General features: G+C 49.9%; 59 protein-coding genes and 1 pseudogene (1 of these 60 running past the window's edge). 38 read left to right on the forward strand and 22 right to left on the reverse strand.

Annotation, left to right across the window (positions count from 1 at the left end; genetic code table 11):
• From CLOEV_RS12745 to CLOEV_RS12785, 12 genes and pseudogenes are all read left to right on the forward strand, one after another.
• Positions 1-119: the 3' end of a KpsF/GutQ family sugar-phosphate isomerase gene (locus CLOEV_RS12745; protein ID WP_008710242.1), read on the forward strand. The gene continues 886 nt to the left of window position 1, outside the view; the window shows 119 of its 1,005 coding nt (coding positions 887-1,005); its start codon lies beyond the left edge, outside the window; the stop codon is at positions 117-119.
• A gap of 111 nt (positions 120-230) precedes the next feature.
• Positions 231-1,385 carry a 3-deoxy-D-manno-octulosonic acid transferase gene (locus CLOEV_RS12750; protein WP_281172969.1) on the forward strand — a complete coding sequence of 385 codons (1,155 nt, stop codon included), beginning with the start codon at positions 231-233 and terminating at the stop codon, positions 1,383-1,385.
• A 19-nt stretch (positions 1,386-1,404) separates the two neighbouring features.
• Positions 1,405-2,619 carry a hypothetical protein gene (locus CLOEV_RS12755; protein ID WP_034444169.1) on the forward strand — a complete coding sequence of 405 codons (1,215 nt, stop codon included), beginning with the start codon at positions 1,405-1,407 and terminating at the stop codon, positions 2,617-2,619.
• Complete coding sequence (gene kdsB / locus CLOEV_RS12760) at positions 2,616-3,371, forward strand: 3-deoxy-manno-octulosonate cytidylyltransferase (RefSeq protein ID WP_034444170.1); 756 nt, start codon at positions 2,616-2,618, stop codon at positions 3,369-3,371. The genes CLOEV_RS12755 and kdsB overlap by 4 nt, the downstream gene beginning before the upstream one ends.
• Entirely contained in the window at positions 3,368-4,540 is a 1,173-nt protein-coding gene (locus CLOEV_RS12765; protein ID WP_051485080.1) for an ELM1/GtrOC1 family putative glycosyltransferase, read from the forward strand. The genes kdsB and CLOEV_RS12765 overlap by 4 nt, the downstream gene beginning before the upstream one ends.
• A 120-nt stretch (positions 4,541-4,660) precedes the next feature.
• Entirely contained in the window at positions 4,661-6,091 is a 1,431-nt protein-coding gene (locus tag CLOEV_RS16155; RefSeq protein ID WP_051485081.1) for a sulfurtransferase, read from the forward strand.
• 287 nt (positions 6,092-6,378) lie between these two features.
• Positions 6,379-6,822 carry a transposase gene (locus CLOEV_RS12775; protein WP_034441551.1) on the forward strand — a complete coding sequence of 148 codons (444 nt, stop codon included), beginning with the start codon at positions 6,379-6,381 and terminating at the stop codon, positions 6,820-6,822.
• Positions 6,823-6,944: 122 nt separating this feature from the next.
• Positions 6,945-7,091 (forward strand): helix-turn-helix domain-containing protein, encoded by a 147-nt coding sequence (locus tag CLOEV_RS17590; protein ID WP_425393608.1) that lies wholly within the window; start codon positions 6,945-6,947, stop codon positions 7,089-7,091.
• 139 nt (positions 7,092-7,230) lie between these two features.
• Complete coding sequence (locus tag CLOEV_RS17595; RefSeq protein WP_425393617.1) at positions 7,231-7,620, forward strand: DDE-type integrase/transposase/recombinase; 390 nt, start codon at positions 7,231-7,233, stop codon at positions 7,618-7,620.
• A pseudogene (locus tag CLOEV_RS17600) lies at positions 7,577-7,687 on the forward strand (IS3 family transposase); the annotation flags it as partial. The gene CLOEV_RS17595 and the pseudogene CLOEV_RS17600, both read left to right, overlap by 44 nt.
• A gap of 498 nt (positions 7,688-8,185) precedes the next feature.
• Positions 8,186-8,404, forward strand: a complete 219-nt coding sequence (locus tag CLOEV_RS16165) for a hypothetical protein (protein WP_156938425.1) — start codon at positions 8,186-8,188, stop codon at positions 8,402-8,404.
• On the forward strand, positions 8,404-9,369 hold the full coding sequence (locus tag CLOEV_RS12785) for an IS110 family RNA-guided transposase (RefSeq protein ID WP_084482397.1): 966 nt from the start codon (positions 8,404-8,406) through the stop codon (positions 9,367-9,369). Before CLOEV_RS16165 ends, CLOEV_RS12785 begins: the two co-directional genes overlap by 1 nt.
• A 327-nt stretch (positions 9,370-9,696) precedes the next feature.
• Here CLOEV_RS12785 and rsmG read toward each other — a convergent pair whose 3' ends face one another.
• Positions 9,697-10,386 (reverse strand): 16S rRNA (guanine(527)-N(7))-methyltransferase RsmG, encoded by a 690-nt coding sequence (gene rsmG, locus CLOEV_RS12790; protein ID WP_008710236.1) that lies wholly within the window; start codon positions 10,384-10,386, stop codon positions 9,697-9,699.
• Between the two features lie 209 nt (positions 10,387-10,595).
• Between rsmG and CLOEV_RS12795 the strand changes: the two genes are divergently transcribed.
• The 6 genes from CLOEV_RS12795 (at position 10,596) to CLOEV_RS12820 (ending at position 16,638) form a co-directional block, all read left to right on the forward strand.
• Positions 10,596-11,696, forward strand: a complete 1,101-nt coding sequence (locus CLOEV_RS12795) for a C45 family autoproteolytic acyltransferase/hydrolase (RefSeq protein WP_008710235.1) — start codon at positions 10,596-10,598, stop codon at positions 11,694-11,696.
• A gap of 4 nt (positions 11,697-11,700) precedes the next feature.
• Complete coding sequence (locus tag CLOEV_RS12800; protein ID WP_034444171.1) at positions 11,701-13,236, forward strand: FGGY-family carbohydrate kinase; 1,536 nt, start codon at positions 11,701-11,703, stop codon at positions 13,234-13,236.
• Between the two features lie 106 nt (positions 13,237-13,342).
• On the forward strand, positions 13,343-14,665 hold the full coding sequence (locus tag CLOEV_RS12805) for a MiaB/RimO family radical SAM methylthiotransferase (protein WP_051485085.1): 1,323 nt from the start codon (positions 13,343-13,345) through the stop codon (positions 14,663-14,665).
• A gap of 157 nt (positions 14,666-14,822) precedes the next feature.
• Positions 14,823-15,011, forward strand: a complete 189-nt coding sequence (gene rpsU, locus CLOEV_RS12810; protein ID WP_008710232.1) for a 30S ribosomal protein S21 — start codon at positions 14,823-14,825, stop codon at positions 15,009-15,011.
• Between the two features lie 2 nt (positions 15,012-15,013).
• Positions 15,014-15,478 carry a GatB/YqeY domain-containing protein gene (locus tag CLOEV_RS12815; RefSeq protein WP_034444174.1) on the forward strand — a complete coding sequence of 155 codons (465 nt, stop codon included), beginning with the start codon at positions 15,014-15,016 and terminating at the stop codon, positions 15,476-15,478.
• A 74-nt stretch (positions 15,479-15,552) separates the two neighbouring features.
• A complete protein-coding gene (locus tag CLOEV_RS12820; protein ID WP_034444177.1) occupies positions 15,553-16,638 on the forward strand; it encodes a pyridoxal-phosphate-dependent aminotransferase family protein in 1,086 nt (361 codons plus the stop codon).
• Positions 16,639-16,646: 8 nt separating this feature from the next.
• On the opposite strand, the gene CLOEV_RS16170 is transcribed toward CLOEV_RS12820, so the two are convergent.
• Positions 16,647-17,834: a glycosyltransferase family protein gene (locus tag CLOEV_RS16170; RefSeq protein WP_156938428.1), complete on the reverse strand. Its 1,188-nt coding sequence runs from the start codon at positions 17,832-17,834 to the stop codon at positions 16,647-16,649.
• 63 nt (positions 17,835-17,897) lie between these two features.
• On the opposite strand from CLOEV_RS16170, the gene CLOEV_RS12835 reads away from it, so the two are divergent.
• From CLOEV_RS12835 to CLOEV_RS12850, 4 genes are all read left to right on the forward strand, one after another.
• On the forward strand, positions 17,898-18,128 hold the full coding sequence (locus CLOEV_RS12835) for a hypothetical protein (RefSeq protein WP_008710219.1): 231 nt from the start codon (positions 17,898-17,900) through the stop codon (positions 18,126-18,128).
• A gap of 53 nt (positions 18,129-18,181) precedes the next feature.
• On the forward strand, positions 18,182-20,125 hold the full coding sequence (gene gyrB / locus CLOEV_RS12840; RefSeq protein WP_084482402.1) for a DNA topoisomerase (ATP-hydrolyzing) subunit B: 1,944 nt from the start codon (positions 18,182-18,184) through the stop codon (positions 20,123-20,125).
• Between the two features lie 116 nt (positions 20,126-20,241).
• Positions 20,242-21,090, forward strand: coding sequence for a BRO-N domain-containing protein (locus tag CLOEV_RS12845; RefSeq protein WP_034444183.1), 849 nt, complete (start codon positions 20,242-20,244; stop codon positions 21,088-21,090).
• 26 nt (positions 21,091-21,116) lie between these two features.
• Complete coding sequence (locus CLOEV_RS12850; protein WP_034444185.1) at positions 21,117-21,896, forward strand: YdcF family protein; 780 nt, start codon at positions 21,117-21,119, stop codon at positions 21,894-21,896.
• A 101-nt stretch (positions 21,897-21,997) separates the two neighbouring features.
• Here CLOEV_RS12850 and CLOEV_RS12855 read toward each other — a convergent pair whose 3' ends face one another.
• Both CLOEV_RS12855 and CLOEV_RS16175 read right to left on the reverse strand, forming a co-directional pair.
• Positions 21,998-22,522: a hypothetical protein gene (locus CLOEV_RS12855; protein WP_034444187.1), complete on the reverse strand. Its 525-nt coding sequence runs from the start codon at positions 22,520-22,522 to the stop codon at positions 21,998-22,000.
• Positions 22,522-23,658, reverse strand: coding sequence for an HD domain-containing protein (locus tag CLOEV_RS16175; protein WP_051485087.1), 1,137 nt, complete (start codon positions 23,656-23,658; stop codon positions 22,522-22,524). Before CLOEV_RS16175 ends, CLOEV_RS12855 begins: the two co-directional genes overlap by 1 nt.
• Positions 23,659-23,964: 306 nt before the next feature.
• Here CLOEV_RS16175 and CLOEV_RS12865 point away from each other — a divergent pair, with 306 nt between their 5' ends.
• From CLOEV_RS12865 to CLOEV_RS12920, 12 genes are all read left to right on the forward strand, one after another.
• The gene (locus tag CLOEV_RS12865) at positions 23,965-24,858 is read left to right on the forward strand and encodes a hypothetical protein (RefSeq protein WP_008710206.1); all 894 of its coding nucleotides are present in this window, start codon (positions 23,965-23,967) and stop codon (positions 24,856-24,858) included.
• A gap of 25 nt (positions 24,859-24,883) precedes the next feature.
• Positions 24,884-25,645 (forward strand): plasmid pRiA4b ORF-3 family protein, encoded by a 762-nt coding sequence (locus CLOEV_RS12870; protein WP_034444190.1) that lies wholly within the window; start codon positions 24,884-24,886, stop codon positions 25,643-25,645.
• Positions 25,646-25,824: 179 nt separating this feature from the next.
• Entirely contained in the window at positions 25,825-26,568 is a 744-nt protein-coding gene (locus tag CLOEV_RS12875; RefSeq protein WP_034444192.1) for a hypothetical protein, read from the forward strand.
• 17 nt (positions 26,569-26,585) lie between these two features.
• Entirely contained in the window at positions 26,586-27,122 is a 537-nt protein-coding gene (locus CLOEV_RS12880; protein ID WP_034444193.1) for a hypothetical protein, read from the forward strand.
• 259 nt (positions 27,123-27,381) lie between these two features.
• The gene (gene rfbB, locus CLOEV_RS12885; protein ID WP_034445949.1) at positions 27,382-28,452 is read left to right on the forward strand and encodes a dTDP-glucose 4,6-dehydratase; all 1,071 of its coding nucleotides are present in this window, start codon (positions 27,382-27,384) and stop codon (positions 28,450-28,452) included.
• Entirely contained in the window at positions 28,449-29,336 is an 888-nt protein-coding gene (gene rfbA, locus CLOEV_RS12890; protein WP_034444195.1) for a glucose-1-phosphate thymidylyltransferase RfbA, read from the forward strand. The genes rfbB and rfbA overlap by 4 nt, the downstream gene beginning before the upstream one ends.
• Before the next feature lie 79 nt (positions 29,337-29,415).
• Entirely contained in the window at positions 29,416-30,552 is a 1,137-nt protein-coding gene (gene rffA / locus CLOEV_RS12895) for a dTDP-4-amino-4,6-dideoxygalactose transaminase (RefSeq protein WP_034444197.1), read from the forward strand.
• Positions 30,549-31,655, forward strand: a complete 1,107-nt coding sequence (locus CLOEV_RS12900; RefSeq protein WP_034444200.1) for an ATP-grasp domain-containing protein — start codon at positions 30,549-30,551, stop codon at positions 31,653-31,655. The genes rffA and CLOEV_RS12900 overlap by 4 nt, the downstream gene beginning before the upstream one ends.
• A 17-nt stretch (positions 31,656-31,672) precedes the next feature.
• Positions 31,673-32,344: an LbetaH domain-containing protein gene (locus CLOEV_RS12905; protein WP_034444201.1), complete on the forward strand. Its 672-nt coding sequence runs from the start codon at positions 31,673-31,675 to the stop codon at positions 32,342-32,344.
• A gap of 44 nt (positions 32,345-32,388) precedes the next feature.
• Entirely contained in the window at positions 32,389-33,390 is a 1,002-nt protein-coding gene (locus CLOEV_RS12910) for a ketoacyl-ACP synthase III (RefSeq protein WP_034444204.1), read from the forward strand.
• Between the two features lie 67 nt (positions 33,391-33,457).
• Entirely contained in the window at positions 33,458-33,676 is a 219-nt protein-coding gene (locus tag CLOEV_RS12915; RefSeq protein ID WP_034444205.1) for an acyl carrier protein, read from the forward strand.
• Positions 33,677-33,678: 2 nt separating this feature from the next.
• On the forward strand, positions 33,679-34,443 hold the full coding sequence (locus CLOEV_RS12920) for an SDR family NAD(P)-dependent oxidoreductase (RefSeq protein ID WP_034444208.1): 765 nt from the start codon (positions 33,679-33,681) through the stop codon (positions 34,441-34,443).
• A 4-nt stretch (positions 34,444-34,447) separates the two neighbouring features.
• Here CLOEV_RS12920 and CLOEV_RS12925 read toward each other — a convergent pair whose 3' ends face one another.
• The 15 genes from CLOEV_RS12925 to CLOEV_RS12985 all read right to left on the reverse strand — a co-directional run bounded on the left by CLOEV_RS12925 (position 34,448) and on the right by CLOEV_RS12985 (position 50,722).
• The gene (locus CLOEV_RS12925; protein ID WP_156938429.1) at positions 34,448-35,884 is read right to left on the reverse strand and encodes a lipopolysaccharide biosynthesis protein; all 1,437 of its coding nucleotides are present in this window, start codon (positions 35,882-35,884) and stop codon (positions 34,448-34,450) included.
• Positions 35,885-36,006: 122 nt separating this feature from the next.
• Positions 36,007-37,302 (reverse strand): glycosyltransferase family protein, encoded by a 1,296-nt coding sequence (locus CLOEV_RS12930; RefSeq protein WP_156938430.1) that lies wholly within the window; start codon positions 37,300-37,302, stop codon positions 36,007-36,009.
• A gap of 99 nt (positions 37,303-37,401) precedes the next feature.
• Positions 37,402-38,526 (reverse strand): EpsG family protein, encoded by a 1,125-nt coding sequence (locus tag CLOEV_RS12935; protein ID WP_034444215.1) that lies wholly within the window; start codon positions 38,524-38,526, stop codon positions 37,402-37,404.
• Between the two features lie 151 nt (positions 38,527-38,677).
• On the reverse strand, positions 38,678-39,784 hold the full coding sequence (locus CLOEV_RS12940) for a glycosyltransferase family protein (protein WP_034444218.1): 1,107 nt from the start codon (positions 39,782-39,784) through the stop codon (positions 38,678-38,680).
• On the reverse strand, positions 39,781-39,957 hold the full coding sequence (locus CLOEV_RS16950) for a hypothetical protein (protein ID WP_156938431.1): 177 nt from the start codon (positions 39,955-39,957) through the stop codon (positions 39,781-39,783). Before CLOEV_RS16950 ends, CLOEV_RS12940 begins: the two co-directional genes overlap by 4 nt.
• A complete protein-coding gene (gene wecB / locus CLOEV_RS12945) occupies positions 39,954-41,081 on the reverse strand; it encodes a non-hydrolyzing UDP-N-acetylglucosamine 2-epimerase (protein WP_034444221.1) in 1,128 nt (375 codons plus the stop codon). The genes CLOEV_RS16950 and wecB overlap by 4 nt, the downstream gene beginning before the upstream one ends.
• A complete protein-coding gene (locus tag CLOEV_RS12950) occupies positions 41,081-41,944 on the reverse strand; it encodes an SDR family oxidoreductase (RefSeq protein ID WP_034444224.1) in 864 nt (287 codons plus the stop codon). Before CLOEV_RS12950 ends, wecB begins: the two co-directional genes overlap by 1 nt.
• Positions 41,941-42,981, reverse strand: a complete 1,041-nt coding sequence (locus CLOEV_RS12955; protein WP_034444226.1) for a polysaccharide biosynthesis protein — start codon at positions 42,979-42,981, stop codon at positions 41,941-41,943. The genes CLOEV_RS12950 and CLOEV_RS12955 overlap by 4 nt, the downstream gene beginning before the upstream one ends.
• A complete protein-coding gene (locus tag CLOEV_RS12960) occupies positions 42,965-44,179 on the reverse strand; it encodes a glycosyltransferase family 4 protein (protein ID WP_034444228.1) in 1,215 nt (404 codons plus the stop codon). Before CLOEV_RS12960 ends, CLOEV_RS12955 begins: the two co-directional genes overlap by 17 nt.
• On the reverse strand, positions 44,176-44,850 hold the full coding sequence (locus CLOEV_RS12965; RefSeq protein ID WP_051485089.1) for a sugar transferase: 675 nt from the start codon (positions 44,848-44,850) through the stop codon (positions 44,176-44,178). The genes CLOEV_RS12960 and CLOEV_RS12965 overlap by 4 nt, the downstream gene beginning before the upstream one ends.
• Positions 44,851-45,322: 472 nt before the next feature.
• Positions 45,323-45,565: a Fic family protein gene (locus tag CLOEV_RS17605; RefSeq protein ID WP_425393609.1), complete on the reverse strand. Its 243-nt coding sequence runs from the start codon at positions 45,563-45,565 to the stop codon at positions 45,323-45,325.
• A 23-nt stretch (positions 45,566-45,588) separates the two neighbouring features.
• Positions 45,589-46,701: an ATP-binding protein gene (locus CLOEV_RS12970; RefSeq protein WP_051485090.1), complete on the reverse strand. Its 1,113-nt coding sequence runs from the start codon at positions 46,699-46,701 to the stop codon at positions 45,589-45,591.
• Positions 46,698-48,560, reverse strand: coding sequence for a polysaccharide biosynthesis protein (locus tag CLOEV_RS12975; RefSeq protein ID WP_051485091.1), 1,863 nt, complete (start codon positions 48,558-48,560; stop codon positions 46,698-46,700). Before CLOEV_RS12975 ends, CLOEV_RS12970 begins: the two co-directional genes overlap by 4 nt.
• A 2-nt stretch (positions 48,561-48,562) precedes the next feature.
• Positions 48,563-49,453 (reverse strand): Wzz/FepE/Etk N-terminal domain-containing protein, encoded by an 891-nt coding sequence (locus CLOEV_RS12980; RefSeq protein WP_034444230.1) that lies wholly within the window; start codon positions 49,451-49,453, stop codon positions 48,563-48,565.
• 141 nt (positions 49,454-49,594) lie between these two features.
• Positions 49,595-50,722 (reverse strand): sodium ion-translocating decarboxylase subunit beta, encoded by a 1,128-nt coding sequence (locus CLOEV_RS12985; protein ID WP_008710141.1) that lies wholly within the window; start codon positions 50,720-50,722, stop codon positions 49,595-49,597.
• 135 nt (positions 50,723-50,857) lie between these two features.
• On the opposite strand from CLOEV_RS12985, the gene CLOEV_RS12990 reads away from it, so the two are divergent.
• Genes CLOEV_RS12990 through CLOEV_RS13000 form a run of 3 tightly spaced genes read left to right on the forward strand, consistent with a single transcriptional unit; the run spans position 50,858 to position 53,946 of the window.
• Entirely contained in the window at positions 50,858-51,790 is a 933-nt protein-coding gene (locus CLOEV_RS12990; RefSeq protein ID WP_008710140.1) for a DMT family transporter, read from the forward strand.
• Positions 51,791-51,793: 3 nt separating this feature from the next.
• Positions 51,794-53,047, forward strand: coding sequence for an MFS transporter (locus CLOEV_RS12995; protein WP_051485092.1), 1,254 nt, complete (start codon positions 51,794-51,796; stop codon positions 53,045-53,047).
• Entirely contained in the window at positions 53,044-53,946 is a 903-nt protein-coding gene (locus CLOEV_RS13000; protein ID WP_034444233.1) for a DMT family transporter, read from the forward strand. Before CLOEV_RS12995 ends, CLOEV_RS13000 begins: the two co-directional genes overlap by 4 nt.
• Positions 53,947-54,590: 644 nt before the next feature.
• Here CLOEV_RS13000 and CLOEV_RS13005 read toward each other — a convergent pair.
• Entirely contained in the window at positions 54,591-55,262 is a 672-nt protein-coding gene (locus tag CLOEV_RS13005; protein WP_008710125.1) for a cytochrome c biogenesis CcdA family protein, read from the reverse strand.
• A 1-nt stretch (position 55,263) separates the two neighbouring features.
• The gene (locus tag CLOEV_RS13010) at positions 55,264-55,770 is read right to left on the reverse strand and encodes a TlpA disulfide reductase family protein (RefSeq protein ID WP_008710124.1); all 507 of its coding nucleotides are present in this window, start codon (positions 55,768-55,770) and stop codon (positions 55,264-55,266) included.
• A 180-nt stretch (positions 55,771-55,950) separates the two neighbouring features.
• Between CLOEV_RS13010 and CLOEV_RS13015 the strand changes: the two genes are divergently transcribed.
• The gene (locus CLOEV_RS13015) at positions 55,951-56,700 is read left to right on the forward strand and encodes an aspartate/glutamate racemase family protein (RefSeq protein ID WP_008710123.1); all 750 of its coding nucleotides are present in this window, start codon (positions 55,951-55,953) and stop codon (positions 56,698-56,700) included.
• Positions 56,701-56,809: 109 nt separating this feature from the next.
• Here CLOEV_RS13015 and CLOEV_RS13020 read toward each other — a convergent pair whose 3' ends face one another.
• Positions 56,810-57,337, reverse strand: a complete 528-nt coding sequence (locus tag CLOEV_RS13020) for an HdeD family acid-resistance protein (RefSeq protein WP_245591132.1) — start codon at positions 57,335-57,337, stop codon at positions 56,810-56,812.
• Positions 57,338-57,671: the final 334 nt, after the last annotated feature.

Consider the following 57,671-nt stretch of genomic DNA (forward strand, 5'->3'; position numbering starts at 1 on the left):
CCGTCGAGGCGGTCCGCATTGTCGAACAGTGGGAGGTATCCGCCCTCATCGTGGTACAGGACGGAAAACCGATCGGCATGGTCCACATACACGAGATACTCAAGGCGGGGGTGGCCTAGCTGTCGCTGCTGCGCAGTCTCTACCAGCTCCCGATAAACGCCTTTTTCGCCCTGTCGCGTGACAGGCTGAAGGCGAAGTACACCGAGGGCAACGACGAACGCCAGGGAGAGATATCCCCGGAGAAACTCGTCCGGCTCGGCGGCGCGCGTCCCCTCTGGACGCACGCCGTTTCCGTCGGCGAGGTACAGGCGGCGGTACCCTTTATAAAGGCGGCGAGGGCCGACGGCTATAAGGGCCCCATCGTCCTTTCCACGACGACACAGACGGGAAAGGCGATGGCTGAACGGCTCGGCGGCGGCCTCTTCGACCTCCACATTTACTATCCATGGGATAAAAAGAGGTTTGTCGCGCGGGCGCTCGATTCACTGCGCCCGGCAGCCTTTATAACGGCCGAGACCGAGCTCTGGCCGAATATGCTCTGGGAGTGCCGCGAACGCTCCGTTCCCGCTTTTCTCATCAACGGCCGTATCTCCGACCGCACCTGGGGACGCATAAATAAAATAATGACGAGGCGCGCGGCTTCCGGCATCTACTCGCTCTTCACGGAGCTCTATCTTCGCGACGAAGAGGACGCCAGGAGGCTCGCCGCGGTCGGCGTAGACGAAAAAAAACTCCACGTTCTCGGAGACAGCAAGGTCGACGCGCTGCTGGCGAGAAAAAACGCCGCGGCCCGCGACGGTTGGCGGGAGAAGTTCGGCGCGCCGGAGCGGCCGATATTCATCGCCGGCAGCACGCACACCGGGGAAGACGAAAAGGTCATCGCAGCCTTCGGAATACTGCGAAAAAAACGGCCGGACGCAAGGCTCGTCATCGCTCCCCGCCATCCGGAAAGGGCCGGGGCTGTCGCCTCGCTCGTTCCGGAAGAATATATTACAATGAGGCTTTCGACGCTTGCGGAGGGCTGGGATGTCCTTATCATAGACAAAATAGGGGTGCTCTTCGACATATACGGCGTCGCCTGCTCCGCTTTCGTCGGCGGCAGCTTCGCCGACAAGGGCGGACAAAACATCCTCGAGCCGTTCTCCTGGGGGGTCCCCGTACAGTACGGGCCGCACATGGAGGATTTCGCACAGGCCTCGCGCGCCTTTCTCGCGATGGGCGCGGCGGCGCAGGTGGCGGACGAGGAGGAGCTTGCCGGTGTATGGAGCCGCCTCGCCGCGGACAGCGGCGACGGCGAAAGATGGCGGCGATTGAGCCGTGATTACTTTGCAAGATCATGCGGCGCTTCGATGCGCACATGGAAGTTGATAAAAAAATATCTGTGACGTGGGAGGAGTAATGTCAATGAAGATCAACCGCGAACTGATAGAAAGATTCTACGGAGAACTAGACGAACGCTCGAAAGAGGCACTCGACGCCGCCGTCGAAAAGGTCGTAGCCGTCAAGAAAGGCGGCGGCAAGGTCGCCGTCGTCACCGGAAGCGGCCCGAACCTGCACGAGGGGGTCACGACGCTCATCGCCGAGCTCATCGAAAAGGGCGTCGTTGACGGCGTCACGACGAGCTCCGCCGTGGTAAATCACGAGATGGGCGGCGCGCTGGACCGCGTGAAGATGTGCGATGCCTCGCAGTTCGGCCTCGACGAAACGAAGATGCCGCGCGGCAACGTCTTTGAATTTACCGATATGAGCGACGAAGAGCTGGCCGAGCTCTCCGGGGAGATGATCCTTGACGGGGAACTTCTCGCGAAGCGCGGAGAGGCCGAGGGTCACATGGTGATCAAGGCCGCGGCCAATATGGCCTATCCGATGGGGCTGCGCACGGAAAAGCTCGCGGAGGAGATACACTCCCTCTGCCGCCAGTCCGGCCTGCCCTTCGAGACCATTGCCGGCTGGGGCTGCGACCGGCGCACGATGCTCGGCAGCGGAGCCGCCGCGGGCGTCCCCGTGCTCGTTACGATACCCCAGCTCGTCGGCGGCGGCCACGTCGGACTCGCGGTCGGCGACAGCATCCCCATCGCGGAACGCTCCCGCCGCGTCGCCGCTATGCTCGGCGGCGCCGATGTGATAATCGAATCGGCGGTCGCGCTGACACAGGAGATACACGACGGACCGTTCGAGACCTACACCGGCCACGGCATCTGGTCCTGGTGGCAGGGACAGCCCGTCTACAGCCTCAGGGATAAGACGCTCATCCGCTTCGACCTTGACGAGAACCTGCGCCGCGCCCAGGACCTGCAAAAATCAAGCGCCCTGATCCAGGAGGCGATCGATAAAGGCCTGCCGAAGACGAAGATATCAAAGATCCCCTTCCGTATGGAGATGTCGGCCTTCGCCCGCCACGAGGGGAGCCTCCCCGTGATCGGCGATATCGGCATGATCTGGCCGGTATTCGCACTGAAGATCGCAGACGCCCTCGGCATCGGGCTGGAATTCATGAGCTACAAGCAAGAGACGGAAGAGGGCAGGGCGATGCGCGAATGGATCGTGAAAAACGTCAGGCCGCTCGACCGGACGAAAATGCTCGCAAAATTCAGAGAATGGCAGGCAAAGTGCAGATGACACAACCAAAATTTCTCGGAGTGATACCGGCGCGCTACGCCTCGACGCGCCTCCCCGGAAAGCCGCTGCTCGAGATCGGCGGCAAGACGATGCTTGAGCACGTCTATCGCCGCGCGCTCGCCTCCGGAGTATTCTTCCGCGTGGTGATCGCGACCGACGACCACCGCATCTACGACGCCGCGGAAAAAATAGGCGCGGACGTGCTCATGACGCGCGCCGACCATCCGGACGGGTCGAGCCGCGTCGCGGAGATCGCCGCGAAGATAGACACCGACTATGTCATAAACATCCAGGGAGACGAACCGATGCTTGATCCGCGCATGCTGCGCGAGCTCGCCGCCGGATTGACCGCCGACGCCGGGGCCGATTCTGCGACCGTATGCGTGCCGATCACGCGGGACGAAGATTTCAATAATCCCAATATCGTAAAGGTGGTACGCGCCCGCAACGGACGCGCGCTCTACTTCAGCCGCTCGCCGATACCGTATCCGCGCAACGATGCAGGCTGCGCCGTCTGGGAGCATCTCGGCATTTACGCCTTCACCAAGCAGTTCCTGCTCAAGTTCGTGGCGCTACCGCCGACGCCGCTGATGCAGACCGAGAGCCTTGAACAGCTGCGGATACTTGAGCACGGCTATTCAATGGCGGTGATCCCGACAAAGTACCCCTCCGAAGGACCCAACGTCAACACGCTCGAGGACCTTGAGGAGGCGCGGCGGATCTTCGCCCAGAAGAAAAACGAAGAAAAATGAACGCTGAAATCTCCTTGAAGGCGATCCTCATTCTCAGCGACGGCATCCGCGGCCACCTCAACCAGAGCCGCGGCGTCGCTCACTGGCTCTCGCGGCTGACCGGCGCGGAGATACTTGAGAGCGAGGTCCCCCTGCTTACCGGGGCCGCCAAAGCCCGCGCGAAGACCGCCGCGCGCGCGCTTGCGGGAGGAACGCGGCGCGACGCGCGGGACTGGCTCGCGGCAGCCGACGGAGACGCCCTCATACGCCGCGTCGGACAGTGGTTTGCGGAACGCAATATACAGGAGGGCTCGGGGACCGTACTGATAATATCGGCCGGCAGCACGCCCGCTCCCTATAATATCGCCCTCGGCTATATATGGCGCTGCGCCTGCGCGACGATAATGACGCCGGGCACGCTCGGCACCGATCCCTTCGACTTCGCGATCGTGCCCGAACACGACTACCCGGAAAGAAAGCCGAACATCTTCGTGACCCTCGGCTCGCCGAATCACGTCATCAGGGAAAACCTAAAAAAAGAGGCGGCCGCGCTGCTCGCGGAACACCCGTCGTCCGCGGGGGAGATCTGGTCCGTGCTCATCGGCGGCGACGACGCCAATTACGTCATCACCCCGGAATGGGTAAAGAAACAGCTGGGGCAGATATTGAACCTCGCGCAGCACGCGGGCGCGGACGTCTACATCACCACCTCGCGGCGCACGAGCCCCGCGGCTGTGAAGACGGTGAAGACGCTCGCAGCGCACTCCCCCGCCGTCAAATACCTGCTAGTCGCCTCGGAGGACGATTTCAACCCGATCCCGGCGATGCTCGGCTTTTCGAGGGAGGTCTTCTGTACGGAGGATTCGGTCAACATGGTCTCCGAGACGATCACAGGCGGACACCGCGCCGTTTTGCTGCGCGTGGGACACCGGGGCGGCCTCAAGAGCCTGCTCCAGAAGGCGACGGCCTCCTTGGTGAACGCGGGAGCTGTCTCTCCCAATATGCTCTGGGGCATACCAAAATTCGATCTCGTATTTGATCATTTCGCGAGAAACGATTCCCTGATAGAGTACAGGGACTGGCTGCGCGTGCGCCGGGAAAATTCGCAGGCTACTCCCGACGGGGAGGCGACTGAGGAATTCAACGAGGCGAAGCGCGCCGCGCAATGGATATACGACAACTGGAAGTAACATTTTTCAGCATAATGAGTAATAGAAAAACAATATATGCTATAATTTTCGATATATGCGGAGGATGCTGCGGCAGCTCCGGATACGGCAATGAGTGAAACATAAGGAAGGAATGGTAAGATGAAAAAGCTTTTCACAATGATGCTTATGGCGGCGCTCGTCGCCTGCGCGGCTTCCGCCGTCGCGGCAGCAACGGAGACAAAGGACGGCGGCTCGGCGGCTGATTCGATACTTGCACAGGTACAGGCCAATAAAGCGGCAAACAAAGAAAAGGCCGGCGACAAAAAAGAGGAATCGGCTCCCAAAAAGACCGAAGATAAAAAACCCGAGGCGGCGAAGGCGCCGGCTCCCGCGCAAAATGAGGCCCCCAAGAAAAACGAGGCCGCGGCCACGATGGATCAGATCGTCAAAGAGGCTGCGGACAAAGCGGCAAAGGAACAGGAGTCCTCACCGAACAACAAGGGCGCGGCGGCCGTCACTCCGGCGGAACCAAAGAAAGATCCGGCAGCCCCTGCCGCGGCGGTCAAGACTGAACCGGCTAAGAGCGAACCGGCTAAGGCGGTAAAGCCGACTGAACCGGCAAAGAGCGCGCCCGCGCAGCCTAAGACCGAACCCGCGCCCGCGCAGCCCGCTCCCGCCCAGCCGGCGGCCAATGCCGCCGACGCCGGCGAGGTACCGGCCGGACGGCCGTTGAAGCCGACGGCGATGCAGGCCGGAGCCCCCGAGACCAAGGAGAGCGTCGCGGTCTCCGCCGAATGGCTTAAAGCCAACCGCGGCAAAGTGGTACTTATCGACTCCCGCCCCGAGAGCCTCTACAGCGGCGGGCATATCCCCGGAGCGGTCAACGCCCCGTGGACTTACTTCGCGAACATGAACGCAAAACAGGGAACTGAAAAATGGGGCGTCATCTGGCCCGCGGCGACGATGGCCAAGCGCATCGGCGCGCTCGGCGTAGACGGCAAGAAGACCGTCATCGCCTACTGCGACGCCGGCGGCTGGGGACAGAGCGGCTGGACCCTCTGGATACTGCGCCAGGCCGGGATCAAAAACGCCAAGATACTCGAGGGCGGCATCGGCGCCTGGAAGGCGGCTGGCGGACAGGTGACAAAGACGAAAAACGTCAACAAAGCAGTCGCCTTCACTATCAAGCAGTACGTTCCGAACTATACCGCCACGACGGAGTGGATAAACAACAACCTCGGCAAACCGGGGCTCGTGCTCCTCGACGTCCGCACCGAGCCGGAGTTCCTCGGAAAAATCCGCCCGTTCCAGGAAAAACGCGCGGGACACCTCCCGGGTGCGATAAATGTGCCGAGAGAATCGTTCCTTACACAGGAGAGCCACTTTAAGCCGGCCGAAGAGGTGCAGGCCCTCCTCGCGCAGCACGGCGTAACCCCGGACAGCGAGATCGTCGTCTACGACACAGCCGGAGTCCGCTCCGCCTTCGTAACGATGCTCCTCCGCTACAGCGGCTTCACGAAGAGCCAGAGCTACGACGAAGGATTCCAGGCCTGGGCCGGGGACCCCGAACTGCCGCTAGTCAAACCGTAAATCGGCGTTTATACGCACGACTAACTTCATAACAGAGGGCTTGCCAATGCTCACCGCACACTAGTGCGCCTCCGCTTGGCAAGCCCTCTGTTATTTCGTTATTCGCACGTCTAAACGCCGATTTAGCGCCCTTCCGTCGCTCCGGCCTCCGAGCCGGAGCCTATGATTGTTGGCTTGGTTTATCTTTTTAAAAGGCTCCCTCGGATGAACAGAATCCCGAAAATCGGACAGCCAAATAAAGCCCCTGGATTATAATAAAACTAAATACATATAAAGGGGGCTCTTCTATGCGTAAACGTAAAACAGAAGAAAGAATAAAAGCAATTGAGATGCACAAACAGGGAATTCCACGAAGGCGGATTGCTGAAGAACTTGGTGTTAGTCATGATTCTGTTAAAACATGGATATCTTTATATAAGAGCGGACAGAAGGACTTACTGGATGATACAAGGAAAAAAAGAACCTACAGCAAGGCTGTAAAACTTGAAGCTGTTTCGGCTCATTTAGAAGAGGGACGTACTATGGTAGATGTTACCTCATCTTTTAACATTTCAAGTCCCTCTCTTTTAAGACGATGGTGTAAGGAATTTATCGAACAAGGGGATATTTCTAGTTCAAAACAAGACTGTCCAGATAAGAAATTGGAAGTTACAAATAGCATAGAAAAGATTAAAGAGCTGGAAATGCAGGTCGATGTATTAAAAAAAGCCTTAGAGCTGCAAAGGTGGTGATAGAAAGAAATATTAAATACAGAATCATTTTTGAATTTTCAACAAAACATTCTGTCTGTGTAATGTGTAGATTTTTGTCCGTATCTCGTTCGACATACTACAGTTGGCTAAAGCGGCGTGGAATGGAAGATAAAGACGGTCCTCTCATAGAAGCAATAAGAACGGGACAGAATATCAACAAAAACACTTATGGGTACAGGCGAATGACTCTGTGGCTCAACAACTTCATTGGCATTCATGTAAACAATAAGAGGGAAGGCGTGTTATGAAAAAAGCGGGACTTCAAGCGGAAATAAGAAAAAAGAAAAAGTTTAAAGTGATGTCAGGAAATATCCACAGCTATGAGAATATCCTGAACAGAGAATTTCGTTCCGACAGACCAAACCAGAAACTGGTTACTGATATCACATATATACGAACAAAAAGGGTAATATATTCCTCTCCATGATAAAAGATCTCTTTGATAATTCCATACAGGGATATCAAATCAGTCGTAATAATAACATTAAGTTAGTAACCGATACATTGAAGAAAGCATTTGAAAATAATAATAAGGTGGTCGCTGATGGACCAATCCTCCACAGCGACCAGGGGTTTCAATATACAAGCCATGCATATTTCAACCTGACACAAAGATACGGACTCAAGGTCTCGATGTCAAGGAAAGGAAATTGTTTGGATAATGCCTGTGCAGAAAACTTCTTTAGTCACATTAAATCAGAACTCGTCAACCGAGTAAAAATGGGAGAACTACGAGGAGGCCAAAGATGCTATAGACGAATATATAAGGTATTATAATAACGACAGGATACAGATAAAATTGAAAAAGGCTCCGATGCAATATCGAAGTCTCTTTATTGAATAAATTTTTGATACCCTTGGGAGCTTTTATAGCGTTGTCCGGTTTGCGGGACTCTGTTCATCCGAGGGGGCTGGCTCGGCGGTGTTTTTCCGCCGAGACTGGAGGAGGCTTGACCTTGGGTTTTGTTTTGATTTTAGCCTTACCATCTTCCGCATCTTCCGCGGCTGTCGCCGCGGGCACTGCGTGGCGCGGAAAACATGCGCCACGCAGGTCAACACTCCTTCCGTCAGCCGCAAAAAACACGCGGCTGCCACCTCGTATAATAAGTGCAGTCGTTGAAGGACAGGGAAAACTCAAGAGCAATCCTGTACAATAAACGACTAACGCTGTGGACCGGTTGTGCCACGTACCGCACGACGGTTTGAGGGAGGATCCGGCCACGGCTTTTTGCTTGAATGGTGATGAGTCAGATACTGCGCGACAGTTTATATCTATCGAGGTTCCATATGCAAAAAGACCGTGGGTTACAGCGTATCTTAATTGAGAAAGATGGTTTTTATTATGATCTATGTCGGCATCGACATCGCTAAGAATAAGCACGACTGTGTTATTCTCAGCGATCACGCTACTTGCCTTCGTCCTTGCTTCTCTTTGAAAAACAACTCTCAAGGCTTTGCTCTGCTAATTAATGCCATCAAAGAGGCTTGTGGCGGTGATTTCAATCATGGAGAAGTGAAAGCAGGGCTTGAAAAGCTACCGGACACTACGCTCACAACATAGTGGCTTTTCTAAACTCTAACGGTATTGATACCACAATATTCAATCCTTTTCTGGTAAATCAATATCGTAAATCACGTTCCCTGCGCAAGACAAAAACCGATAAGGCTGATGCCATGCTCATCGCTGAGCTTTTGATATCGACGGCCGCAAACCCTGCAACTCCATCTTACCACAATCAGGAAATGAAAACACTATGCAGGTATCGTTTTAGTCTCGTAAAACAGCGCAGCAAGCTCAAAGCTGACATGTCACGCTATGTCGACCTCTTATTCCCAGAACTTGGTTCTCTAGGCTTAAACCCCACTTCCTCCTCCGTCATGGCTATGTTAAAAGAACTTCCCGGTGCATCATATATTTCTATTTGTAATATCTCCCAGCTCACAGATATCCTCTCAAGCAGCTCTCGTGGAAGGTATGGAAAAGAAACGGCTGAACAGGTTAAAGCAATGGCGAAAGAATCCATCGCCACGGCCAATAAAGCGTTGTCATACATAATGTCGGATACAATAGAGCAGATCTGCCTGCTAAACAAACGTATTGCAAAAATAGACGGTGAACTGAAAAACGAGGTTGAAAAATCTGGGACAAAACTTACCTCTATACCTGGAATAGGCTTTTGTATAGCTTCCGTGATATTAGCGGAAATAGGGGATATCAACCTCTTCTCATCTGCAGACAAACTTCAGGCATTCGCGGGACTCGACCCATCCACATTCCAGTCAGGAAACTTCACGGCAAGCCACACCCACATGGTAAAACGCGGCTCTGCATATCTGCGATGGGCGATCATGCAGGGTGCTCGCTTATGTTCTCTCAACAATCTAAAGTACAAACAATATTTGGACAAAAAAATAAAGGAAGGCAAACACTACAATTCGGCTTTAGGACACCTATCTAAAAAACTGATAAGATTGATATTCCATTTACTGAAAGAAAATGAAGAATATGATCCAAAAGTAGCTTAGCCGTAAAAAACAAGAACGGGACTAGAGATAAAACATTGCCTTTACAGAGGCTTAGTATTACTTTGATAGTATCTGCTGTTTACAATTATAGATACTTTCTCTTTTTTTTTGTTTAAGGGCTTGACTTAATATAGTCAGTCTCCCTCGGCGAGGGAGGCTTTAAAGGCATAAATCGCTGTTTATCTTTTCCCTACAATCGCGTAAATCGGCGTTTAGACGTGCCGGATGCTAAATAACTTACCCTCTGAGTACCGGAGCCGTATTGGTCATACGGCGAGGACACTCAGAGGGCAAGTTATGACGCAGACGGCGCGTATAAACGCCGATTTACCTGTACCAGGGAAACTTCTCGGCCATCCCCGGCCTTCGGGGCATTCCTTTGGGGAGCGGGCCGACCTTATCCCACACCGCGAAGCAGTGGTTCATATCGCCCAGCTCATATGGCACGAGGCGCGGCTGCGAAAGTCCGAGGTTCTTCCATTTATTGCCCACGGCCGCCAGCTCTTCGCGCGCCTTCGGCCCTTTGAAGGCGATGAGCCGTCCCTTTGCCTTTACAAAGGGGGCCAGGTATTCCGCCAGGATGCCGGCGGCGCAGACGGCGCGCGCCGCCGCCGCGTCGAACTTTTCCAAATTCTTTTTCGCGTAGTCCTCCGAGCGCGAACAGACGACGGTTACGTTTGAAAGCCCCATCAGCTCCGCGATCCGCTCCACCTGGACGCATTTGCGCGTGATGCTGTCGAGCAAAGTCACATGCAGTCCGGGGCGGCATATCGCCCAGACGAGGCCGGGAAGGCCGCCTCCCGTGCCGACGTCGATCACGCTGCCGCCCGCGGGCAGCAGCGGCAGCGCGAAGGCGCAGTCGATGATGTGCCCGTTCCAGAGCGTCCCTTCGTCGGAGGGCCCCGTGAGCCGCGCCAGTTCGTTGGCCTTTATAAGCAGCGATACATACTGCCGCAGCCTGGCCTCGTTTTCGTCGATATATTTTTTTATTTCCTCGGGCGCAAGGCTTTCGATCATCAAAAAACACCTCGTTGATGTGATAATTAATAGATATGGACACCACTGAGGAGACGCATATCCGTGCCGCGCGCGGCAGGCAAAGAAAAAATCTGCCTTTTCCGCAGCAAATATTTTGGCGCGCGCCGGACGCCCACTGAATCAGCGGTTCCCTTAGAACTCTACCAGTGTATAATATAGCATGAGAGGCAACGATGGGAGGCTGACTTATGGAAACTTTTGAAAAAGGTTCGAAGATAAAGAACGGCAAGCTTAGCATTATCGATCTGCGCGGCACATGGCGCGAGATGGGACGCCAATACGGCGCGCTGATGTCGGCGGAGCTCCGCGACATATATGAAAGGGCCATATGCGGCCGCATCCTGGCCCAGGCGGATGAGCCGCAGGGCATCAAGCTTCAGGCGGAAAAGTTCTTCACGAACTATCCCTATAAGTTCAAAGAGATCCTGCGGGGCATGAGCGAGAGCTCCGGCCTCTCGCTTGAAGAGCTGAAGCTCGTCAACGCCTTTGAAGTAATCGCCGCGATGGCTCTCATGCCGCAGCAGTGCTCAGGCATCGCCGTGTGGGGCGACTACGCGGAAGGGCCTCTCGTCTACGGAAGAAATTACGATTACCTCCCCTGGTTCAAAGATTTTGACGACGACATCGTCCTCGCCTGTTTCCACCCCGGCGACGGTTCGCTGGCGGTGGCCACGCTCGGCTACGCGGGCGAGATATATGTCGTCAACGGGATGAATGAGAAGGGGATATTCCTCGAACTCAACAACGGGATGCCCTCTGGCGGCGCGCTCTGGTATGACAGCCGCGTCCCGGCGGTCACCGAGCTGTTCGGCTTCCTTCTGGACTGTTCGACGCTCGACGAGATCGAGAGCCATTTCCAGACGACGAAGGCCAATTTCGCCTATATCGTCGGCGTGGCCGACGGACAGACGGCCCGCTGTTTTGAATGGCCCGTTTTCGAGGTGAAACGCCGCGAATCGCATTCGCGCCCGGGGCTCACCGTATTGACGAATCATTTCACGGAATTTTCCTGGGGGCTCCCCCGCCCCGATGACAAGACCTACTGGATGACGCGCACGCGCCGCCAGAACCTCCTCACCCTCGCCAAGCATTTCAAGGGCACGATCAACGATAAGGTAATGATGGACATCATGGACTCCAAGATAGAGGAGCTGGGAGCGACGACCGATCTCACGCTATACCAGATGGTCGTGGTACCCGAGAGGTATGAGCTGTGGTTCAAGATACCCGATAAGCAGGAATGGACGCAGATCGACATGAAAGAAATTCTCCAGCCGCGCGAGGATTAGCCCGATGGGAAAATATTACATCGCGTTCGACTGCGGCACAATGGGGACCAAGACGGCGCTTTACAGCATAGATTCCACGCGCGTCGCCGAGGCTTACCGGGAGAATAAGATCTCTTACCCGCGTCCGGGATGGGCGGAGATGGACGCCAACTGTTTCGTCAGCAATGTCCGCGAGGGAGTGCGCGAGTGCCTCGCCAAATCAGGCGTCAATCCCGCCGAGGTCCGCGCGATCTCGGCGAGCGGCATCATCTGCGGCATCGTCGGCATCGACGAGAACTGGCAGCCGGTGACGCCCTTCGTCCCATACCTCGACAACCGCGCGAGCGGCGAAGCGAAATGGGTGCGCGAGAACGTCAAGCCGGTATGGGTCGAGGAGAGCGGCAACGCCATCGTCGACGAGTTCATGCCGCCGATGATCCTGCGCTGGTTCCTCAACAAATATACGGGCTTCCGCGATAACGCCGTGAAGGTCGTGAACAACGGCCCCTTCGTCTTAGGCACGCTCGCCGGGCTGACGGCGCGGGAGGCGTTCCTGGATTGGGCGACGATGTCCGGTTGGCTGATCGGCTACGACGCCAGGGAGCGCAATTGGTCCAAACGGCAGATGAAGGCGCTCGGCATTCCGATGGAGATATTGCCGCGAATCGTCAAGCCGTGGGATATCGTCGGCTTCCTCTGCCCCGAGGAGGCTGAGAAGATGGGGCTGCCATCCGGCATCCCCATCGCCGCCGGCGCGGGCGACACGATGCAGTCGGCGCTCGCCTCGGGACTGCTGGAACCGGGGCTCGCCACCGACGTGGCGGGGACGGCCTCGATCTTCGCCGTCGCCGTCTCGGAGGCGGACAGCCGCATCACGGCGGCGCCCGGCATGATGTTCGCCGCCGGCACGCTGGAGGACTCCTATTTCTACTGGAGCATGATCCGCGCCGGGGGCCTTTCGCTGCGCTGGTTCCGTGACAGCGTCGCCAACCGCGCGGGAGACCAGATGTTCTACGCGGAGATGGACACCCTCGCCGCCGAGATACCAGCCGGTTCGCGCGGCCTTCTCTTCTATCCCTACCTGCAGGGGGCCGGCCCTGACATGCCCGGAGCCTGCGGGGCCTTTCTGGGGCTCTTCGGCGCAAGCGACCGCGCCGCGATGTGGCGCTCGATCCTGGAAGCGATCGCCTTTGAATATGCCCAGATGATAAAGATCTACCGTGAGTGCGGCATCCCCCTGAACGAGATCATCGGCACCGAGGGCGGCAGCAAGAGCCCGTTGTGGACGCAGATAAAGGCCGACATCCTCGGCGGCGCCTACAACATCCCCACAAGAAGCGAGGGCGGCCTGATGGCCGACGTCGCGGTGGCGGCTTACGCCGTCGGCGACATCGAGAATATCAAGGAGACGATGCGCGAATGGATCACCTTCCGCGGCCGCTTCGAGCCCGACGCGCGAAACGCCGCCGTCTACGAAAAGGTCTTCGCGGAGCGCCAGCGGCTGCTGGCGGGACCGATGAAGGAACTGTTCGAGGGGCTGCGAAGTATGAGGAACATCTAAATAGCGGGCCGCCTCGCGAAGGGGCGGCTTTTTATATGCCGCATTTGCGTCTACGGAGCCTTTGATGATAGACTTTAGCGGAGATTTATACGGCAAGGGAGCAGCAATGCAGAGATTATCAGGGAAAAAATTCGCGATACACATACAGGGATGCCGCACCAATCAATATGAGGGCGAGGCGATCGCCGCGGCGCTCGAGGCCGAAGGGGCGGTTCGCGGCGAAGGATCGCCGGATATCGTCGTCATCGTCACCTGTACGATAACGGCCGTCGCCGACCGCAAATGCCGCAAGCTGATCCGCCGCGCGCGCCGGGAAAACCCGCGCGCCGTCATCGCCGCCTGCGGCTGCTACGCGCAGAGGGTGAGCGAGGCGGAACGGGAACTGCTCGATATAGACATCGTGCTCGGGAACCGTCTCAAACACCGGCTGCCTCAGCTCATCGAAGAACGGCTCAACGGCTCCGCGCCGCTCATAGTGGTGGACCAGAGCATCGAAAGGGAAAACATCTGGGACGCGCTGACGCTTGACCGACCGCGTCTCCATACGCGCGCCTTCCTCAAAGTCCAGGACGGCTGCAATCACTACTGCTCGTACTGCATCGTACCATCAGTGCGCGGCAGGCCGGTCTCGCGCCCTTTGGCGGAGGCGGTGGACGAGGCGCGCCGGATAACGGACGCCGGTTGTCCGGAGATCGTCCTTACAGGCGTACACCTGGGGCTTTATGAGGAGCTTCCGCGGCTCGTGCGCCTTATCGGCGCGCTGCCGAAGATAAGGCGGCTCCGTTTCGGCTCCATCGAGCCCTTCGCGGTGAACGGCGAGCTGCTCGCGGCGCTCGCCGACTGTCCCGCCTTCTGCGAGCACCTGCACATGCCGCTGCAGTCTGGCGACGACGGCGTGCTCGCGGCAATGCGGCGCGGCTACGGCGCGGCGGATTTCGCAAAGACGGCGCAGCGCGCGCGCGACGTCCTCGGCGACGGCCTGCATATCAGCACGGATCTGATGGTGGGCTTCCCCTCCGAAGACGGGGAGGCATTCCGGCGCAGCCTTGATTTTGTCAGAGAGCAGGGATTCGGCAAGGTCCACGTGTTCCCCTATTCGCCGCGCGAGGGCACTCCGGCCGCCGCGATGAAACGGGTCGGGGAGGCGGAGATGCGTCCGCGCGTCAACGAGGCGCTCTCTCTCGCCGCGGAGCTGCACCAAAAATTTTGCTCGAACTGGATCGGCAGGGAGTGCGGGGTCTTGACCGAGGAGAGCGACGGCACGGCGGTCAAAGGGCTCACTCGCAACTATATAAGGATCACAGCCGCCTCCGCCGCGGGAATAAACGAAGAAATCACGGCAATTCCTGCTAAGTACGCGGAGGAGGGACTCATAACCGAGGGGATTTTCCAAAATATACAATTCAGTTCTGATGTTTCAGTAATTTAGGTGAATTGTGCTATTCCCCGTCATTGACAAAATGTTGCCATATCCCCCATAATACATAGATGTAATAAATCTGAGAATGACATCAAGCGGATTTTATCTACGTAAATGGTGTTTTCGCTTAGGTGTTGATCCCCGACTGAGAAAGGGGGGAATGTTGATGACCACCGTAACTAGACGCGACAATGAGTCGATCGAAGATGCCCTCAAGCGTTTTAAAAGAGAGCTTCGGAAGGTGGGCGTGCTTCGTGAAGCTAAGAAGCATGAACATTACGAAAAACCCAGCGAAATCAAGAAGCGTAAGAAGGCTGAGATGGCACGAAACAAAGGCAGGAGGGCGGATTATTAATAATGTCTGACCTTGCAGGCAAAATCCAGAGCGATCTGGTTGTAGCTATGAAAAATAAAGATGAGCTGAAGCTTTCGGTGCTGCGTATGCTCAAATCCGCCATGCAGCTCGCACAGGTGGAAAAGGGCAAAGAAAACGCGCTCACTGACGACGACGTGCTCGTACTCGTCCGCAGGCTTATCAAGCAGCGTGTCGAGGCCGCTGAGATGTATAAGAGCGGCGGCGCGGCAGACCGTGCCGAACGGGAACTCGCCGAGGCCCAGGTGCTTGAGATCTATCAGCCCGCTCAGCTTTCGGCTGAGGACATCCTCAAGATCGTGGCGAAGGTGGCGGAAGAGACCGGCGCCGCGGGACCGAAAGACATGGGTAAGATGATGGGCAAGACCATGGCCGCAGTAAAGGGGCAGGCGGACGGCAACAGAGTCAAGAGCGCCGTTCAGCACTACCTGAACCAGCTCGTCCAGTAGTTCATAAGCAAACAATTTAAAAGTGCCGGAGCAGTTTTCCGGCGCTTTTTTCGTAGGCAAAGGAGACTTGAAGAATGCAGACCTATAAAATCCCGCTGGTGCCGGGGCCGTCCTCGGTCCCTCTCAAATACCGCGAAGCATATCTCACGGATTACGGCAGTACGGACCTGGAGGACGACTTCTTCGCGCTGCTCGCGGAGAACGTCTCGCTGCTGCGGCAGGTGCTGAAAACTGAAAACAGCGTCGTCGTCGGCTCGGGCGAGGCGATGATGATACTTTGGGGCGCCCTTAAGAGCGTAGTGAAGCCCGGCGATCGGGTGCTCGCGGTCTCAAACGGCCTCTTCGGCCACGGCTTCGGCGAGATGGCCGAGGCGATCGGCGCGCGTGCGGAATACATGGAGGCCCCCGACGGCAAGTTCGTCGACAAAGAGGCGCTGCGCAAGAAGATAGCGGCGTTCTGTCCCGACGTCGTGACCGCCGTGCACTGCGAGACCCCCAGCGGCCTTCTGAACCCGATCGCCGAGATCGCCCCCGTCGTCGCCGAAAGCGGCGCCCTCTTCATCGTAGACTTCGTCGCGAGCGCCGTCGGGGCCGACGTCCGCGTCGACGAATGGGGCATAGACCTCGGACTGCTCGGAAGCCAGAAGTGCCTGTCGCTGCTGCCCGACATATCGATGCTCACGATAAGCGGCAGAGCCTGGAAACGGGCGGAAGAGGTAAACTACGCGGGGTACGACGCGATACTCCCCTGGAAAGAGGCCTTAAACGTAAAGGCGATGCCCTACACCCACAACTGGCAGGCGAATGCCGCGCTGAACCTCGCGCTCAAGAGCGTGCTCGAAGAGGGACTGGAAAATTCCTTTAAACGCCACGCGGAGGCCGCGGCGTACTGCCGCGCGCGCGCTCGGCAGATGGGACTCAAGCTCTACGCGGCGGAAGAATCGCTCGCCTCGCCGACGGTCACCGCTATCATGGTCCCGGACGGCTGGACGTGGCCGGAGCTTGACGCCGCCTTCCGTAAGGAGGGGCTTGGCGTGGGCGGCAGCTACGGCGCGCTCGCGGGAAAGGTATTCCGTATCGGGCACATGGGCAGCCAGGCCGATATGGAGCTCGTAAAGCGCGGTATGGACGTGATCGAAAGGGTGCTCAAAGGGAGATAGTGCAAGCGTCATGCGCGGAAAAATTCCCCGATCTTTTCCGCGATCTTCGCCGAGGCGCCTCGCCGCAGGTTCAGCTTCGCGTACTCTTCGGCGATCCCGCGCCGCCTTTCCGGGGATTCGATAAGCTCGGAGATGTAGTAACAGGCGCTCTCCGGCGTCATTATCTCGCGCCGCTCCGGCAGCACCGGACGTCCAGCCAGCCGGTTGGGCAGGGAGACATAATTTTCTTTCGAGTTGTACCAGAAAACAAGCCGCTTCTTCAGGAGCCGCAGGCCCGGCGCGCTCGGGGAAATCGCCCCGGCGAGCCCGTCAAGCGGGATGTTCTCGGCCTGATTGAGCGGCGCGATCATAAGCAGCGGCACGCCCAGCGAGGCGATCTGCAGATTGTTGGTGCCGGGGAAAGCCACGGCGAGGGAGGCGGCGGCGATCGCCTCATACTGACCGGAACGCACCAGCGGCACGCGGCAGCCGTCGTCGGGAAGTATCTCCTCCACGTGCTCCCCGCCGCGCCATTTTAGCCCCGCCTTTTCAAGCCCCGAACGAAGACACGCCTCGTCGACCGTCGGCGCCACGGGAAAGACCGCCTGCCAATCGGGATACTTCTTATGAAGGATGCGCGCGCACTCGCTGTAAAAGGCAAAGCCAAGCTCATACTCAAACGGTCGGCTGCCGGGCATAAAGCAGATGATATGCTCCGCGGCAATGCCGTACCGGCGGCGGAACTCTTCCGCGCGGCAGCTGCCGCGTTCCGGCACGCTGTCCAGTATCAGGTTGCCGACAAGGCTGCGCCGGTCCGCCGCCACCCCGGCTTTTTCAAAACGCCGCTGCGCAAACTCGTCAGGAATGAAATAGTGGCGCACACGCCCGCGCCAGCGCGGCCGCGCGGTATATATCATCCACGGGGCGCGGAGCTTCATCGACAGCGCCCAGCCATACATCGGGTCCCCACCAAGCTGCAGGATGAGCCGCCTGCCCTCTGAAGGCGCTGCGCGCATCGCTTCGCGCAGCCGCACGACATCGGCTACCCCGGGCATCAGGCGGGCGCTCCCCGCCTCCATGCCGCTCGCGTACGGGCAGGGCAGCGTCACCCCCGTAATGCTCAACTCAAGCCGGCTCTCGGCCAGGGCCTTTGTGACGGGCCCCATCCAACCGGAGACCTCCCCCGGAGAGTTGGAAAGTATAAATAAAGTGTTCATAAATTCACTCCGTTTCAGGTGGATGACATGGTATAATTATAGACTGATTGGGGGATTCTACAAATGTTTATTCCTCTGGAGGGCGAAAACATCGTCTGCCTCGCCAACGTGGTAGCGATCTACCGAAGCGGAATCCAAACGGTGATCCTCAAAAGAGACGGCTCGACGGAGACGACGTCGTTTACCCCGCCGACCCTGGCAAAGAGGCAGAAAGCCCTGGGGGCCGATATTGACGCGCATTTGGCCCCGACACATACGACCCGGAAGCGCGCCGCGCGAAACACAGGCGAATAGGCGGCGGACGGTTTTGCAAATTCATGATTCTTGAGAGTAAAGGAGTTATATATATGTCAGATATGGACATCCCAGCAAACGCGCAGCAGAACGGAGCCAACGCCTCGGACTATACGGCAAAGGACATCCACGTTCTTGAGGGGCTCGAGGCGGTACGCAAACGCCCCGGCATGTACATCGGCGACCAGAGCCAGCGCGGACTTCACCACCTCGTCTACGAAGTGGTAGACAACTCGATAGACGAATCGCTCGCGGGCTTCTGCGACACGATCGACGTGACGATAAATATCGACGGCAGCGTCACCGTCGTCGACAACGGACGCGGCATCCCCACCGAGATGCACGAGTCGGGCAAGTCTGCGGCCGAAGTCGTCCTCACGGTGCTCCACGCGGGCGGAAAGTTCGACAAGAGCGCCTACCAGGTCTCCGGCGGACTCCACGGCGTCGGCGTCTCCGTCGTCAACGCCCTCTCCGTCTGGCTCGAACTGACGATCTGGCGCAACGGCAAAGAATACCACCAGCGTTATGAGCGCGGCATCCCCATGACGGGGCTGGAGGCCGTCGGCGATACGGAACTGCGCGGCACGCGTGTGCAGTTCATGCCGGACGAAGAGATATTCTCCACGACGGAATTCCAGGCCGACATCCTCAAACAGCGTCTGCGCGAACTCGCCTTCCTCAACTCGCACATCACCATCAACTTTGAGGACCTGCGCCCCGAGAAGCCCGAGAAAAAGAGCTACAACTACCCCGGCGGCATCTCCTCCTTCGTCGAATACCTCAACAAAGGCAAAGAGGTGCTCTTCAAGGGCCCCATGATCATCAGCGGCGAAAAGGACCAGACGCAGGTGGACGTCGCCATCCAGTACAACGACACCTATCTGGAAAGGCTCTACGGATTCGTCAACCTCATCAACACCATCGAGGGAGGCACCCACGTCGCCGGCTTCCGTTCCGCGATGACGCGCGCGATAAACGACGAGGCGCGCAAGCTCAAAATACTGAAAGAGAAGGACAACAATCTCTCCGGCGACGACCTCAAAGAGGGACTCACCGCCGTCATCTCCGTCAAAGTGATGGAGCCGCAGTTCGAGGGGCAGACCAAGACCAAGCTCGGCAACAACGACGTCAAGGGCATCGTCGACTCCATCGTCTACGAGGGGCTCAAAAACGCCCTCGACGAACGCCCCGAGATCCTGAAGCCGATCGTCGAGAGCGCCCTCCGCGCGCGCCAGGCCCGCGAGGCGGCGAAAAAAGCCAAGGAGCTCGTGCGCCGCAAGTCGATAATGAGCGGCCTCACCCTTCCCGGGAAGCTGTCGGACTGCTCGAACCGCAACCCCGCCGACTGCGAAATATACATCGTTGAGGGAGATTCCGCGGGGGGCAGCGCCAAACAGGGGCGCAACCGCGAATTCCAGGCGATCCTGCCGCTGCGCGGCAAGATACTCAACGTCGAAAAGGCCCGCCTCGAAAAGATACTCAGCAGCGAGACGATCCGCAACATCATCCTCGCCCTCGGCTGCGGCGTCGGCGACGACTTCAACGACGAAAAGCTGCGCTACCATAAAATCTTCATCATGGCCGATGCCGACGTCGACGGAGCCCACATCAGGACGCTGCTGCTGACGCTGTTCTTCCGTTACATGCCGCAGATCATCGAGAAAGGCTACCTCTACGTCGCGCAGCCGCCGCTCTTCCGCGTGCAGTGCGGCAAAGATGTCACCTACTGCTTCTCCGAAAAGGAGATGAAAGAGGCGCAGAACAAGGCCAACGGTAAAAAAGTCGACGTCCAGCGCTACAAGGGACTCGGCGAAATGAACGCCGAACAGCTATGGGAGACGACGATGAACCCGGAAAACCGTATCGTCAACCGCGTCGAGGTGCAGGACGCCGTCGAAGCCGACGAACTCTTCGGCATCCTCATGGGCGACGTCGTCGAACCGCGGAGAAAATTCATCGAACAATTCGGCAAAGAGGTCAAGAACCTCGATATATAGCCCTCCAGCGCCGTCCTCCGGAGAAACTATCTCTGACGGCCGGCGCTCATTTTTTAATAGCACGGCGACGTAACAGACATGCCCATACTCAAAATTACGTTGCGGAGGTTACCACAATGACGGATAAAATAGCTCTATTTGAAAACAAAAAGATCCGTTCCGTATGGGCGGAGACGGAGGAAAAATGGTACTTCTCCATAGTGGACGTAATCGGCGCATTGACCGGAAGCGCTAATCCACGTAAGTATTGGAGCGTCTTAAAGACCAGGCTCAAGGCAGAGGGAAGTGAGTTGACTACAAAATGTAGTCAACTGAAAATGCGTGCGGCAGACGGGAAATTTTATAAAACAGACGCCGCCGCGACAGAACAGCTTCTCCGCATCATACAGTCGGTTCCCTCACCCAAAGCTGAACCATTCAAGCTTTGGCTCGCACACGTCGGCACTGAGCGCATCGAAGAGACGACAGACCCAGAACTGGCCATTGACCGCGCCTTTGAGACATATCTGAAAAAGGGCTACACAAAAGAGTGGATACACCAGCGGCTGCTGTCAATACGAATCCGCAACGACCTCACTGCGGAATGGGAGGGACGCGGCGTGAAAAAAGGCGTCGAATACGCCATCCTTACCGATGAAATAACCAAGGCGTGGACAGGAATGACTACGCGCCAATATAAAAACTTCAAAGGGCTGAAAAAAGAAAACATCCGCGATAACATGAGCGACCTCGAGCTGGTGCTGAACATGCTCGCGGAAGCAACTACGACAGAGGTATCAAAAAGCATAACCCCAGAAACCTTCGAGGAAAACCGCAAGGTCGCAATGACCGGCGGCGAGGCGGCCGGAGAAGCGAGAAGGGCCGTGGAATCGCGTACCGGTAAATCAGTCATAACCAAACAAACGGCGCTGGACTTCACGCATATCATAGAGTCGGTCGGCGAGGTCGAAAACAATGATTCATAACAGACCGCTGCCGATGGAAGAATAAGATGTTCCTACTCTACAAATTGGCAGGCTCCATGATCGTCCCACCGGGGCTTTTTATCATCATCCTTCTGCTCCTGGCAGCCGTCGCGTGGAGAAAACCGCGCAGAAAAGGGCTGGCCTTCTCGCTGTGTCTCTTCGCCTTCATACTCTGCGTCATGAGCACCTCCGCCGGCGCGCTGCTGATCACCGGCCCGCTTGAGACATTATACAAAGCTAAACTTCCGCCGCAAAACGCCGACGCCGCGATCCTGGTCCTCGCGGGAGGCTCCTCCTATGACGACAAAGGCTCGTCGGTCCAGCCCGGGGTCTACGCGATGGAGCGCGTCTACGCCGCCGTCCAACTGGCAAAAGAACGCCCCGGCCACTCCACGCTGATACTCTCCGGCGGCAACGTCTTCGGCGCCAACGACCGCTCCGAAGCGGCGGCGCTGCGGGACGCCGCCCGCGCGATGGGCTGGGAGGGCAAAACGATCCTCGAAGAAAAATCCCGCACCACCTCCGAAAACATGAGCCTCAGCGCGAAAATCATCCGGCAGCAGGGCCTCAATCACGTAATAATCGTCACAAACGCCTTCCACATCCCGCGCGCCATACGCCTGGCTGAAAAACAGATGCCATACATACAGAGATACCCCTGCCCCAGCGGACGCCTGACAGACCCCGTGATAAGGGGCCTGTCGTCGTTCCTGCCCAACAGCGGTGATTTAAACGCCTCCTGCCTCGGCATAAGGGAATGGATCGGCATCATGGCATATAAGATAACCGGATTTGTAAAAAGGTAGGTTGTAAGCTAGCCAGCCACATCTACGCCGACATGATACTGAAAATACAAAAAGCTAAGGGGCGCTGCCGGGTATTCTCAGCAAAGCCCCTTAGTTAGGAATCAACCACCTATCGCAGGAAGCTGCGGACAGAGGTTTCTTAACTCTCCATACAGCTCCTTCGCCATCTCAATCCGGCCATCTTTAGCTTTTTGCGGCTTTCGCACAACCGTTTCACTCCATACGTCGACAACGCCTTCCTCTTTTGACAGATAAAGCGCCGTCGCCGCTAATTCCAGTACGACGGAGCTGGAATCAGCGGCTTTTTGCGCAAGTTGGATAAACGCTTCCGGCAACGCGTCGACATCTGACGCTTTGCTATTAGCGGTATAAACAGAATATGCGGTTCCCCAGGAAGTATTTACTTCCTCCTCTTTAAAAAAACCCGACGCGGCGCCATAGTCCGCAGCATCCGCCAGTTCTTCGCAGTAGGGCCCGTAATGATAATATTGGTAGACAAGGTTGGAATCCAGCCCTGCCGCCTGTAATATATACATAGTCTTTTGAAGCCTTATCCGGCCGACCAGTTTTCCGCCAACGGTCTTAATCAGCCGCGCGATCAGCATTGCGTCATCTTTTAGCTGCATTAGGCCACCTCCGTCATTTTATAATTCTTAACCCGATCTTTCAGGTAATTTTCCGCATCGCCGCCATATTCACTGACGTAGCCCCTAATTTCTACAAAAGACCCGATACTCCAGACAACATCGGAAATATCCGTGAGCGATACAATCCTCTGTTTTTCGTCTACCGCTAAAATTTGATTGGAGCGGCTACGGTTTGCTTTAGGGTTGTTATAAGAACCGCGCCGCACCATATCCATAAATATTTTATCACTTACATTTGAATGTTCGTCATTCCAGTTTTTAATATCAGATAATAAATCCGGATAGGCCTTATTAAAAAACCTTTTTATAATCTCTTCTTTGTCCTGCTCACTCTCTTTTATATTATTCTTAATCAAGACATCTTTTATCGGCATTTTTATTGATTTAAACAGTTTTCTGTTATACAACCGCTCGGATAGTTCTCTTATATTTCTATCGTCAGCGCCGCGGAGCTGTTCCAGCATGCCACATATCACTGTGTCATCAAGAAGAAGCGATGACTGCCATGAGCTCATGTCATTCACAAACTTACATATTGGATGATCTTCGGTCATCATCCTGTCTCGCTGCATGTAATCCAGGCGATCCGCATCAAACTGGCCGGAGACTACGGAGCTGTAAATATCTGAATGCTCGCCGATAGCAGCTGCAACATTATTTCTAAACCCCTTATAATAACGATCTAAAATCACGCCAATTTCACCTTCGCGGATAAGCTTATCTGTGATTGATTCATGATTTACCGAAGCTAGCTGAAATTTTTTACCAACCTCTTCGAAAGCATGACTGAACGGTCCATGCCCCAAATCATGCAACAGTGCGGCGCAGAGAGCCGCGTCCTTCTCCGCATTATTCGAAGTCGGAGAACCGCGCTTCTTTAATTTGACGTCGATGATCTCAATCAGACGCCGCGCCAAATGAAAAACACCCAAACTATGCGCAAAGCGGGTATGTGTAGCCCCTGGATATACAAATTCAGAAAATCCCAGCTGCTTAATTCGCCTCAGCCGCTGAAAAGCTTCAGTTTGAATAATTTGCCAGAGCAAATCGTCAACCCGCTCTTCCCGGAACTCGATCAAATTGTACAACGGGTCACGTACCCTCTGCAGCTTCATTGATCTGGACATCTTCTTCACACCTCGCAATAAAAAAATAGAACGCAAATAAAGCTCATGTGCTATGTACAAATTTTCAACTGGTGCTTATATCCTGTCCTTCACTTTTATTATTTGCAAGCTATAACGAATTATCATAGCTATATTTCGTTTTATTATTTACTACAAGTAAAACTTATATTAACAAGACAATCAATACCATTATTTAAAATTCCACAGAGATAAATCGACGGATAAATTACATCTTATTCCGTATCATCTATGATAGACTAAATATAGATTTCTACGCGTGAGGAGGAACATCTATTGAAACACCCGAAGGCTTCCTTAAATTACATAACGCAATTACGCAAAAAAGATAGAGATAGTGACAACCATACGAAGCCCCCTCTGGAATCTAATGACGTCGTACAAACAGGGGATTATACATTCTCAAAAATAACTCCCGGCGGCAGGGTCGGCGACAGCGGGCAATTACTGCTTGCGAAATCCAAATCAGACGCGAAACGAAAATACCTGGTGAAACATGCCTACTGCGACTGCGCGGCAAATGAATTCATATACACTAAACTTGCGTTGGCCATGGGCATGAAGATGCCGGAGGTCGTCCTGTTTCAAATATCTGATGGTGAGCAAAGACGCTGTTTTACAACAGAATATATCATCGGCGCTAAATATCTGGACTTACAGATACCTGACCCAACATACCAACAGATCCGTGAGCATGCTGTTAACTGGCAGGATTATTTCCGTTTCCTTGCAACATATAATATGTTTCTTGAATGTGACAGCCTGGAAATGCCTCTGGCCTCCGACGGTTATCTATATAGGGTCGATACGACAAGTTCATTCATAATATGTGAACACGACCTATTTTCAGCAGGCCTTAATATCGAATATGACGGAATGAATATCAAAGAGGAGACCAGAAAATACATATTAAATAAAGAGCAATTTATATCCTGGACAGACGATAGGTTTGATTACGCCATACAAAAATGCATTCTGCCGCATGGCAAAGAATATATAGCGTACTATCTAGAGCCCTTTAAGTATATACAAGAGATCGATGCGCACTATATCGACGACATCCTGAACACATTGTGTTATTTCTACCCAGATTTTATTGGAGATTACTACAAAAAATTTATCTCCAAATTACAGAAAAGATCGTTAGAATATCTTAAAACAAAAAACTAGACTTTACATAAGGGGCTGATTTTAAGTGGCGTCACGAACGGTTTACCAGTTTCAAGCGGAACTTTGCGATTACACTCCAAAAATCTGGCGGCGTTTCCAAACGGCGGCCGACATCTCGATGGCAAAACTGGGATACATCGTCATGACCATGTTCGAGATGCAGGCCAGCCACCTCTTTCATTTAGACATCCCCGTCATGGACAACACCGTAAAAGAAATGTTGGAACATGATTTAACGGGAAAACTTGATCTTAATGAAGAGGATGTCAAGAACACGTTTGAGCCGAAACACAGAATTTGGCGCGCGAAAATAATCGACGAGAACCTTGCGGGATATGCCCCCAAAGACAGGACGATCATTGACGCGACCGGCGTCAAGGTCAAAGACACTGTATTTTCCCCCGGCAACATTATGACCTTCACATACGACTACGGCGATGACTGGACGATATCGCTGGTTCTGGAAGAGGTCTACAAAAAAAGCGAACTTCCGGCCAAAGAACTGCCAAGAGTATTGGAAGGCGAAGGCTACGGGATCATCGAAGACTGCGGCGGAACATTCGGGCTGAAAGAGCTCGCCGCGGAATTCAAAAAGGGAAGGGGCCCCAGATACAAAGAACTCCGCGATTGGCTGGGCACGGACAAACTTGACCTCCGCTCCTTCGACATTGGAGAAATGAACTTCCGCCTCAAAAAAGTGCCGCGCATCTACGCCGACATCTATGAGCACAAACTTGAACCGACCAAACGTTCATGGGACATACTGACGAGAAAATATCTGGCGTAGGCATTTCTCGACACCGCTGGCAGTGGCAAATATCCAAACACAAATCCTACTACAGCAAAAAAACATCTGAGAAACAGCCAACTAAAGCGAAATCGCTATACGCGCGCTTCTTTCCGCAAATCTCAGCCGCACTGTAAAACTTCGTGCGGCTGGGATTTGCGGAAAGACGGCGCGGCTGCATGCTGAAACAGGAAAAGTACAGAGACACGTATAAAAAGTACCTCGCTGCCGACGGGGACGAACACAGCATCGATAAATACTACACTTTCGATGAAAAAGGGCACATCATGGTCGTGACAACATCACATGACACCGACGACATCGCCCCCGCCGTCAGAGAGACTTTCCAAAAGGTAATAGTATTCTTCGGCGCGTGGACCGCCGCACTGGCAAAAAAAGGGTACAGCCTCTTCAACTACGACGCGGTAAACAAAATCATAGCTTCCAGCGGATTCTTCGTCTCAATGGGCAAAGAGGCGCGCTCCTTCAACTCCGACACCACAAAGGCATCGCTTAACACCAACATCATCGGAGCCGTATTGGGCTCGGACATCACAGGAGGCGGCATGGCGATAGCCAAAAAGACCCTCGCCGTGATCGGCGGCGAAATCAGCGGAAGCTTCGCGGAACAGAAAACGAACAAAGAGATAGCCCATCTGCTTTTCATCTGCGAATCACTTATGGGGATGCCCATCGTCACCATCTCGCTCTACCACTCCAAAATGGAACAGTTCGAATGGGTACAAAAAACCAACTGCGAAGAGGTCAGCCGGCAGACGATAAATTTCAAATTCGACGCGGATGATTATCTTTTCGTCGACCCCGACTACATAAACAAATTCACCGCAGATTTTGTGAAAAGCGACGCCTATGAAAAGCTGATCGAAAACCTCTCAAAAATACTCGATGAGCCGCAGCAATAAATTAGGAGGTGGGAAGAATGCTTTTCTGTAAAGTGGATATCAATAAACCCGTTTCCTGCATCACGTTTCCCGAACTAATTCAGAGCGCAGAATATAACGCAAGGGCGTTTTCATTGGAAGAAGCCATTGAAGCCCCGATCAACATCGGAAAAGGTCTATATGAGAAACCAATAGCTGGAAAATGCCATATCCTTGGAGAAAATGACGGTATCGATTTCAGCGCGGCAGAGTGGTGCGACTATGTTACGATGACCGCTCTCTCCTCCTGCGCGCCGGTGATAGTTTATGACACGGACAAAAACAGCGAAACCGGCGGGAACGTATGGGCATTCCACGCGCGCGGCGGGGATATCCCGGACGGCAGCATGCTATTCACCCTCAAGGATCGCCGCGAAAAACTGTTGATATACACGGTTAGGGAGTATGGTCGTGACTATAATACGCACATAGAAAAAATCTTGAGCTTCGGCTATCTAAGTTCAAATATATGCATCGTAACCGGCTACCCCAACAACATCTTTGTAGACAAAAACGGCGGTGTCGCCTTCTTTTAGCCGCCGTTCAAAAACATAAGCCCACCGCGCGTCGGTACGCCCTTGCCAAGGCGTACCGACGCGTCTTCGTAAGTGGATATATCCATAAATGCGGCAGGAACGCCGCCCGCATAAGGCATTCGTCCCAGCGGGCAGGCTGTGACGCCCGCGAAATAAAAAATTGCTATTCTTGTAGTTTGGCTACCGTATAAATTGATATACATTATGCTATAATCATGGCTGAGGCAACAAACTATCATATGCTGGGACGGATGTGTTCGTGACAAATACAAAAACCTACCTTCTGACCGGGGCAGCCGGGTTCATCGGCAGCAACCTCGCGCATTGCCTTACGACAGGCGGGGACAACGTGGTCGTTTATGACAAACTGACCTACGCGGGAAACGCCGCTTCGCTTGACGGTATCGCCGCGGAGAAGTTGGATTTCGTTCATGGCGACATCTGTGATACCGAGTTGGTCTGCGAGACACTCGCAAGACATCACGTCGACGCCGTCTTCCACCTCGCGGCAGAGAGCCACGTCGACCGCTCGATCGACGGCCCCGGCGCATTCATAGAGACAAATATCAACGGGACATTTTCGATGCTTTCAGCCTCGCGCAGATATTACGAAACATTGGACGGAGAGCAAAAGAAAGACTTCCGTTTCCTCCACATCTCCACGGATGAAGTCTATGGCAGCCTCGGGGACAGCGGTTACTTTACCGAAGAGACTCCTTACGCGCCAAACTCGCCCTACTCTGCCTCAAAGGCATCGTCGGACCACTTGGTGCGCGCCTGGTTCCATACCTACGGATTCCCAACGCTGACGACTAACTGCTCAAACAACTACGGGCCGCGTCAGTTTCCTGAGAAACTGATCCCCCTCATCATACATAACGCACTGGCCGGCAAACCTCTGCCGATATACGGCGACGGCAAGAACGTCCGTGACTGGCTCTACGTGGAAGATCACTGCCGCGCGCTACATACGGTTATGCTTAAAGGCTCTCTTGGAGAGACATATAATATCGGCGGCAGCTGCGAGCGGCAAAATATACAGATAGTAAAGACGGTCTGCTCGATCCTTGACGAGATCCGCCCAAAGGCGGATGGAGCAAAATATGAATCACAGATAACATATGTAAAAGACCGTCCCGGCCATGACCGCCGCTACGCGATCGATGCCGGTAAAATAAAAAAGGAACTTGGCTGGCAGCCGCAGGAGACCTTTGAAAGCGGCTTACGCAAAACCGTTGAATGGTACTTGAATCATCAACCATGGATAGAAAATATACTAAATGGCAAATACCGCTGCGAAAGGCTCGGACTGGGAGGTACGCAGGAATGATCACCAAAGGCATAATTCTCGCCGGCGGCTCCGGCACACGCCTCTGGCCGCTGACCATACCCGTCAGCAAACAACTGATGCCGGTATACGACAAACCGATGATCTACTACCCGCTCTCGACGCTGATGCTCGCCGGCATCCGCGACATCCTCGTCATCACCACGCCGGAAGACAGCGAATCTTTCCAACGGTTACTGAAAGACGGCTCCCAATGGGGTATAAAGATATCCTACGCCGTTCAGCCAAAGCCTGAAGGACTGGCCCAAGCCTTCATCATCGGTGAAGAATTCATCAATGGCGACGCCTGCGCACTGGTACTCGGAGACAATATCTTCTACGGGCGCGGTTTAATAAAAATTCTTCAAGATGCGTCAGCAAGAGACGTTGGGGCTACGATCTTCGGGTATACTGTAGATGATCCCGAACGTTATGGCATTGTAGAATTTGATGAAAGTGGGCACGTAACAACACTTGAAGAAAAGCCCTCTATTCCCAAATCAAACTGCGCTGTAATTGGTCTTTATTTTTATGACGATAAAGTTTCTAGTTTAGCACAAAGTATAAAACCGTCACAACGTGGAGAACTTGAAATAACGGATTTAAACCGACTTTACTTAAACGCAGGAGAACTAAGTGTTAATATTTTTGGACGAGGTTTTACGTGGTTTGACACAGGTACACATGATAGCTTACTTGAAGCATCAAATTTCATACAAATAGTACAAAAACGGCAAGGACTTATGATTTCATGTCCTGAAGAAATAGCGTGGAATAAAGGATGGATATCTAATATACAATTGCTAAAACTTGCTGGTTATCTTTCAAAAACAAATTACGGAAAATATCTATTAAAACAGGCTGAATTAAACAGAAAAAATCGATGAAGTAAGCACATAAAAATATTGCATTCGATATAGTGTTAACAAAATGGATTTTTAAGAATATGAAGGAGTCTTAATATTCATGATACCGTTTAATAAACCATATCTAACAGGTAATGAAGTAAAGTATATTAACGAAGTATTAACCTCCAGAAGATTTTCCGGGGATGGTCGTTTTTCAAAAAAATGTGCTCACTGGATGGAAAAAAACCTCAATTGTAAAAAGGCAATACTTGTGCCATCCGGTACCGCCGCCCTTGAAATGATGATGCTTTTAGCTGATATAAAGCCGGGAGATGAAGTCATAATGCCTTCATTTACTTTTAGTTCAACAGCAAACGCAGTTGTGCTTCGTAATGCCACTCCGGTTTTTATAGATATTCGTCCTGATACATTAAACATAGACGAAAAACAAATTGAGGCCGCAATAACACCAAAGACAAAAGCTATATGCCCTGTTCATTACGCTGGAGTACCATGCGAAATGGATACCATAATAGCTACTGCAAAAAAATACAACCTTCTAGTATTAAACGATGCTGCTCAAGCTATTCTATCAAAATATAAGGACAACCAAGTATGTTCTATGGGTGATATGTCTGCAGTTAGTTTCCACGAAACAAAAAATATTCAATGTGGAGAGGGGGGAGCCTTGTTAATTAATAACCCACAATTTATAGAGCGCGCAGAAATAATAATGGAAAAAGGAACAGACCGAAGCAAGTTTATTCGAGGCGAAGTCGATAGATATACATGGGTTGATTTAGGGTCTTCTATGCTAATTAATGAAATTACTGCCGCATTTTTATGGGCACAATTAGAGTATGCACGTATTATAACCTCAAAGCGATTAGAACTGTGGAATAAATACAATGAAGCATTCCTGGAATTAGACGAAAAAAATATCATCAAAAAGCCTAAGCTTCCCGTCGACTGTAAGCATAATGGTCATATTTATTATCTTTTAACCAAGAATAGTAACGATAGAGATGTCATCATGGATAGGCTAAAGGAACACAAAATACATTCTACATTCCACTATATACCTTTAGATTCTGCAAAAGCAGGGGGACGTTTTACTCATAAACATCCTAATAATCTACCAATTACATCAGATATTTCTTCACGCATATTAAGGATGCCGTTATATTATGAACTTGATATTGACAAGACAATAAAACTTAGTACTAACATAATAGAAAGTGTAATTGTAAATTGAAAAAAATCGCTATCATTGGTGCAAATGAATTCCAAAACCCCTTGATACTTAAAGCAAAAGACATGGGCTTTGAGACTCATGTTTTTGCGTGGAAATGTGGTGATATAGGAGAAAAAAACGCAGATTATTTTTATCCAATCAGCATTGCAGAAAAAGAAAAAATTCTAAAAATATGCGAAAGCATAAAAATATCTGCAATAGTATCAATTGGTTCAGATTTTGCTGTTCACACAGTTAATTATGTTTCAAGAATCATGGGTTTTCCATGTAATAGTGTTGAATGCGAAAAAATGGCTACAAACAAATATGCCATGCGCATGGCTTTTTTAGAAGCAGGAGTCCCGGTACCGAAATTCACCAAAGCTAATGTCAATTTTGATTTTAAAACATTGTATAATTATACTTTTCCTCTAATTGTAAAACCAACAGATCGATCAGGAAGCAGAGGTATTTTTAAATCTGATACACTAAAAGATGTAAGAGATGCTATTGCCATAGCATGTAAAGAATCTTGGAAACATGAGGCTATCATCGAAGAATTTTTTGAGGGAAATGAATATAGCTGTGAGAGTATATCTTATGCAGGAAAGCATCATATTCTGGCATACACACAAAAATTTACTACAGGGGCACCACATTTTATAGAAACAGGTCATAAGCAACCTGCAAATTTCCCCAAATACATGGAACCACTAATTCGAGACCATATAACCAAGGCGCTAGACGCTTTAGACATAAAATACGGTGCCTCGCATACAGAATTCAAAATATTGGATAACAATCAAATAAGAATTATTGAAATAGGAGCACGTATGGGAGGGGATTATATAGGTTCAGATTTAGTACCATATTCAACAGGATATGACTATATGAGAATGGTGATCGATATTTCATTAAATCGACCTATCTGTTGGGATAAAATGAACAAGCCTCACAATATGGAAGTTCGCTTTATATTTAATACAACCGATTATGATTATATGCAAAATATTATCAGAAATCAGCCCCAAAAAGTTGTACGAGCTACTTGCAGCAACAGGAATATATTTGAGAAGGTCACGGATAGCTCAAATAGACACGGTTATATTATTATAAAGGATTAGGAGAAATAACATAAAAAATGAAAGATCTAATCATTTTTGGTACGAATGCATTTTCGAAACAACTTAAGCAGATAATCGAAAAGGACTCTGACAGAAGGATCAAAGCGTTTTGTCTAACTACAGATTATATAAAAACTGATACCTTTTGTGGCATACCTATTATAGATTTTGATCATCTAGAAACCTGCTTTAAGAAAGATACTTTTGAAATACTTGTATCTGTCGGTTACGGCAATATGAATAATAATAGAGAATATATATTTAAAAAGTGCATAAATAAAGGATACAACGTTGCCTCATATCGACATTCTACTGCTAAAATAATGACGGATAATATTGGCATTGGAAATATTTTTTTAATTAATTCGTTTGTTTCTGATTTTACAAAAATTGGCAATGGTAATATAATACATAATAATGTAATAATTGAACATGAATCCACCATAGGGGATTATAATTTTTTTGCCGGTGCTGCTGCAACAGCAGGACTGGTGAAAATAGCTAGCCATTGTTTTTTGGGAGCAAAGTCCGTTATTTGTGATGAAGTTAGTATCGCCGACTATAATTTAATTGGAGCAGGGGTTGTTATTTCAAGTGATACTGAAAGTTACTCCATTCATAGCGTTGCAAAAACTAGAACAATACGTAATGCAAGCTTAGAAATGATGAATTATTTACTAATCAAATGATACTATTCGAATTTTGTTCCAGATAAAACTAAGGAGGACAACTTGTGCAAATTTCATACTATACTCCTATAACTCGCCTAAACAATGAATATCTTGAATCTTTATACGCCAACCCCTCTTGGACGGCGTCAAAGATATACCGCAAGACTGGCATCAAGTCACGTCCTGTCGCTGGAACGGAGCTTGTCTCTGACATGGCGGTGAAGGCGGCGCAAAATCTTTTTGACGAATACAATATATCCCCGCAGGATATAGACTTCGTTCTGCTTTGCACCCAAAGCCCCGATTATTTCCTGCCGACGACGGCCTGTCTTGTACAGGAACGTCTCGGTATCCCCACAACATCTGGGGGCTTTGATTACAATCTCGGCTGCTCCGGCTACATCTATGGACTGGCGACCGCCAAAGGGCTGCTCTGCGCCGGCATCGCAAAAAATATCCTGCTCATTACCGCCGAGACATACACCAAACATATCAATCCGCTGGACAGGAGCACGAGAACAGTATTCGGAGACGCGGCAACGGCCACATATCTCACCATAGAGGATATTGACCTGATTGGGAACTTTGTACTCGGCACCGACGGTAAAGGCGCACAAAACCTTATCGTCCCAGCAGGAGGCATGACACGGACACGAGATGACCAGACCGCTGTCGAGCATGAAGATGCCAGTGGAAACATCCGCAGCGATAACGACCTCTACATGAACGGGCCGGAAATATATGCCTTCACCTTGCGGGCGGTTCCGGGACTAGTCTCGGAGATATTAACTAAAAACAGCCTGACAATGGAGGACATTGACTACGTGATACTCCACCAGGCCAACAAACTTGTTCTCACCTCATTGAGAGACAAGCTTGAAATTGCTGAAGAAAAATTTTGCATCGATGTTGAAGAACTGGGCAACACCGTCAGTTCCACTGTCCCCATCGCGATAAAGAGGGCACTCAAAAAAGAACAGGAGAAACTTCACCCAGGCGCAAAAATCCTCATCGCGGGATTCGGCGTCGGCTACTCCTGGGGAGGAACGGTCGTCACGCTCTGACAAAAACAAAACGAATAACCAAAACGACATACACAAGATAAGAATACTAAGAAAGGAAGATCACACAATGACTATAGAAGAAAAAATCATACTGATAGCCGAAACACTGGATACGGATCAGAACAACGTCAAACCGGATGCTGAGCTCAAGTCCATAGAAGAATGGGACTCCATGGGAGTGATATCGACGATAGCCATGCTCGACAGAAAATTCGGCAAAATCCTCAGCGCCGAACAAATAGAAGAGCTAAAGACAGTCCAGGACATCCTCAACCTGATGATTTAATAATGAATAACGGCGTATTTGGACTTGAAGGACAAAAAATACTTATAACCGGCGCCTCCTCCGGCATCGGCAGAGCGACGGCTCAGTTAGCCGCCGCACAGGGAGCCATATGCATAATCAACGGGCGTGACGGGACCAGGCTGGACGAAACACTTTCAACTCTTGAAGGTGAAGGTCATATCGCAATAGCTTCTGATCTGACTCCTGAAAACTGCTCTGTGCTGGTCAAAGAAGCAGTCGCTAAAGCTGGTCTATTGAACGGCTTTGTCCATTGCGCCGGAATCGAAAAAACTTTGCCATTTCGTATGACAGAGCTTTCGGATTTGCACGAAATAATGTCCATTAACCTCGACTCCTATTGGGAGATAACGAAAGAGATACTTAAAAAGAAAAACCACGAGCCTCAAAAACTATCTGTAGTTGCGATATCTTCTGTCGCTGGACAATACGGCGCGGCGGGCAAAACAGCATATGCGGCATCCAAAGGGGCTTTGATATCGCTAACAAAATCTCTGTCGGCGGAATATGCCGGCCAGGGAATAAGGTTCAACTGCGTGTGTCCCGGATATGTAAACACGCCCATGCTGGGCAACGTAAAGAGGCTCTACAGGACAGAACAGGATTTTACAAACGCCATCGTGAAAAAGCACCTTCTCGGACTAGGTGAACCGGATGACGTGGCTTCAGCGGTCGTCTATCTGCTCTCAGTTGCGGCTAAATGGCTGACTGGTAGCGTTATGAATGTTGATGGCGGATATTGTGTTTAAAATTTTACAGCTCTCTTGTGTGTGCTAATTTTTTAATAAAAGATAAAATACAAACCGCTTGCGATTTATATAATAAGCACGTAATAATAATAAAAATAAATATGATTATGTATTTTATAAAAATTATATTAAAAAATAAGACATTACAAACTGCACTTATAAATAATATACCTATGCCTAGACACAACTTAGGGAAATTATTTACACATATATAATATTTTTCCCCAATAAATGTAAACATAAAAAGTCTTACTAGTGCGGCTACAGAGGAAGATAGCGCAGCTCCCACAAGACTAAATTTAGGTATAAGCCATACACACAAACATATATTGATTAGGATAGTGAGGATCGTAATAAAAAAATGAAAATATGTCTTTTTGGATATTCCAATTCCTAATCCGGTTGTCTCAGATATTGTATATGCAATAGGAGGAATAATTAAAAAAGGGAAGAATATTTTACTGGCTCTATAGCTACTTCCAAGGAAGTAATAGATAAAATCTTGAGATAAAATAATAAATAAAGCTGTAATAAGCATAACGAACGTAATCAAATGATGCACCATCTGAATAAGTGTTTGTTCTGTTTTATAATTTTTCCACACAAAAGCTGTCCAATATATGTTAAATCCACCTTGCACCAAAGATATCAATCCGGCCATAGAAACAGCACTTGAGTAAAGACCAACCATTGCATATGAAAGATATTTATTTATTATAAGTTGAGAGATTGAATTATTTAGTATAGTCATTAGCATAGTTGGCGCAAGTGGCAATGAAAACATTGCCACTTGTATAAGAAAGTTAATATTTACTTTCTTTGAGAATGTTATGTCGTTCCATAACATAAGGAACATAACTATGGCGCATAAACATTGTCCAATAGCAATGAATGAAATTGCATTTATAGCTGTAGTTTTCGCAAAGAAAGAAAATAGGTAGATAAATTTTATATTTATTACAGAAAAAATGTAAGCAATGGAGTACATCCGTATGTTTTCTTTCATTCTATATGTTAATGCTGCATAGGAAAGAACGATGCTACTGGCAATGTAAATTACAAGGCAGATTATTAAACGTGGTGATATCGTTCCTATAATATTTATCGATATTCTATCATGAAAAAACAATATAAAAATACTTTCAAATATCACAATCAAACTAGATATGATCAAGGACCATCCTAGTAATATTCTGTACGTTACTCCATTAGGAGGCTCATGAAAAAATCTAACATAGGCCTGATCAAACCCCAAACTCCCTAAACACGTCAATACGCTGGAGTAAATAATAAATAAATTTATCTTGCCTAATTCTGACGGCTCAAAGATTCGTGTTGCGATAGGAATTGAAACAATACTAAAAAGGGCACCAATAAAGATTGGGCATGAAAATCCCAAAATATTTTTTAAGAATTTAATATTATCTATGGTTTTTTTCATTTCTGTTCATCATCTCGCCAATATCAATAATTATATATTAAAATTTAATTATCGTTAACTTTTAAATTTATTTAAAATATATAAAAAAACGGCTAAACACAAAATAAGAGATACTATATCTCTCAATGAAAGTTAGAATTATGCTTTTTTGCAATATATTGAAAATAATAATAAAATAAATACACATTAGCTTCTATGAATGTGATTAGATTACGTTCCCAACAATTTAATACAGGCTTATCGGTTAGATTTTTTAGATTTATCAATTTATTCATCATATTATCGACCGAAAAGTTCTCCGTAAGATATAAATGTGAATTTTTAACAAGTTCTACATAATCCGTATCATCCATATTGATAATTTGCTGCACTAAATCAGATATCTTATAAATGCCATCTTGTGTTACTATATCAAATGTTTGTAACCAATATATTCCATTTGCATATTCCGTTTCACTTCCTTCTTTAGCGACTATAGCTGGTACACTATTATTTATAGCATCAAATATCGTTGTGGCAGATCCTATATATATATCTGTATTTGCAAAATACCTATATAATTCATCATATTGCACTGGACCTATAATCTGAATGCGTGCTTTACAATCTTGAGGTAAATAATTAACTACTTCCAACAAACGAGGCTTATCATCACCATAACCTATAATAGTTAAGCTAACATTATAACCTAGTTTACATAAATTATAAAATTCACTAACCAATCCTATTAAATACCCTTTTTCTGGAAAACTAAATCGCGTTACAGACAAAAGTCTGTAATGTGCCCTTTTTTTTATTTTCTGAAAGAGCTTTTCTTCGTCAAAATCAACAATTTCCATAGGATGACAAATATAGCTTATTTGATCTACATCATAATCCAACTTGTAGTGGTCTAATAGTAATTTCATGACTTCTCCATTTCCCATAAAGATGAAACTGTTCCCATATAAAATTTTTTTTGCAATTTTTCTATACAAGCTGTGATACAAGCAATATAATATCTTTGACCTTGCGGAGAAAGCTAAATCTCTGTATCCAAATCGTGTTATAACATAATAGAAATTATCTACACGTCGGGCCTTGTTTTTTTCCTTTATATTTTCCCCAACCAAAAAAGAACGGTAATCCGAAGACAAAATTACCAAGTGTACATCCTTTTTGATATTGCATCGGAGATTGTTTAATTTATACATTGTATATTTATTGTTATACATTTTAAGAATGTCTGAAAAATACCAAGGTAAGCCGACAATTGACACATGATATTCTTGCTCTAACTGTGACGCTAATTCTTTATTCATGACAAACCCGCAGGGTCTTATTAAAATAAAACTATAGCCATTATAAAAACACCATCTTGCCATACGCAGTATAAGAGATTCCGCGCCACCTGACTCAAGCGCGTTGTAGACGTACATTATTGTGTTCTTATCTATCTCAATACTAATCAATATGATCACAACCAATTTATTTAAATTTTACAGCAGCAACTAATATCAACATTTACAAATTCAATTCTAATAAAATAAATAATCCAAGAAAAAATTATCCGTAAAGAGCGTAAAAAATATATCATATATATATGGATAAATTAGAATTATAAAATTTATAATAACAGAAATAATAATCATCGTGTATGCTATAATACGTTCTTTCCCCTTAGGGATATATCGAATTGTAGCAAAGAAACACACATACTCTAGCCCCTGAACTCCTCTAAAAATTCTATAGAATTCCGAATTAACTCTTACTAGAATTAAAAACAAAATCAATAATATATTACATAAATAAACGGCATCTATTAATCTTTTAGTATATAAAAATTTGTAATTATTATTCATTATAGGTCGATATTTATACAATAACTTTCTCACATAAGCAATGGTTATCAAAAAAGATAGATGGCATATTGAATATAATATATAACCATATCTTCCTTTAATATCAAAATATAGCAATTTACTCTCAGGCAAATTTATTATATTGTTAACCACATACAATAGTGTTTGTAGCACTCCCTCACAAATACTTCTAGATAAAACCAGTATACATGTAAAAATAACAACCAAAACAATCATAAACGTATAATTTTTTCTTTTTGCATTAAAATTTTCCTTATTTGACTGCGAAAGTGCATATATAAAAATTATATATACAAATATAGACCTATGAAACAATGCAAGTATAAGAATAGATAATACATAAAAAATATAATCTGTAACTTTATTTTTACGCAACTTTATACTTGATAAAAAAACCATGTAAAAGATGGCATTGGCTATCATATTCCTTATGTTAGCTATATCAAATGACAGCGGAGTGAAAAAATAAAAAAGTTCAAAAAACATCAAATACTTTCCTATTAACCGATAAGTAGTCGCTGCAATACATAAAATCGAAAAAAATATTATCAAAAAACGAAAACCTTCATACGTAAATCCTAGAGAATTACTTAATTTTTGCAGTAAAGAAAACCCTTTCTCCATGCTTTCTGCTGAATAGACTCCTTCATAAATATGCTTATAATTCGTATAATCGAATGTGTTATAACATCCTCCTGCTATAATTAATACTATCATCATTATAAATAATGGATTCCAGCTTATTTTATTGTTATTTATTTTATGGTTAACCTCTATCATTTATAGTTAACTCCTTTGTCCATCAAATACGGCGCTCAGCAAGACTTTATCCTGCTTTTTATGCTTATTCCCATACGTTAGCCAATCAGGGCAAATAAATTGGGACTATTATGATTGATCCATTTCTATAATAAATTTTAAACTCTTTTCTTCAATGCATATTAGTATCATTAACAAATCTTAATATCATTTGTTCATACAATGTGTTATCATGGAGGACTTTACTAAGAAAAGTTACTGCATTATTTTTTATAATATCATCAATGTTGTTATGGTAGTAATTGATCAGACGCTCTTTGATACCTGGCTCATCAAAATCAAAGACAAAGCCAACTTTGTATTTTTCAACAATCTCAGCCATATATGTGTTTTTACAAACCAATATTGGAATACCTAATTGCACTGCATGGTATAGCCTATTTGATAGGGCAAAGTCTAGGTACTTACTCCCATATCCATATAGATTATTGATAAAATCTGTGTTTATATAAAATTCAAAAGTTTTGTCTTGAGAGAATTCGTTTACTAGGTTTACATTGCAAATATGATTATCTTCACAATATGATTTTAAACCAGAAGCTCCACTACCTATATATTCCAGTACAAATCTCTCATCGTTTGCAAACAACTTGATAAGCTTCATGTCCATTTCATAGAAGCGCACTGTACCTATATATGAAATTACAAATTTCCCTCTTTCATGTCTCTCGCGTTGTAACGTGATGATTTTTTCTAGCATCTCTGGTTGGACTTGTGTAAAATTATGAGCAACCACATATTGGTGGGACATAGGTAAAAATTTTTGATATGCTGGAGAAGAAATAACGGCAGCATATGAATTTTTAATAACAATATTTTCAATAGCATAATATAAACGAAAACCCTCTAGTGTATAGTCCCGAATATCAACAATATATTGCTTACAGTAACGAAGAATGAGAATGTCAGCGCATGCAACAGCAGCATGAGTTTGCAATAAGACCACACCCGCGTAGGACTTTTCTTTTAGTTTTTTCCTTATAAATTGGATAACACCTATGTATTTAACATATTTGTGAATTCTTCCTGTTTTATGTGTGATCTTACAACTATATGGAATGTACTTTACATTGCTTTCCTCGTATTCAATATCGTTTCCATATCGATCCCAGTATATGACATCACAAAAGTCGTTACCTTTTGATAAAGCTCCGATGTATTTATTTGCATATGGAATATTGTTGATATTGATGAAACTTATAACGCAGTAGTTGCTCATGATATTCTACCTGATGTTGTTTTAACCGTTCCTGTATAGTGCAAGATAATTTTTACATCGCTAGTTAATTTATCCAAAGCCACAATTTGTTCTGAGTTAGCCATAGTGTGAACAATAGGAAAATATTCGAGGGAAGATAATTCCTTTTGCAACATACAATCTAATAGCTTCATTGTTTTCTCCAGACCATACTATTAATAATGCCGGTGTAGCTTTGAATTATCTTGACGACCTTAACGCTCACATTTTCATCAGCATAAGCTGGGACTGTCAGCCCATCATCGCCGTTTGCGTGCATAGATACGGCCAGATCGACCGCCTGAAGCACCTGTTCCGTGGTGATAGAACCAATGGTAAATATCCCCTTATCCATCGCCTCCGGGCGCTCTGTCGATGTGCGGATGGAGACGGCGGGGAATTTAAAATAGGAGCCCTCTTCGGGGACAGTTCCACTGTCGGATACCACACAGAAAGCATTCTGCTGGAGTTTGTTATAGTCGAAGAAGCCAAGCGGCTGATGCTGCAGCACGCGCTTGTCAAAGACAAAGCCGCGCTGTTCTATGTACTTCCGGGAGCGCGGGTGACACGAATAGAGAATCGGCATGTCGTATCTTTCCGCCATCGCGTTTACCGCATTCATAAGGGCGAAGAAGTTTTTCTCGATGTCTATGTTCTCTTCCCTGTGGGCTGAGAGCAAAATATATTTTTGAGATTTCAAGTCGAGTTTTTCCAGGATTTGGCTGCTGTTAATTTTATCAATATTTGCAGTTAATACCTCTGCCATAGTTGACCCGACAACAAAAGTATTTTCAGGTTTAACCCCCGTATCCAGAATATACCGGCGGGCGTTTTCAGAATAGCAGAGGTTGACATCGCTGGTAACATCAACAATACGACGAATGACTTCCTCCGGCAGATTCTCATCTTTGCAACGGTTCCCCGCTTCAAGATGAAAAACTGGAATTTTGAGGCGTTTTGCTGAAATAACACAGAGGCAAGAATTGGTATCCCCAAGTACAAGCACGGCATCTGGCTTTTCCGCATTGAATAATTCATAAGACTTGGTAATTACATTACCCATGGTTTGGCCTAGGTTTTTACCAACAACATCAAGATAATAATCAGGCTCGCGCAGGCCTAATTCGTCAAAGAACAGCTTATTCAGCGTGTAATCATAATTTTGTCCGGTATGTACCAGACTTAAGTTGAAGTATCTATCGCACTTCTTCACGATTTCAGATAATTTGATAATTTCAGGACGTGTTCCTATTACTACCATTAATTTTAATTTGCTCATCATTTTTCTCCTTGTATAAAGTAATGTGGATATAAGTTCTTGTGTTGCGTTATCCATTCTGCCATTTGCGTCATCATGTTTTCATATGAAGGAATCTTTAATTGATAATCTTCTATCGATTGCACTAAGGATTTATCCACGAATCTGTTTTCGGCTGGTATGATTTGCTTGTCGACACACATGGTTTTCGCAAAGAGCTTTAGCAAGTCATATTTGCTTATTGACGTTGCCGGAACACACTGGAATAGACCATGAGCACGCATTCTTACCAACGAATCTATTTCTTTAGAAAACTCCACTGTGGATAGTCCCGTCCAGATTGCCTTTGTAAAACCATTTATCTGACCAGTTTGCCCCATAAACCAATTCAGCAGCCCTGCCCCCGATGGATTCAACTCTGGGCCAACCAGCGACGTACGGATAGTAATGTCTTTGCTGTTGATAATTTCTCCTATAGCTTTTGTTCTGGCATAGAAACTATCTGCATCTGGCGTATCACTCAGTTGGTAACGCCCGCGTTTTCCAGAAAAAATACAATCCGTACTTCTGTGAACGACAATTGTCTGGGTTCCAACCGTGATTTTTTCAAGGTAATGCGGAATGAAGGCATTAATAAATACAGCCTCCGCTTTATCCTGTTCAGCGAATTCGTTAATGACAGCAGTACAGTTTATAACTGCGTCAAAAGAACCCTTTACGATACAAGCTTTTAACGCTCTGAGATCGTATAAACTTGCACCGATACTGTGGAATAATGGGGACGGTAAATCATCATACCCCAACACATCATTGCCATGTTCAATCAAAAATAACGCAACTACATGGCCCACCATATTATTACTGCCGAGAACTAAATACTTCATCTGATTCTTTTTCCTTTATAATCTAATTCGTCACGAATGTATTGCAGGGACATCAGCTTTGACTTAACCTGCTCGACGCGTAAACGTTTCGTATTATTGGAATTGAATTCATAGACAGTATTTTCTATTGGCGTACCTATATTGAAGTATTTCTCATAGTTCAAGTCGCGCTTATCGCAGGGGACGCGGAAGAAGTTGCCCATGTCTTCTGCATGGGCGCATTCTTCTTTGGTCAGGAGGGTCTCGTACATTTTCTCTCCATGGCGGATGCCGATGATCTTTGTCTCAGCGTCGGGGTTGAATAACTCTTTTATCGCCTGGGCCAGTACCTCTATGGTGCAGGCAGGGGCCTTCTGGACCATGATGTCGCCGTTTGCGGCATGTTCGAAGGCGAATATCACCAGATCCACCGCCTCTTCAAGGCTCATGATAAAGCGGGTCATGGCAGGTTCGGTGATGGTTATCGGCTGCCCCGCCTTTATCTGCTCCACAAAACGGGGAATGACGGAACCGCGCGAGGCCATGACGTTGCCGTATCTCGTGCAGCAGATAACGGTTTTATCCTCCGACACGGTGCGTGACTTTGCGACGACGACCTTTTCCATCATGGCTTTGGATGTGCCCATGGCGTTGATGGGATAGGCGGCCTTATCGGTGGAGAGGCAGATGATCTTTTTCACGCCGTATTCGATGGCGGCAGAGAGGACGTTGCCCGTGCCGATGACGTTGGTCTTCACCGCCTCAATGGGGAAGAACTCGCAGGAGGGCACCTGTTTCAGAGCGGCTGCATGGAAGATGTAATCTACGCCGTGCATGGCGTTCTTGACGCTGTTTATATCGCGCACGTCGCCGATGTAGAATTTTATCTTCTCGTTATTGTGATATTCGGTGCGCATGTCGTCCTGTTTCTTCTCGTCGCGGGAGAAGATGCGGATTTCTTTTATGTCCGTAGAAAGGAAACGGTCGAGGACCGCGTGACCGAAAGAACCCGTGCCGCCCGTGATTAATAAAATTTCATTATTAAAATACAGGGACATTTCTCTTACTCCTCAATTCGTTTAATTCGTTGTAAAGAGTGGACATAAATACTCTTTTGCTAAAATGATCCGCAAAATACTTGCGGCCATTAGCTCCACAATTTTTGTATCTATCCTTATGGGTGATAAACTCACGCATAGCGTTGCTCATTCCTTGTACATCTCCCGACGGCACACAGATTCCACAGCCGGATTTTTGAATAACTTCCTTTGCGGGGCCGTCAATCATTCCTATAATTGGTTTTCCTGCCGCCATATAGCCCTGTACTTTTGAGGGGAGTGTCAGGCCTGTCAAATTATCCGATTTGAGTGAAACAATGCAGGCATCCGCTAATTTATAAAAGTTCGGCATTTCTTCAACCGGACGGCGACCATAAAAACGGACTTTTTCATCCAGCCCCATATTTGAAACTTTTAGCTTTAACCCGGCAAGGCTTGAGCCGTCGCCCACAATGTGAAGGATAAAGCGCTGCAAATCCCCTAATGTCGCTACCGCCTCTATGACTTCCTCTAAATTCTGGGCAATTCCAACGTTGCCAAGAAAAATGAAATCTACGGTACTGTCATCAGGAGTGAAATTTGCTTCCAGATAATCATCGCTTGCGAACGCAGGAAGATACGATAACTTGTCGGAAGAAATCATGTGCACACGTTCCATGTATGAAACAAAGCTGCTCGATTGTGTCAGGATTCGACTACAATCCATGTATATAGAAGTGCTGATTTTTTTGATTATCTGAAAGAAAAAGCTCCTTTCTTTCTTGACAATCAACTTCATGGATTCCGGCCAAAGGTCACAACAATAAAGCAGCAACGGAGTTTTATTCTTACGAGCATATTTAATGCCTGGAATAGCCATTAGCACGGGAGAAAGCTGATATACGAACACCACGTCAAAATCATCGGGCAATCTTTTTGCCATGAATGTTGCCGATATACAATAACTGAGGTAATTGACAGCAAGCCCTAGCGTCCCTTTGCGGCGGCCAATTTCAAAACAACGAATAACATGAACGCCGTTGATGATTTCATCACGCTTTTGCCCATACTTATACTCGTCAGGAATAATCCCTGACGGATAATTTGGGAGCCCTGTGATAACTGTTACATCATTTCCGTCATGTGCCAGTTGCTCACAAATGTCGTTGATCTGAAAATTTTCCGGATAATAGTATTGACAGAAGACAAGGATTTTCATTCTCTTGGCATTCCTTGTGTTTTATTAAAATTAGCATCGCAGGTAAAATCAGATTTTCCTTGTTCTCTTTGCTTTGCCATAATAACACCCGTGCCGCCTTCTACGACGCCCTCTTTTTTCAGTACGCAGGCGATGGTACCGATGAAGCATTTGCAGTCGAAGAGGAAGCTCATTTTCTTTACGTATTCGCCGTCGTATCTGGCCTTTACCTCTATCGGCAGTTCGTCGCGGCCGTTTATCTGCGCCCAGCCGGTTAGGCCGGGGCGGATGTCGTTGGCTCCGTATTTGTCGCGTTCGGCGATGAGGTCGTACTGGTTCCAGAGCGCGGGGCGCGGGCCGATGACGGACATTTGCCCTACTAGTATATTTATTATCTGTGGTAATTCGTCTAAACTCGTTTTGCGCAGAAACTTTCCTGTCTTTGTGATATAGGCATCAGGATTGGACAGCAGATGAGTCGGCATATCCTTTGGCGTGTCTATTCTCATCGTCCTGAATTTATAGATGTCGAAGTATGACTTGTGTATACCGAAACGTTTCTGCTTGAAAAGGACGGGGCCGGACGAATCCAGTTTTATTGCCGCTATGACGGCAATAAAGACAGGGGAGAGGAACAGCAACCCTAACAGTGAAAGGACAATATCCAGCGCGCGTTTGATCGGCATATACATTTTCCACATCTCCTTTCTACATAACATATTTTTGCTGCTAAGCTGCATTAAATTTTTATATTCCTAGATATGCTTATAATCTTTATAAACCAGTTGACACTGGCACAACCTACAAAACTTCTAAAGGCCTTTTCTATCACGCATATTCTAAACGATGTTTTTACTTTTTCATAGCTATATTTTGCCAATGACGCGTTATTTTTCTCATTATCATCTATTATATTTCTCATTGATTCTCTGCCAATGGAGGTCAACACTCCTTCAGCCGAGAAACGATTCGGCACACCATGCGTGCTAAGGAAATTCCTATTGTCCGCTTCGCGGACAGCACGCAAGGCGCGTCTCGCCGCAAGACCGGCGGACGAGCCAGTCTTTATCAGGAGGAAGGCTTAGAGGCATAAACACGCTATTTATCGTTTTTCTGAATATTAGCTGACACGTGTGCAGCCTGGCCTGATTTTTATATTGTCTGTTACAAAGTTTCATCCTTATCCTCAGCTAACGTCAGGGATTCGCCGCTTAACAGATTCCGTCCTTTGTCGGTGAGCCTGTATTTCTGCAGGCGGCTGCGCGGCGTTTCTGGTATTGTAAATGCAAGGATTCCATCTCTGTTCATCTCTCGAACAAGCCGTTTCAAGTGACCGGAGGGCTGTTTTTGTCCGAATTTTGCCGCTATCTCGGAAACTGATACCGGCCCTTGCTTGCAAAGGCGCATTATGTAAAACTTTGGGGGGCCATCTATTTGCAGCTGATTAAGTCCTGACTCGGCCCCGACTCGGCCCTGACTCGGCCTCGACTCGGCCCCGCTTTATCCGCAATCAGCCATTCACGGTTTCTTTGATCGGCATCGTCAAAAGAATCGTTTTGTCTTTTATCGATATAATTAACATTAGGCATCATAACGGTAAAATAAGATGACTCAGAGTAGAACAATGGTTTTCTTCCCATCCGTTCATAGGCTCTGAGTATGCGCGTTATCCCGCTTCCCCGGCGTTCCATAAGATGCATGCGGTGGAATAGGTCGGAGATGATTATATTTCTGCGCAATGAGGGGACATGGTTGAGATCCAGTTCCTGAATTAGATGCCCTTCCGGCATTCCTCCGGGAGAAGTGATTTCCAATCTGTCGTCATACATATCAATATGAATTTCAGAGCCTATTATCTGATAGTCACGGTGCATAAGGGCATTGATCAGCGCTTCGCGCACGGCTGCCTGAGGATAGTCAGGACGTTCCTCGCGCGTCATTCCCATGATGCTCCATTTGTTCTTTGAATTATTCTTTACAAAGGTCTCCGCATTCTCCAGCAGATAAAGAAGATTTCCATAATATTCTTTGTCATCAAGGGCATCGTCACCAATAGTTCCCTTTGTCGATCCGTTCCAGCGAGTACAAAAAACAGACGAATGTCTATATGGGGCCTGATCCGAGAAGAGGACGCCGGCGTTGGTCAAAAAACCGCTTCTATAATCAAGCAAGCCAAAAGAGACCAAATCGCGTTCAGGCTCAAAATCAGTCGCAGTCTTGATTTTGTATGACGCGGCCAGTGCCAGAAAATTGAGCTCATTCGACTTATAAGCGCTTGGATAACTGTCATAAGTTCTGTTTTGTCCCTTTAGGGTCAAAGACATGAGCATGTGTCTCGGGCAGGGAATGGATTGATTGCCCTGACGTACATAAGCGATATTATTTCCATCGCTTGTGTAAAAATATGGGGTATCCGTTCCACTCCCGCCGCACGTGTTGGCAAAGGCAGATACTGACTTTAGCCAACTTCTGACTTTTTTCTCCTCAAGAGCCTCTTTAAATTCTATGGCGGAATCTTCGGCTTTTGAATAATCCGGGATCATTGTTGTTTTCCTTCGCAGCCTAAGCTCAATATCTTAGCTTTGATTTTCGCTGTGTCTTCACCGTATTTTCCGCATATCATATCGCGCACCGTCTCAAGAATGGTGTCCTTTTCCGGAGTCAGCTTGGCCCTGAATATCTTTTTGTGCGCGGTCACGTCCACATGGTTGGGGTCGTAGAAGAGTTCTTCATAGAGCTTTTCACCGGGGCGGATGCCGGTGTATTTTATCTGGATGTCTTTATGCGGTTCGTAGCCGTGGAGGCGGATCAATGTCTCAGCCATTTCGGATATTTTCACCGGCGCTCCCATGTCGAGGACGAAGAGCTCGCCTCCCTCTCCCATGGCTCCTGCCTGGAGGACGAGGCTGACGGCTTCCGGTATCAGCATGAAGTAACGCTTCATATCGGGATGGGTGACGGTTACCGGGCCGCCGGCGGCTATCTGGCGCTCGAATTTCGGCACCACGCTGCCGCGGCTGCCCAACACGTTGCCGAAGCGCACGGCCATGTACTTGGTAGACGGATATTCATGCTGGGCTGATAGCAGCAGACGCTCGGCGGCGCGCTTCGTCGCCCCCATCACGCTGGTGGGATGTACCGCCTTGTCGGTGGAGATCATCACAAAGCGCTCTACGCTGTTTTTACCGGCCAGCGTCGCAATATTCCACGTCCCGAAGGCGTTGACGCGCAATGCTTCACGCGGGTTGTCTTCCATCAGCGGCACGTGTTTGTGGGCCCCGGCGTGGAAGATCGTCTGCGGCCGGTGTTTTTCAAAGACCATTTTCATGGTCGTCTCATCAGCGACATCGGCTATCACCGGTATGACGGGTATCGTTATACCCTCGTCGCGCAGAGACTCAAGGAGCAAGTATATCGATTGTTCCCCGTGGCCGAGGGCCACCAACGCTCTGGGGCCGCGCGCCAGCACCTGGCGGCATATTTCGGAGCCGATGGAACCGCCGGCCCCCGTTACCATAACTATTTTATCTTTGATGATGGCGGCGATGTTTTCGTTGTCCAGCTTGATCGGGTCGCGGCGCAGAAGGTCCTCAAGGTTCACGGAGCGCAGTCTGCTGACGCTGACCTGCCCGTCGGCGAGTGTCAGCAGGCTCGGCAGCACGCGGACGGTGACATTCTCTTTACTGAGTATATCCACATATTCCTGCATCTGCGCTCCGGTAGCCGACGGGATCGCTATCAGCACGGTATCTATCGCACAGCGCTTGATTATCGTGGAAAGGTCTTTTTTGGTTCCCAGGACTTTTAACGAGGCGACGGACATATCTTTTAAAGTGGGGTCGTCGTCGATGAACCCAATGGGATCCATGGTGGTGGAGTTTCTGCGAAGATCTCGCGCCATCAGCGTACCGGCCTCCCCCGCTCCGACAATGAGCACGCGCTGCACCGCAACATCATGAGGACAGCGGTTTACCGCGGCGAGCCGCCACATGGCGCGCACGCCTGTCATGAACATGACCGCGAGCAATATAAATATCAGGAAAGAGGAACGCGGCACGGTGACTATGCGCGTAAAGTAGTTGAGCATGACGAAAGCGACGACGCCGATCCAGTACCAGCGTGCGAAACGTGCGTATTCCTCGACGCTGGCGCGCGTCCAGACCACGGTATAAGTCTTGCCGACGAACAGAGCCGAAATTATGACCAGAGAAAAGGCCAGCACCGTCATCAGGAAGTCGTGGAAATACTTCATGCCCAGAAGGTAGGAAAGCCTCATGGAGTATCCGACAAAAACGGCTCCGACAAGGCAGACGATATCCACCAGCAGCACGCGGCGGTTGCGCAAGCCGAACCAGAGGATCATTTGCAGCATCTTTCTGTATAGGGGGTCGCCCTTCAGCATGACTACACTTTTTTAAAGCCGATCAGTTTTTTGAGAAGGGCTTTTTTCTGCGCCGTCACCGGGTCGTTTTCACATGATTTCCAGAAATGGCGCGCAAAGGCAAGCGTTACGGCGCAGAAGAGCCCCAGCAGCGTGGAAAGCGCGACGATCTTTCCCCGGCCCTGCGGAGCTTTTTCGTCCGGAATAGAGGCCGGAGATATCAGCTGCAGGACGACAGGGCTTTTATCTTTTATTTTTTTATTTTCGTCATACTGGGAAATGATCGTGTACAACTCAAGCACGGAAGCCATTTTTGATGTATCGTTCTGCGGCGTCTCCAGTTTTTGTATTTCGTCAAATTTATCTTTGATAGTTTTCTCGAGGAAGGCATTCTTATCCGTTATCGCGGCGGATACCCCCATCTTCTGGAGGGCCGCGTTTGTCTTCTCGTATATAAAATCCGCAATTTTCATGGCCTTATCCGGTGCGTCCGCTTTTACTTCCAGAGTTACGACACCGTTTTTATCCGCGTCTACTTTAATATCTTTCTCAAGCTCTCTGCGCGCGGCTATCTTCGACACAGCTTTGCCGTCTTTATTCATGAGCTTGAATTCGTCGATGACGGCGTCCATCATCGCGTTGCTGACAATGATGCCGTTCACGATGTTGGCCGGCATATAGACGGAAAACTCCCCTTTATCGATTACATTTGAGGAGATAGGCATCATCTGTACTTCACTGCTGTACTTTGGCACGGTGAAGAATATCGCGTATGCCAGGCCGGCCAATGCAAATAAAATAGTCGCAGCGGCTATCAGCCTTTTCTGTTCCGCAAGGACTATCAGGATGTCCAGCATAGACATTTCATCGCCGTCGTCTTCAGGAAGCATTTCCATATTTTTGTAGTTATCCATTATTTACCCCCGCTACAAAATGTAATTCGTATTTGTATGTAATAAAAAGGCATGTCATTAACGATATTACTGCTAATGACATGTTATCTGGGATATTATAGCATAGCTACACGTAAAATTTGGAATATATTTTCTGCGGCATCATCCCAAATACGCCAGCAGCGCACCTCCGGCGAGGACCGAACCTATCTGGCCGGCGACGTTCGCGCCGACGGCGTGCATCAGCAGGTGGTTTGCCGGGTCGGCCTTCTGTCCCATCCGCTGGATGGTCCGCGCGGACATCGGAAAGGCGGAGATCCCCGCCGCGCCGATCATCGGGTTGATACGTTTGTCCTTCGGCAGGAAGAGGTTCAGCAGCTTCGCTGTGAGTACGCCGCCCGCCGTGTCGAGCACGAAGGCGACGAGTCCCATGGCGATTATCACAAGGGTGTTCAGGTTGACGAATTTTTCGCCCGTCATCGTCGCGGCGATCGCGAATCCGAGGAGGATGGTGACGATGTTGGCGAGCTCGTTCTGCGCGGCGTTTGAAAGGCGGTCGGTGACGCCGCTGACGCGCAGCAGGTTTCCGAACATGACGAAGCCCAGCAGCGAGACGGAGGCGGGCGCGATGATGCCGCCGAGGATGGTTATGAATATCGGGAATAGTATCAGCATACGGCGCGATACAGGCCTGTCGGCGTACGGCATTTTCATGCGGCGCTCGTTCTGCGTCGTGAGGGCCATGATCACCGGCGGCTGGATAAGGGGCACGAGCGCCATGTAAGTATAGGCGGCGACAGAGATCGGCCCCAGCAGATTAGGCGCGAAGCGCGACGAGACATAGATAGAGGTCGGCCCGTCCGCCGCGCCGATAATGCCGATCGAGGCCGCCTCGTAGACGTTATAGCCAAAGAAGAGCGCCAGCCCCATGGTGAGGAATATCCCCATCTGGGCGGTGAGTCCGAAGAGGAACATTTTCGGGTTGGAGAGCAGCGGCGTAAAGTCACACATCGCACCGACAGCTATCAGGATCAGCAAGGGCATGATCTCGGTGGCGATGCCGATCTTGAAGAACATTGAGAGGGCTCCCTCGATGAGCTTGCCGCCCGCTATCTGGTCAAGCGCCGACGAGAGGGGGAGGTTTACAAGGATCGTACCGAAACCCATTGGCAGAAGCAGATTAGGCTCGAATTCTTTTTTTACCGCCAGGTATATCAGCAGGCCGCCTACGCCCATCATTACAAGACTCTGCCACGTAACCGCCTCAAATGTGTGGATGAAGAAATCCATTCTCCGCTCACGTCTCCTTATTTTTTTCTAGTAACGCACACTATATCACAAAAAAGCAAAAAGTGAGCCGTCCATCTCACGCGCTATATATAAAAATCGTGTAAAATATATCAGGTGTACAGGGAGGGTCTGCCGATGCCGTTATGGGGTTTTCTGCTCAGTTTTCTTGCCGCCGCGATGTGGGCAGTATCGCCTATCATGGTCAATCATGGGGTTGCCATATCTAAATGTTCGATACATGAAATAAACCCTTACCGCGCGGTTCCTTTTTTCGCAGCCTCGCTCATCATTGCCCTGATAAACACCGGCGGCGATATAACGCTGGTCACCTCGCCGCTTGTATATCTCTATCTCTTCGCGGGAGTATTTGCCGGTTATCTGTTGGGAGACCTCTTTTACTTCGTCGCCATTCGCGAGATCGGCGTCAGCCTCGCCATCCCGGTGGCGAACGGCTATCCGATACTGGTCATTTTCACCTCCTGGCTGCTGCTCGGAGAGCCGGTAACGGCAAAGATCCTTTGGGGCGTCATCGTAGTCGTCTTCGGTGTTCTGCTGCTTCGCTTCGGCGGGGAGGGGAGCAAAGAGACAAACGACGTGGCGCGCGCGCTCCACAACAAGCGGCGGCTGATGAAGGGCTTCGCTTTCGCCATCGCCGCGGGATGCTGCTGGGCCCTCTCGGCTCCGCTGACGAAACTTGTGATCGTAACTTCCGGGCTCAGCCCGACTGAGGTGACCTTTTACCGTTCCTTCGCCTTTCTCGTCATCTCCGTCATCGCGCGTATAGTCGTCGTAAAATACCGGCCGGAGTCGACGGTCCCGCTGCTAAAAGTATCGCCTGCCGCGGCCCTTTATTTCGCGGGAGCGTCCGTTATCGGCCTCTGCCTCGGCTCCATCGCCTACGCCGCCTGCCTGGTCGTGATGCCGGTGGCGATCGTAACGGCGATCACGGCGACCAGTCCCTTTATCGCCGCGCTCTTCGGCCATTTCGTCCTCAAGGAGCGCCTGATGAAGCCGCAGTGGATAGGCGTCGCCCTCATCATTGTCGGCTCCGTCGTCGTTGGGATATAGGCGATGAACTTCCCTAACGCGCTGCGCGCGCTCAACAGCAGAAATTACCGGCTCTTCTTCGCGGCGCAGACCGTATCGATGACGGGGCTGTGGATGCACCGCGTGGCCGTCGGCTGGCTGGTATTCCGTCTCACCGACTCGAACAGCGCCCTCGGCCTGATGGACTTTGTCGCTTCGCTGCCGATCTGCCTCTTATCTCCCTTCGCGGGCGCGGTCATTGAGCGCCTCGACCTGAGGAAGACCCTCTTTTATCTGCAGGCTGGGTGTATGGGCATCGCCTTTACGCTCGCCTTTTTCACGCTCACAGAGCTGATAACCTTCCGGTTGGTCATCATACTCGCCATATCACGGGGCCTGATCGACGCCTTCGAGCTGCCGACGCGTTACTCCCTCGTCTCTTACATGGTGGAAAGCAAGGACGACGTCGCCAACGCCGTGGCGCTCAACTCGACGCTCTTCAATACGGCGCGCATGATCGGGCCTACCGTCGGCGGTTTCGTCATCCACGCCTTCGGCGAGAGCTTCTGCTTCTTCTCCAACGGCTTCTGCTATCTGACGACGCTTGGGGCGCTGCGCAGCATGAGGATGAAGAAACCACCCATCGGTAAGACCGGCGGCGAAAGCCATCCGCTGCGCGACACCTGGGAGGGGATCAAGATGGCGCGCCGCTTCGCCCCCTACCGTTACTTTTTAACGCTGATAACGATAACGGGATTTTTCTCCTTCCCCACGATCATCCTGATGCCGGCGATGGCGAAAAGCGTCCTCGGCGGCAGCTCCAAGACGCTCGGCCTGCTTCTGATGGGCGTGGCGGTCGGCGCGCTCGCGGGCTCCCTGCTGATGGCTTCGCGCAAGACCACCGCCGACTACTCCTGGTGGTGCACGCGCACCTGCCTCGGCTTCGGCGTCTCGGTGATGCTCTTCTCACTGTCGCGCAGCATCCCGCTCGGCATCATTCTCGCGGCGCCGGTCGGCTTCTGCATGGTCACCTGCACCATCGCCTGCAACACCCTGATGCAGACCATGAGCGGCGACGCGAGCCGCAGCCGCATCATGGCGCTCTACACGCTCGCGATCGTCGGCATCCCGCCCTTCGGCAGCCTGCTCTCCGGCAAGCTCGGCGACATCGTCGGCACCGCCTGGGCGCTCTTCATCTGCGGGATATTCTGCACCATCTCCGCCTATTATTTCATGAAAAAGATAGATAAGGTAAGTTATCAAATACTGCGTGCGCTGAAGCGCGAGGGGGCACTATGAGTTCTAATTCGTCAAACTACCGGTCGGTGCTGATGGCCGACATGGCGCTTGTCTTGGTCGCGTTCATCTGGGGCGCGGGAATTCCGCTTTCTGCGGTGCTCGCGCGCGGGCTGACGCCGCTCTGGGCCGTGGCGCTGCGGATGCTGCTCGCCTCCTTTTTCCTCATCCTGATGTTTCCAAAGACGATATTGACCTCGACGAAGCGTGACTGGCAGGTATCCTTCATCCAAACAGCCATCCTCACCTGCGTATTCGTATCGCTCACCTTCGGCCTAGTCTACAGCACGGCCAGCAAACAGGCATTCATCGGCGGCCTCAACGTGATACTGGTGCCGATCTTCGTCTGGATACTATACAGCGTGCGCCCCTCGGTCTGGCTCTTCGCGGGAGCTGGGGTGACCACGGTAGGACTTCTCGTTATGGGCTTCACCCCCGGCATGGAGTTCAACTTCGGCGACCTGCTTTCCTTTATTATGGCGATATTCTACGCGGCACAGGTGCTTGGAGCCGACTACTGCGTGCGGCGCGTCGAACCCACGCGGCTCGTCGCGCTGCACATCATCATGCTCTCGGTGATCCTCGCCGCACTGGCGCTCATCTTTGAACCGATCCCGAACCCAATGACCTTCAGCGTGAAAATCTGGTCCTCGCTGCTCTGCGTCTCGCTCTGCAACACCATCCTCTGCTTCATCATCCAGTTCCGCGCCCAGAAAAAGACCAGCGCCACTCACGCGGCTGTCATCTTCTCACTGGAGGGCCTCTTCGGCTACATCCTCGCCGTCGCCAGCGGCCAGGACCCCTTCCACCTGCAGGGCGCCGTCGGCGGCATCCTGATAATAATCGGCATGCTCATCACCGAGCTGGAAGGCTTCCTGAAGGCGAAAAACGCCAGGCAATGAAGCCGGGTATCTTTAGCGACCCGCGCTTCTGGTGAACAAACTAAATTCGGCGACGAAAATCAAAGATTTTCTGTCTCACTTATCACACAAAACGCAAAACCGGCGTTTTAGCTCACTGCCTATAAACGCTGATTTCCTTCGGGCGTGGGAAAGATAAACGGGGATTTAGCGCCCTTCCGTCGCTCCGGCCTCCGAGCCGGAGCCTAGAGTCGTCGGGTTTAGCTTTGCTCTTTAAAAGGCTCCCTCTCCGATAAGCAGGGAGCCAAAACGATGTTTTTTCGTTTTGTGCGAGTCGCTTAGCTCCCGCCGCAGGCGGGTGGAGGAGATTTGACCTTGGTTTTGTCTTTGGCCTTCCGCGGCTTCCGCCGCGGGCACTGCGTGGCGCTGAAAACATGCGCCGCACAGTGCAACACTCCTTCCGACCCGGCGCAAAATCGCGCGCCGGCCCACCTCCCTCGGCGAGGGAGGCTTTTAAAGTATAAATCGCTGTTTATCTTTCCCCGCAATCGCGTAAATCGGCGTTTAGACGTGCCGATGACGACGCGAAATAAGGCCGGAAAACCGCAGGCGCACTTTGGTGCGTCGAGGATTTTCCGGCCTTGTTGAGCTAAGTCAGCGGTGCGTATAAACGCCGATTTACCTGTTTAACCGAAAAGAGAGGCCCAATAGGCAAAGTAGTCCGTCGCTATCCCCAGCCCTGCGGCCACCAGTATCGCTCCTGATACCCTCTTGATGATCTTCCCGTTGCGCCGCAGCCATTGGAATATCCCCTTTATCCTCGTAAAGAAGAGCGCCGCGAGAATGTATGGGATGCCGAGCCCCATCGAGAAGACGAAGAGGTAGAATATCCCCTCGCCCACCGTTTTTCCGTTGCCGGCCAACATCAGCGCCGAACCGAGGAAGGGGCCGAGGCAGGGCGTCCAGCCGAGCGAAAAGGCCGCGCCGAAGAGCAGCGCGCCGACGAAGCCGCTCTGCTTTACCTTGACGTCAAGTTTCTTCTCAACGTCGAGAAAACCGATATTGAATACGCCGAGAAAGTGCAGGCCGAATATCATTATCACGACGCCGCTTACGCGCTGCAGCAGCAGCCTGTGATCGTTGAGTATCGCGCCCAGAGACGTCGCGGTCGCTCCCATCGCCATGAAAATCAGCGTGAAGCCGGCGACGAAGCCAAACGTATTGACGACGCTCGCGCGCTTCCCGTTCTCCGTTTCCGCCGCAAGATACATCAGGTATACGGGGAGCATCGGCAGCATGCAGGGCGATATGAAGGCCAGGAATCCCTCCAGAAAGAGGAGGGGCAGCTCGCCCGTCATGCTATTTTTTTGCCTCTTCGACCAGCTTCAACACCGCGGCCTTCGTCGTGCCGCCCTGTATCTGGCCGGTGAGCTTGCCCTCCCCGTTTATCACGAAGGTGCTGGGAATATAGCGGATACCGAAATACTCCGCAAGCTCCTGATTACTGTCGAGCAGGACGGTCATCGTGTAGCCCGCATCCTTCATGAAACTCTCGACCTTTGATTTCGTCTCGCGGCGGCCGTCCGTCATATTGACGGCCAGCAGGACCGCGCCGCCGGACTTTTTAAATTCCTTGTTCATCTCGTCGAATTCCGGCATCTCGTTGCGGCAGGGAGGACACCAGGTCGCCCAGAAGTTGAGCACGACCACCTTGCCCTTGTACTGATCCAACGAGACATTCTTGCCGGAAAGATCTTTCAGCGTAAAATTCTTTACCTGCGCGCCGCTGCCGAGGGCGAAGGCCGACGAGGCGAAAAGCGCGGAGGCTATCAGCGCGAAAAGCAAAAGCATCGATTTCTTGTACATTACAACCACTCCGTTTCCCAGTTTTTATGGAGCCATTATATAACATATATGTAATTTTTTAAAGTACAGATATTATTATTTAAATTCTCTCATTTTTCTTATCTATTGACATTGGAGTACAAAAAATGGTACATTTATAAAAATTATTTTGTTTTTATCATTCAGTTGGGGGGAATCGTTTTGCCGTTCTACACAATCAAATCAAAGTCACGCTCATGGGATGGAGAGCCGGTCGGAATCCTGATTTTAGACGCGGCCTATCCCTGTGTCCCGGGAAATGTCGGCAACGCCACCACATTTCCGTTTCCAGTCCGCTACCATGAGGTGCGCGGAGCTTCGATCGACCGTCTGCTGAACCAGCGTGATCCGTCGCTGCTCGCGCCATTCGTCGAAGGCGCGCAGAAACTCGAGGCCGAGGGCGTGCGCGCGATAACGGGAGCCTGCGGCTTCATGGCCCTCTTCCAGCAGGAGATCGCCGACGCCGTCGACGTCCCCGTATTTATGTCCAGTATGCTGCAGGTGCCTTTCATCGTGCGTACCCTCAAGCGGGGCAAGAAGGTTGGTATCATCTCCGCAAACGCCTCCGTCATGACCGAACAGCACTTGCGCAACGTCGGCATAACCGCCGATATGCCGGTCGTGCTCTACGGCATGGAGAGTAAAGACGAGTTCCGCTCCTCCGTCCTTGAAGAGAAGGGAACGATGGACACCGACATTGTCGAGCGCGAGATACTCGAGGTCTGCGACCGCATGTTAGCGGAGAATCCCGAGGTCGCCGCGATCCAGCTCGAATGCAGCGACCTGCCGCCCTTTGCCGCCGCCGTCCATCGCCATACCGGGCTGCCGGTCTTCGACTTCATCACGATGATACGACACTTTGAAAGCGCCCTGAACCCGACCGAGTACGTCGGACCGCAATACGGGATGTAGGACTGCAGGCCGCCCCGGCGAAAATGTTTTCCGGGGCGGCCCTTCAATGTGCGGTTATCTATCTATGCTGCCTCGCGCCGAGGTTTCCTGTTTTTAGTCGAATGATAAACTATCCCTGTTTTTCCGCCGCCTGCGAGCATCCCTTGCCGAGGAACATCATGCTCATGCCTCCGAAGATGAAGTCGACTCCAAGGACGACGCCGATCATCGCGATGCCGGTGACCATGTTCTGCCACATGAGCCAGGCGAGCACAAGAGCGAGGATGCCGGAGACCAGCGTCCAGATCGCGCCGTCGATGTGGCGGATGTTCCAGTATTGGATGATCTTTGTAACGCCGTCAACGAGAAAATAGGCTGACAGAAGGATCGAAAGCGTCAGCACGCCAGCAAGCGGCTTGGTGATAAAAAGGAATCCCGCGACGAAGGCGCAGAGGGAGCTGAATACCTCCCACCAGCCGCCGGTCTTGTCCTTGAACGCCTTGTAGGCTCCGTATGCCTGAGCGCATCCCGCGACCACCAGCAGCCAGCCCAGCAGCAACTCTATCGCGAAAGAGGCCATCAGCGGCATCCAAAGGGCGATAAAGCCCGTGAATAACATCAGCGCACCGGTCCAGTAGAACCTTGTTTTGTTTTTCAATAGATCTTCTTTTGTTAAATTTTCAGAAATAAGCATTATGCTTCATCCACCTTTATCTTTTGATTTCAATTATTGTTTTACCCATTCCGACATCTCTTTAAAGCGAAGGGAGGCCGCCCAAAAGGCCAACGACAACCCCAGTATAATGATAACTGTAAGCGTGCGCACGTTATTCACTCCCTGTTTTTATATTCACACCGCCTCGCTTCCTTTCTATGAAACATCTTAGTTTACGGCCCTGACAAAGAGTACGGCAGTATTGCGGCATTCACGATAGGTAGTTTTAATTATGTAAAGTTTTTGTGGATAAAGGGAGATTTATTCTGTTATTTGA

Source organism: Cloacibacillus evryensis DSM 19522 (genome assembly GCF_000585335.1).
In the GTDB taxonomy this organism is placed as follows: domain Bacteria; phylum Synergistota; class Synergistia; order Synergistales; family Synergistaceae; genus Cloacibacillus; species Cloacibacillus evryensis.

Bases quoted from the DNA above. Each gene is read 5' to 3' on its own strand.
- CLOEV_RS12985 (WP_008710141.1), bottom strand. From the start codon at position 50,722: ATGGATTTCTTCATCCACACATTTGAGGCGGTTACGTGGCAGAGTCTT.
- rsmG (WP_008710236.1), bottom strand. From the start codon at position 10,386: ATGATCGAAAGCCTTGCGCCCGAGGAAATAAAAAAATATATCGACGAA.
- rpsU (WP_008710232.1), top strand. From the start codon at position 14,823: ATGACCACCGTAACTAGACGCGACAATGAGTCGATCGAAGATGCCCTC.
- rffA (WP_034444197.1), top strand. From the start codon at position 29,416: ATGATACCGTTTAATAAACCATATCTAACAGGTAATGAAGTAAAGTAT.
- CLOEV_RS12950 (WP_034444224.1), bottom strand. From the start codon at position 41,944: ATGAAGTATTTAGTTCTCGGCAGTAATAATATGGTGGGCCATGTAGTT.
- CLOEV_RS12875 (WP_034444192.1), top strand. From the start codon at position 25,825: ATGCTGAAACAGGAAAAGTACAGAGACACGTATAAAAAGTACCTCGCT.
- CLOEV_RS12755 (WP_034444169.1), top strand. From the start codon at position 1,405: ATGAAGATCAACCGCGAACTGATAGAAAGATTCTACGGAGAACTAGAC.
- CLOEV_RS12820 (WP_034444177.1), top strand. From the start codon at position 15,553: ATGCAGACCTATAAAATCCCGCTGGTGCCGGGGCCGTCCTCGGTCCCT.
- CLOEV_RS12855 (WP_034444187.1), bottom strand. From the start codon at position 22,522: ATGCAGCTAAAAGATGACGCAATGCTGATCGCGCGGCTGATTAAGACC.
- CLOEV_RS12775 (WP_034441551.1), top strand. From the start codon at position 6,379: ATGCGTAAACGTAAAACAGAAGAAAGAATAAAAGCAATTGAGATGCAC.
- CLOEV_RS12980 (WP_034444230.1), bottom strand. From the start codon at position 49,453: ATGGATAACTACAAAAATATGGAAATGCTTCCTGAAGACGACGGCGAT.
- CLOEV_RS12805 (WP_051485085.1), top strand. From the start codon at position 13,343: ATGCAGAGATTATCAGGGAAAAAATTCGCGATACACATACAGGGATGC.
- CLOEV_RS17605 (WP_425393609.1), bottom strand. From the start codon at position 45,565: ATGCGCCTTTGCAAGCAAGGGCCGGTATCAGTTTCCGAGATAGCGGCA.
- CLOEV_RS12795 (WP_008710235.1), top strand. From the start codon at position 10,596: ATGGAAACTTTTGAAAAAGGTTCGAAGATAAAGAACGGCAAGCTTAGC.
- CLOEV_RS12880 (WP_034444193.1), top strand. From the start codon at position 26,586: ATGCTTTTCTGTAAAGTGGATATCAATAAACCCGTTTCCTGCATCACG.
- CLOEV_RS12905 (WP_034444201.1), top strand. From the start codon at position 31,673: ATGAAAGATCTAATCATTTTTGGTACGAATGCATTTTCGAAACAACTT.
- CLOEV_RS16155 (WP_051485081.1), top strand. From the start codon at position 4,661: ATGAAAAAGCTTTTCACAATGATGCTTATGGCGGCGCTCGTCGCCTGC.
- CLOEV_RS16170 (WP_156938428.1), bottom strand. From the start codon at position 17,834: ATGAACACTTTATTTATACTTTCCAACTCTCCGGGGGAGGTCTCCGGT.
- CLOEV_RS12995 (WP_051485092.1), top strand. From the start codon at position 51,794: ATGAACTTCCCTAACGCGCTGCGCGCGCTCAACAGCAGAAATTACCGG.
- CLOEV_RS12930 (WP_156938430.1), bottom strand. From the start codon at position 37,302: ATGTACGTCTACAACGCGCTTGAGTCAGGTGGCGCGGAATCTCTTATA.
- wecB (WP_034444221.1), bottom strand. From the start codon at position 41,081: ATGAGCAAATTAAAATTAATGGTAGTAATAGGAACACGTCCTGAAATT.
- CLOEV_RS13010 (WP_008710124.1), bottom strand. From the start codon at position 55,770: ATGTACAAGAAATCGATGCTTTTGCTTTTCGCGCTGATAGCCTCCGCG.
- CLOEV_RS12965 (WP_051485089.1), bottom strand. From the start codon at position 44,850: ATGTATATGCCGATCAAACGCGCGCTGGATATTGTCCTTTCACTGTTA.
- CLOEV_RS12960 (WP_034444228.1), bottom strand. From the start codon at position 44,179: ATGAAAATCCTTGTCTTCTGTCAATACTATTATCCGGAAAATTTTCAG.
- CLOEV_RS12990 (WP_008710140.1), top strand. From the start codon at position 50,858: ATGCCGTTATGGGGTTTTCTGCTCAGTTTTCTTGCCGCCGCGATGTGG.
- rfbA (WP_034444195.1), top strand. From the start codon at position 28,449: ATGATCACCAAAGGCATAATTCTCGCCGGCGGCTCCGGCACACGCCTC.
- CLOEV_RS12835 (WP_008710219.1), top strand. From the start codon at position 17,898: ATGTTTATTCCTCTGGAGGGCGAAAACATCGTCTGCCTCGCCAACGTG.
- CLOEV_RS12850 (WP_034444185.1), top strand. From the start codon at position 21,117: ATGTTCCTACTCTACAAATTGGCAGGCTCCATGATCGTCCCACCGGGG.
- CLOEV_RS12970 (WP_051485090.1), bottom strand. From the start codon at position 46,701: ATGATCCCGGATTATTCAAAAGCCGAAGATTCCGCCATAGAATTTAAA.
- CLOEV_RS12935 (WP_034444215.1), bottom strand. From the start codon at position 38,526: ATGATAGAGGTTAACCATAAAATAAATAACAATAAAATAAGCTGGAAT.
- CLOEV_RS16950 (WP_156938431.1), bottom strand. From the start codon at position 39,957: ATGAAGCTATTAGATTGTATGTTGCAAAAGGAATTATCTTCCCTCGAA.
- gyrB (WP_084482402.1), top strand. From the start codon at position 18,182: ATGTCAGATATGGACATCCCAGCAAACGCGCAGCAGAACGGAGCCAAC.
- CLOEV_RS12920 (WP_034444208.1), top strand. From the start codon at position 33,679: ATGAATAACGGCGTATTTGGACTTGAAGGACAAAAAATACTTATAACC.
- CLOEV_RS12765 (WP_051485080.1), top strand. From the start codon at position 3,368: ATGAACGCTGAAATCTCCTTGAAGGCGATCCTCATTCTCAGCGACGGC.
- CLOEV_RS12845 (WP_034444183.1), top strand. From the start codon at position 20,242: ATGACGGATAAAATAGCTCTATTTGAAAACAAAAAGATCCGTTCCGTA.
- CLOEV_RS12940 (WP_034444218.1), bottom strand. From the start codon at position 39,784: ATGAGCAACTACTGCGTTATAAGTTTCATCAATATCAACAATATTCCA.
- CLOEV_RS17590 (WP_425393608.1), top strand. From the start codon at position 6,945: ATGGAAGATAAAGACGGTCCTCTCATAGAAGCAATAAGAACGGGACAG.
- CLOEV_RS12925 (WP_156938429.1), bottom strand. From the start codon at position 35,884: ATGAAAAAAACCATAGATAATATTAAATTCTTAAAAAATATTTTGGGA.
- CLOEV_RS12975 (WP_051485091.1), bottom strand. From the start codon at position 48,560: ATGCTGAAGGGCGACCCCCTATACAGAAAGATGCTGCAAATGATCCTC.
- CLOEV_RS12955 (WP_034444226.1), bottom strand. From the start codon at position 42,981: ATGTCCCTGTATTTTAATAATGAAATTTTATTAATCACGGGCGGCACG.
- kdsB (WP_034444170.1), top strand. From the start codon at position 2,616: ATGACACAACCAAAATTTCTCGGAGTGATACCGGCGCGCTACGCCTCG.
- CLOEV_RS16165 (WP_156938425.1), top strand. From the start codon at position 8,186: ATGATCTATGTCGGCATCGACATCGCTAAGAATAAGCACGACTGTGTT.
- CLOEV_RS13000 (WP_034444233.1), top strand. From the start codon at position 53,044: ATGAGTTCTAATTCGTCAAACTACCGGTCGGTGCTGATGGCCGACATG.
- CLOEV_RS12815 (WP_034444174.1), top strand. From the start codon at position 15,014: ATGTCTGACCTTGCAGGCAAAATCCAGAGCGATCTGGTTGTAGCTATG.
- CLOEV_RS12800 (WP_034444171.1), top strand. From the start codon at position 11,701: ATGGGAAAATATTACATCGCGTTCGACTGCGGCACAATGGGGACCAAG.
- CLOEV_RS12915 (WP_034444205.1), top strand. From the start codon at position 33,458: ATGACTATAGAAGAAAAAATCATACTGATAGCCGAAACACTGGATACG.
- CLOEV_RS16175 (WP_051485087.1), bottom strand. From the start codon at position 23,658: ATGAAGCTGCAGAGGGTACGTGACCCGTTGTACAATTTGATCGAGTTC.
- CLOEV_RS13005 (WP_008710125.1), bottom strand. From the start codon at position 55,262: ATGACGGGCGAGCTGCCCCTCCTCTTTCTGGAGGGATTCCTGGCCTTC.